Annotated in this window: 51 protein-coding genes, 1 other RNA gene and 4 pseudogenes (2 of these 56 cut by a window edge); 14 read left to right on the top strand and 42 right to left on the bottom strand. The window is 48.8% G+C overall.

Annotated elements, in window-relative coordinates:
- From C2M36_RS12640 to C2M36_RS12620, 5 genes are all read right to left on the bottom strand, one after another.
- Nucleotides 1-193: the 5' end (the start) of a hypothetical protein gene (locus C2M36_RS12640; protein WP_105255182.1), read on the bottom strand. It extends 428 nt beyond the left edge of the window; the window shows 193 of its 621 coding nt (coding positions 1-193); its start codon is at nt 191-193; its stop codon lies off the left edge, out of view.
- A 117-nt stretch (nt 194-310) separates the two neighbouring features.
- Nucleotides 311-919, bottom strand: coding sequence for a hypothetical protein (locus C2M36_RS12635; protein WP_105255181.1), 609 nt, complete (start codon nt 917-919; stop codon nt 311-313).
- A 122-nt stretch (nt 920-1041) separates the two neighbouring features.
- Nucleotides 1042-1707 carry a hypothetical protein gene (locus tag C2M36_RS12630; protein WP_105189619.1) on the bottom strand — a complete coding sequence of 222 codons (666 nt, stop codon included), beginning with the start codon at nt 1705-1707 and terminating at the stop codon, nt 1042-1044.
- A gap of 114 nt (nt 1708-1821) precedes the next feature.
- The gene (locus tag C2M36_RS12625) at nt 1822-2148 is read right to left on the bottom strand and encodes a DUF6572 domain-containing protein (RefSeq protein WP_105189617.1); all 327 of its coding nucleotides are present in this window, start codon (nt 2146-2148) and stop codon (nt 1822-1824) included.
- 117 nt (nt 2149-2265) lie between these two features.
- Nucleotides 2266-2610, bottom strand: coding sequence for a hypothetical protein (locus C2M36_RS12620; RefSeq protein ID WP_105255180.1), 345 nt, complete (start codon nt 2608-2610; stop codon nt 2266-2268).
- 251 nt (nt 2611-2861) lie between these two features.
- Here C2M36_RS12620 and C2M36_RS12615 point away from each other — a divergent pair, with 251 nt between their 5' ends.
- Nucleotides 2862-3833, top strand: coding sequence for an integron integrase (locus C2M36_RS12615; RefSeq protein WP_105255179.1), 972 nt, complete (start codon nt 2862-2864; stop codon nt 3831-3833).
- 220 nt (nt 3834-4053) lie between these two features.
- Here the strand turns inward: C2M36_RS12615 and C2M36_RS12610 are convergent, their stop codons facing one another.
- The 8 genes and pseudogenes from C2M36_RS12610 to C2M36_RS12580 all read right to left on the bottom strand — a co-directional run bounded on the left by C2M36_RS12610 (nt 4054) and on the right by C2M36_RS12580 (nt 10573).
- Entirely contained in the window at nt 4054-5370 is a 1317-nt protein-coding gene (locus tag C2M36_RS12610; protein ID WP_105255178.1) for a tetratricopeptide repeat protein, read from the bottom strand.
- 351 nt (nt 5371-5721) lie between these two features.
- Nucleotides 5722-6255: a Pycsar system effector family protein gene (locus C2M36_RS12605; protein ID WP_105255177.1), complete on the bottom strand. Its 534-nt coding sequence runs from the start codon at nt 6253-6255 to the stop codon at nt 5722-5724.
- 2 nt (nt 6256-6257) lie between these two features.
- Entirely contained in the window at nt 6258-7208 is a 951-nt protein-coding gene (locus tag C2M36_RS12600) for an adenylate/guanylate cyclase domain-containing protein (RefSeq protein WP_158678940.1), read from the bottom strand.
- Nucleotides 7209-7328: 120 nt separating this feature from the next.
- A complete protein-coding gene (locus C2M36_RS12595) occupies nt 7329-8105 on the bottom strand; it encodes a hypothetical protein (protein ID WP_105255175.1) in 777 nt (258 codons plus the stop codon).
- A 314-nt stretch (nt 8106-8419) separates the two neighbouring features.
- Nucleotides 8420-8656: pseudogene (locus C2M36_RS17205) on the bottom strand (IS91 family transposase); the annotation flags it as partial.
- A 198-nt stretch (nt 8657-8854) separates the two neighbouring features.
- Nucleotides 8855-9121: pseudogene (locus C2M36_RS12590) on the bottom strand (helix-turn-helix domain-containing protein); the annotation flags it as partial.
- Nucleotides 9122-9399: 278 nt separating this feature from the next.
- Nucleotides 9400-9496, bottom strand: an RNA gene (gene ffs / locus C2M36_RS12585) — signal recognition particle sRNA small type.
- Between the two features lie 231 nt (nt 9497-9727).
- Nucleotides 9728-10573 (bottom strand): DUF3014 domain-containing protein, encoded by an 846-nt coding sequence (locus C2M36_RS12580; protein ID WP_105190782.1) that lies wholly within the window; start codon nt 10571-10573, stop codon nt 9728-9730.
- Between the two features lie 147 nt (nt 10574-10720).
- Here C2M36_RS12580 and C2M36_RS12575 point away from each other — a divergent pair, with 147 nt between their 5' ends.
- On the top strand, nt 10721-11860 hold the full coding sequence (locus C2M36_RS12575) for a patatin-like phospholipase family protein (protein WP_105190839.1): 1140 nt from the start codon (nt 10721-10723) through the stop codon (nt 11858-11860).
- A 9-nt stretch (nt 11861-11869) separates the two neighbouring features.
- On the opposite strand, the gene C2M36_RS12570 is transcribed toward C2M36_RS12575, so the two are convergent.
- Nucleotides 11870-13837, bottom strand: coding sequence for a cation:proton antiporter domain-containing protein (locus C2M36_RS12570; RefSeq protein ID WP_105190783.1), 1968 nt, complete (start codon nt 13835-13837; stop codon nt 11870-11872).
- Nucleotides 13838-13977: 140 nt separating this feature from the next.
- Here C2M36_RS12570 and C2M36_RS12565 point away from each other — a divergent pair, with 140 nt between their 5' ends.
- A complete protein-coding gene (locus tag C2M36_RS12565; RefSeq protein WP_105190784.1) occupies nt 13978-14955 on the top strand; it encodes a GGDEF domain-containing protein in 978 nt (325 codons plus the stop codon).
- On the opposite strand, the gene C2M36_RS12560 is transcribed toward C2M36_RS12565, so the two are convergent.
- The 6 genes from C2M36_RS12560 to lpxB all read right to left on the bottom strand — a co-directional run bounded on the left by C2M36_RS12560 (nt 14862) and on the right by lpxB (nt 22811).
- The gene (locus tag C2M36_RS12560; protein WP_105190785.1) at nt 14862-15242 is read right to left on the bottom strand and encodes a hypothetical protein; all 381 of its coding nucleotides are present in this window, start codon (nt 15240-15242) and stop codon (nt 14862-14864) included. The genes C2M36_RS12565 and C2M36_RS12560 overlap by 94 nt on opposite strands.
- On the bottom strand, nt 15215-16534 hold the full coding sequence (tilS, locus tag C2M36_RS12555; RefSeq protein ID WP_158678939.1) for a tRNA lysidine(34) synthetase TilS: 1320 nt from the start codon (nt 16532-16534) through the stop codon (nt 15215-15217). Before tilS ends, C2M36_RS12560 begins: the two co-directional genes overlap by 28 nt.
- Before the next feature lie 65 nt (nt 16535-16599).
- Nucleotides 16600-17556, bottom strand: coding sequence for an acetyl-CoA carboxylase carboxyl transferase subunit alpha (gene accA / locus C2M36_RS12550; RefSeq protein ID WP_105190787.1), 957 nt, complete (start codon nt 17554-17556; stop codon nt 16600-16602).
- A 16-nt stretch (nt 17557-17572) separates the two neighbouring features.
- On the bottom strand, nt 17573-21064 hold the full coding sequence (gene dnaE / locus C2M36_RS12545) for a DNA polymerase III subunit alpha (protein WP_105255173.1): 3492 nt from the start codon (nt 21062-21064) through the stop codon (nt 17573-17575).
- A gap of 3 nt (nt 21065-21067) precedes the next feature.
- On the bottom strand, nt 21068-21664 hold the full coding sequence (rnhB, locus tag C2M36_RS12540) for a ribonuclease HII (RefSeq protein WP_105255172.1): 597 nt from the start codon (nt 21662-21664) through the stop codon (nt 21068-21070).
- Entirely contained in the window at nt 21654-22811 is a 1158-nt protein-coding gene (gene lpxB / locus C2M36_RS12535) for a lipid-A-disaccharide synthase (RefSeq protein ID WP_105255171.1), read from the bottom strand. Before lpxB ends, rnhB begins: the two co-directional genes overlap by 11 nt.
- A 284-nt stretch (nt 22812-23095) precedes the next feature.
- Here lpxB and C2M36_RS12530 point away from each other — a divergent pair.
- From C2M36_RS12530 to cydC, 5 genes and pseudogenes are all read left to right on the top strand, one after another.
- A pseudogene (locus tag C2M36_RS12530) lies at nt 23096-24669 on the top strand (cytochrome ubiquinol oxidase subunit I).
- Nucleotides 24666-25805: a cytochrome d ubiquinol oxidase subunit II gene (gene cydB, locus C2M36_RS12525; protein WP_105255170.1), complete on the top strand. Its 1140-nt coding sequence runs from the start codon at nt 24666-24668 to the stop codon at nt 25803-25805. Before C2M36_RS12530 ends, cydB begins: the two are co-directional and overlap by 4 nt.
- A gap of 9 nt (nt 25806-25814) precedes the next feature.
- Nucleotides 25815-25940 (top strand): cytochrome bd-I oxidase subunit CydX, encoded by a 126-nt coding sequence (gene cydX, locus C2M36_RS12520; RefSeq protein ID WP_105190793.1) that lies wholly within the window; start codon nt 25815-25817, stop codon nt 25938-25940.
- 4 nt (nt 25941-25944) lie between these two features.
- Nucleotides 25945-27711 (top strand): thiol reductant ABC exporter subunit CydD, encoded by a 1767-nt coding sequence (gene cydD, locus C2M36_RS12515; protein WP_158678938.1) that lies wholly within the window; start codon nt 25945-25947, stop codon nt 27709-27711.
- Nucleotides 27704-29422 (top strand): thiol reductant ABC exporter subunit CydC, encoded by a 1719-nt coding sequence (gene cydC, locus C2M36_RS12510; protein WP_158678937.1) that lies wholly within the window; start codon nt 27704-27706, stop codon nt 29420-29422. Before cydD ends, cydC begins: the two co-directional genes overlap by 8 nt.
- Before the next feature lie 101 nt (nt 29423-29523).
- Here the strand turns inward: cydC and lpxA are convergent, their stop codons facing one another.
- The 13 genes from lpxA to rpsB all read right to left on the bottom strand — a co-directional run bounded on the left by lpxA (nt 29524) and on the right by rpsB (nt 42519).
- Nucleotides 29524-30294, bottom strand: coding sequence for an acyl-ACP--UDP-N-acetylglucosamine O-acyltransferase (gene lpxA, locus C2M36_RS12505; protein ID WP_105255167.1), 771 nt, complete (start codon nt 30292-30294; stop codon nt 29524-29526).
- A gap of 2 nt (nt 30295-30296) precedes the next feature.
- On the bottom strand, nt 30297-30749 hold the full coding sequence (gene fabZ / locus C2M36_RS12500) for a 3-hydroxyacyl-ACP dehydratase FabZ (protein WP_105255166.1): 453 nt from the start codon (nt 30747-30749) through the stop codon (nt 30297-30299).
- Nucleotides 30750-30770: 21 nt separating this feature from the next.
- Complete coding sequence (lpxD, locus tag C2M36_RS12495) at nt 30771-31793, bottom strand: UDP-3-O-(3-hydroxymyristoyl)glucosamine N-acyltransferase (RefSeq protein WP_442792656.1); 1023 nt, start codon at nt 31791-31793, stop codon at nt 30771-30773.
- Between the two features lie 2 nt (nt 31794-31795).
- Complete coding sequence (locus tag C2M36_RS12490) at nt 31796-32314, bottom strand: OmpH family outer membrane protein (RefSeq protein WP_105255164.1); 519 nt, start codon at nt 32312-32314, stop codon at nt 31796-31798.
- Between the two features lie 10 nt (nt 32315-32324).
- Nucleotides 32325-34796 (bottom strand): outer membrane protein assembly factor BamA, encoded by a 2472-nt coding sequence (gene bamA / locus C2M36_RS12485; RefSeq protein WP_105255204.1) that lies wholly within the window; start codon nt 34794-34796, stop codon nt 32325-32327.
- Between the two features lie 203 nt (nt 34797-34999).
- Nucleotides 35000-36352, bottom strand: coding sequence for a sigma E protease regulator RseP (gene rseP / locus C2M36_RS12480; protein WP_105255163.1), 1353 nt, complete (start codon nt 36350-36352; stop codon nt 35000-35002).
- Entirely contained in the window at nt 36352-37551 is a 1200-nt protein-coding gene (gene ispC / locus C2M36_RS12475) for a 1-deoxy-D-xylulose-5-phosphate reductoisomerase (protein ID WP_105255162.1), read from the bottom strand. Before ispC ends, rseP begins: the two co-directional genes overlap by 1 nt.
- Nucleotides 37548-38414, bottom strand: coding sequence for a phosphatidate cytidylyltransferase (locus C2M36_RS12470; RefSeq protein ID WP_105255161.1), 867 nt, complete (start codon nt 38412-38414; stop codon nt 37548-37550). The genes ispC and C2M36_RS12470 overlap by 4 nt, the downstream gene beginning before the upstream one ends.
- Before the next feature lie 16 nt (nt 38415-38430).
- The gene (uppS, locus tag C2M36_RS12465) at nt 38431-39198 is read right to left on the bottom strand and encodes a polyprenyl diphosphate synthase (RefSeq protein WP_249319266.1); all 768 of its coding nucleotides are present in this window, start codon (nt 39196-39198) and stop codon (nt 38431-38433) included.
- 100 nt (nt 39199-39298) lie between these two features.
- Complete coding sequence (frr, locus tag C2M36_RS12460; RefSeq protein WP_105190803.1) at nt 39299-39856, bottom strand: ribosome recycling factor; 558 nt, start codon at nt 39854-39856, stop codon at nt 39299-39301.
- A gap of 13 nt (nt 39857-39869) precedes the next feature.
- The gene (pyrH, locus tag C2M36_RS12455) at nt 39870-40616 is read right to left on the bottom strand and encodes a UMP kinase (RefSeq protein WP_105255159.1); all 747 of its coding nucleotides are present in this window, start codon (nt 40614-40616) and stop codon (nt 39870-39872) included.
- A gap of 211 nt (nt 40617-40827) precedes the next feature.
- A complete protein-coding gene (gene tsf, locus C2M36_RS12450; protein WP_105190805.1) occupies nt 40828-41679 on the bottom strand; it encodes a translation elongation factor Ts in 852 nt (283 codons plus the stop codon).
- Nucleotides 41680-41790: 111 nt separating this feature from the next.
- Nucleotides 41791-42519: a 30S ribosomal protein S2 gene (gene rpsB / locus C2M36_RS12445; RefSeq protein WP_105255158.1), complete on the bottom strand. Its 729-nt coding sequence runs from the start codon at nt 42517-42519 to the stop codon at nt 41791-41793.
- Nucleotides 42520-42798: 279 nt separating this feature from the next.
- Here rpsB and map point away from each other — a divergent pair, with 279 nt between their 5' ends.
- The 4 genes from map to C2M36_RS12425 all read left to right on the top strand — a co-directional run bounded on the left by map (nt 42799) and on the right by C2M36_RS12425 (nt 48288).
- Complete coding sequence (map, locus tag C2M36_RS12440; protein ID WP_267894662.1) at nt 42799-43599, top strand: type I methionyl aminopeptidase; 801 nt, start codon at nt 42799-42801, stop codon at nt 43597-43599.
- A 17-nt stretch (nt 43600-43616) separates the two neighbouring features.
- A complete protein-coding gene (glnD, locus tag C2M36_RS12435) occupies nt 43617-46247 on the top strand; it encodes a [protein-PII] uridylyltransferase (RefSeq protein ID WP_105255156.1) in 2631 nt (876 codons plus the stop codon).
- 22 nt (nt 46248-46269) lie between these two features.
- Nucleotides 46270-47094, top strand: a complete 825-nt coding sequence (gene dapD, locus C2M36_RS12430; protein WP_105255155.1) for a 2,3,4,5-tetrahydropyridine-2,6-dicarboxylate N-succinyltransferase — start codon at nt 46270-46272, stop codon at nt 47092-47094.
- 144 nt (nt 47095-47238) lie between these two features.
- Nucleotides 47239-48288, top strand: a complete 1050-nt coding sequence (locus C2M36_RS12425) for a S66 peptidase family protein (protein ID WP_105255154.1) — start codon at nt 47239-47241, stop codon at nt 48286-48288.
- A gap of 236 nt (nt 48289-48524) precedes the next feature.
- On the opposite strand, the gene C2M36_RS12420 is transcribed toward C2M36_RS12425, so the two are convergent.
- The 3 genes from C2M36_RS12420 to C2M36_RS12410 form a co-directional block, all read right to left on the bottom strand.
- Nucleotides 48525-49265, bottom strand: a complete 741-nt coding sequence (locus C2M36_RS12420) for an HvfC family RiPP maturation protein (protein ID WP_105255153.1) — start codon at nt 49263-49265, stop codon at nt 48525-48527.
- Nucleotides 49266-49267: 2 nt separating this feature from the next.
- Nucleotides 49268-50113 carry an HvfB family MNIO-type RiPP peptide maturase gene (locus tag C2M36_RS12415; protein ID WP_105255152.1) on the bottom strand — a complete coding sequence of 282 codons (846 nt, stop codon included), beginning with the start codon at nt 50111-50113 and terminating at the stop codon, nt 49268-49270.
- A gap of 79 nt (nt 50114-50192) precedes the next feature.
- Nucleotides 50193-50714 (bottom strand): HvfA family oxazolone/thioamide-modified RiPP metallophore, encoded by a 522-nt coding sequence (locus C2M36_RS12410; protein ID WP_105255151.1) that lies wholly within the window; start codon nt 50712-50714, stop codon nt 50193-50195.
- A 186-nt stretch (nt 50715-50900) separates the two neighbouring features.
- Here C2M36_RS12410 and C2M36_RS12405 point away from each other — a divergent pair, with 186 nt between their 5' ends.
- Together C2M36_RS12405 and C2M36_RS12400 are read left to right on the top strand one after the other, a co-directional pair.
- Nucleotides 50901-51860, top strand: coding sequence for a tRNA-dihydrouridine synthase (locus tag C2M36_RS12405; RefSeq protein WP_105255150.1), 960 nt, complete (start codon nt 50901-50903; stop codon nt 51858-51860).
- Nucleotides 51861-52175: 315 nt separating this feature from the next.
- Nucleotides 52176-52532 carry a TraR/DksA C4-type zinc finger protein gene (locus C2M36_RS12400; protein WP_105255149.1) on the top strand — a complete coding sequence of 119 codons (357 nt, stop codon included), beginning with the start codon at nt 52176-52178 and terminating at the stop codon, nt 52530-52532.
- Here C2M36_RS12400 and C2M36_RS12395 read toward each other — a convergent pair.
- The 6 genes and pseudogenes from C2M36_RS12395 to C2M36_RS12370 all read right to left on the bottom strand — a co-directional run.
- Entirely contained in the window at nt 52519-53499 is a 981-nt protein-coding gene (locus tag C2M36_RS12395) for a hypothetical protein (protein ID WP_105255148.1), read from the bottom strand. The genes C2M36_RS12400 and C2M36_RS12395 overlap by 14 nt on opposite strands.
- Nucleotides 53500-53578: 79 nt before the next feature.
- Nucleotides 53579-54844 (bottom strand): tetratricopeptide repeat protein, encoded by a 1266-nt coding sequence (locus C2M36_RS12390; RefSeq protein WP_105255147.1) that lies wholly within the window; start codon nt 54842-54844, stop codon nt 53579-53581.
- A gap of 13 nt (nt 54845-54857) precedes the next feature.
- On the bottom strand, nt 54858-55475 hold the full coding sequence (locus C2M36_RS12385; RefSeq protein WP_105190818.1) for an energy transducer TonB: 618 nt from the start codon (nt 55473-55475) through the stop codon (nt 54858-54860).
- A complete protein-coding gene (locus tag C2M36_RS12380; RefSeq protein WP_105255146.1) occupies nt 55475-55876 on the bottom strand; it encodes an ExbD/TolR family protein in 402 nt (133 codons plus the stop codon). Before C2M36_RS12380 ends, C2M36_RS12385 begins: the two co-directional genes overlap by 1 nt.
- Nucleotides 55877-55890: 14 nt before the next feature.
- On the bottom strand, nt 55891-56415 hold the full coding sequence (locus C2M36_RS12375; protein WP_105190820.1) for a MotA/TolQ/ExbB proton channel family protein: 525 nt from the start codon (nt 56413-56415) through the stop codon (nt 55891-55893).
- A pseudogene (locus tag C2M36_RS12370) lies at nt 56415-57671 on the bottom strand (MotA/TolQ/ExbB proton channel family protein); it runs 107 nt beyond the window's last position. The gene C2M36_RS12375 and the pseudogene C2M36_RS12370 overlap by 1 nt, the downstream one beginning before the upstream one ends.

Below are 57671 nucleotides of genomic sequence, written 5' to 3'. Positions count from 1 at the left end.
GCTTTCCAATCACACACCAATAATCATCGTTATAACTACTGTGACAAAAGACAACCATAAGGATAGAGGACGTATAACAAATTGATGTTTCATCTCTAAAAGTTTTAGCTGGTTTGCTCTCAAAGCCAAACTGCTTTAAGAATTGAAAGCTCTTATGAATATTATCTATAAATACTTGGCTAGATTGAAACACAATACTTCCTTGTAAAACTAACGCCTTGCTAATGGGCGCATAAATGCTTGGCTAAAATTAGCGACGAAGGAGCACAAGCCAAGCGTTTTGCGTCCTTTTGAGCAACTTGTTAGGTGCTTAGTCAAATAAAATGCCAACAAGCTTAAAGAAAAACAGTGCACAGAAGCCTACAAGGATGAACCTCCAAAGACCAGTGTAAAAAGATACTTTTTCTCCGGCTCTCATCTCTTTATATGCATCATAATCAATAGACTTTTCAAACCCAATGTTTCCTCCACCAACCCATAGTTTTTTAAAATAAGGAAGATTAGTTGAACAAACTAGATACAAAGATGTGTCTTCGTTGAGGTTTGATATTTGGAGAATTCTTGCAGATAGTTCTTCGGTATCTTTAACCTTTACGACCGAGTTTGGCGTAAACTCGCACTTTTCTACTGTTGATTCACCAAAGTCGATTAGTATTTCAAAGTTTTGAGCTGCAGTTGAGCCTGTATTTGTTATCTCAGCAAAAAAAGTTGAAGGGATTTTTGTGTCTACAGGAGTAATAAACAGCTCTTTAATGTTTATGGTGGGACTAAGTTTTTGTCCATTTTCTTCAACTTGTTTTTCCGTCACCGTACCAGATATATCCAATTCAGGAGTGTCGTAATGAATATACAAAGCTACGATTACACCAATCAAGCCCATAGCTACAGTTGCAATAATTGATGCTTTATGTCCACTCATGTGATTGAAATACTCCTTGCACCTAACGCCCTGTTAATGGGCGGATTACGCTTGGCTAAACTTAGCGAAGAATGAGCGCCAGCCAAGCAGTAAGACGTCCATTTTAAACAGTTTGTTAGGCTTTATTTAGCACAATTATTTAATGTAACCTTATCAGCCAAATAGCTTTTTAAATCAGACAAATAAATACCGCGTATAACGCGAACAGAGTATTCTGAAATAATAGAAAAATCTTTAATAGTTTTTAGGTCTTCTGAAGAGAAGGATTCTATTGCGTGCAAAACATATTCATCTGCACCATCGTATTTTATCTCCCTATTTAGCTTGGATATTTCACAAGGAAGCCAGTTAGGGGTGTCATTGACGCTTAGCATGGGAAGTGTTGGTTTATCGTTTACATCAAAAGCAATTTCCTTAGGACTATATCTAGGAATTATAAGGTCTTTTCCATTGCTTTTTAGTAAAAATAGATAAGGTACGTCATCAAAGTATGTAGCCAATCCATAATGACTGGTTGTGTAAGCCGTAACAAATTTTGATTGGATATGCCCGTAAATAACTTCTTCTACTTCTATGGTAAGTTTGAGTGGAGGTGGATCTAAAGAAATGCATATTCGATCTTTAGCGCATTCACTTTCGAGCTCAGATAAATATTCGCCTTTTTCTATATGCCCCCAAACGATGGTGTACTCAGGCTTTAAATTCACAAAGTCGGGGTAGCCAACTTCACTAACGCTAGAACAAGCGCTTAAAATCAAAAAAGATAACGATAGTAGAAGTAACTTCATAATGCCCTGATATAAATGCCTAACGCCTCAATATGGGGCGCATAAATGCATGGCTATACTTAGCGACGAAGGAGCACAAGCCATGCGTTTTGCGTCCATGCCATAATTGACTTGTTAGCTTTCAATTGCATACCTTAGCCTGATGTTGAGCCTATCGTTTAAGAACACATCTGCTTTTTTAAAAAAACTAAGTGCTGCATTGACTGGTTCAAATCCGCAGGCAATTAAAATGGAAACCTCTTTATTTTTGGTGTCAGGAAAATCACTGAACAATTGTCCTGATTCCACAAAAGAAATATACGTATTCAATTTCTGTTGCAATGCTAATAAGTGTTCTTGTGGCTCTGACCAATCAAGATGATCAGTAATCAGTAACACCACATCATTATGTTCATCGCTGCGAATGACTGAGTCAATCGTTTGGCTATCAGTTATAGACATACCATCCTTGAAAGCTAACGCCTTACTAATGGGCGCATAAATGCTTGGCTAAAATTAGCGACGAAGGAGCGCAAGCCAAGCGTTTTGCGTCCTTTTGAGTAACTTGTTATATGCCGATTACTCTGACCTTAAAACATCAATACTTTCCCAAGAAGCCCAACCAACTTGATGAAACAACTTAAATATTAGTTGTTGGTACAAGCCTGCCATTTCTAATGCTCGTTCAACAGTAGGACTTAAACAACTAAACTCATGATCGCACTTAACATGGACACGAAAACGTTTTTCGTCATTGAACATTTCGTGTGAAATCGTTGTTTCAGTATACGTTGAAATGCGCCACTCTATGCACTGTTCCCACTTTCCGCTTTCTTCAAGTGCAGCTAGAACAGCATCTTTTTCGCCAGCGAGCACATTTTTTTCAGCAAGTTTTAATAGGTAATCATCCGTTGAATTAAACATCATTCTCCAAAGGCATATAACATGTTTATAGCGAGCGAATCGCGCGTTTTTCTACTACGCTACCGCTCACTTTTCTGAATGATATATTTTTAACAGACTAGTTAACTTATTGCCAATATTATTAAAAATAGCTATTGCTCGTTTTCATCTTGCGACAAAAGCACGCGATTGGGTCGTTTTCTTGACTATGTGAGCGATTACGCTATAACTGTTTTAATATACAGTATTTACATATTTTCAAAGGAATGAAAATGAAAACTCGCTCGCCTTATTTAAATTACATCGCAGACTACATGTTGACTCGACAGTATTCACTGAGAACGGTTAACGCTTACCTTAGTTGGATATCTAATTTCATACATTTTCATAATAAAAGACATCCCACTACTATGGGTGATAACGAAGTGGTTGAGTTTTTAGACCACTTAATTTTAAAGAGAAATATGTCGCCTAGAACGCAAATGGCCGCATTAAATGCATTAGCGTTTTTGTACAAACACATAGTAAAAGAAGAATTGTCGTTGGACTTAAAATTTGTCAAAAGCAATAGACAACCCAAATTGCCAGTCGTAATGACACCAGAAGAAGTCAAAGAAATATTGTCGTTTATGAAAAAGCGCTATTACATAATTGCGGGATTAATGTACGGAAGCGGTTTAAGGGTAATGGAGGCGGTACAGCTCAGAGTGAAAGACATTGATTTTGACTATAAATGTATTCAAGTCTGGAATGGAAAAGGCAATAAACATCGAATTGTAACACTTGCAAATGAGCTTATTCCATTGTTAAGAAATCAAATTATGCAAGTGGATGAATATCTACAACTTGACTTAAAAAATGAACAATATGCCGGCGTTTGGATGCCGAATGCGTTAGCAAAGAAATATCCATCTGCGAACAAGTCGTTGGCTTGGCAGTATCTATTTCCATCCTATAAATTAAGCGGCGATCCAAAAACGGGAGAAATTCGTCGACATCATTTTCATCCAACTTGTGTCAGGAAGGCGGTGAAGGCTGCTTTAAAACAGTCGGGGATTACAAAGTTAATTACACCACATACGTTTAGACACTCGTTCGCGACTCATCTTTTGCAATCAGGAGCAGACATTCGCACAGTCCAAAGTCAACTGGGTCATTCAGACGTTAAAACCACTCAGATTTATACTCATGTTTTACAGCAAGGTGCAAACGGTGTTGTTAGCCCTTTGAGCAAAATTTTCTAGCTTGTTTTGGGGCAAATACACGTAAGCAAAAATTGGACATTTTTGTTTTAGCTGAGACCAAGCTTTTTTACTTCTTCGGATAACTTTTAGTATCCGAAACAAAAAGGGCGTTTATTCTTAACCAATTGCTCCATAAATCGCGACCTTTGCCGAGAAAAAATGGCTGCTTTAAAATAAGCAGCCATTTTCACTATACAAGGCCTGACTTATCATTGATCGCCTAAACAGATGAAGCTCTGGAAAGAAAATTCAGATTCAAAGCACTATGGGGCTTCAATGCCAAACGTTCGTTAGCGAGGGATTCAGCCATATTTCTCATGCCTCCTCGCAAAGCTGCCTCAGTCAATGTCCAGTCTATGATATCACGCTGAGCATGACTGCCTCCGAAGCTATTGGATATGTAACGAGCCCTATAGAGATTATCTACTGCGATCTTATAATCTCCATTCCAGAAAGCCTGAAATCCTTTAATCAGAGGCAATCCTGTTTGATGAGCCCATACATCTACTTCGTTCCGTGGGTTACTTACTGACTGGTAGATACTCTGAATCCGCTCCACCTCTTGATATCGACCAGCCCCTAAATAGGCCATTACTGCATGCCAGTCATTGAATGGATAAAGTTTTCCATCGGCATGTCGATCCCACATATTTGCCAGCTCCTGCCAACGGTTATCAACCTTGCAACCTAATAGTTCAAGCCGCCATAGAAGTGCCGAGGCATCAACCATATCTAAAGCAACACCGCTACGGTCTTCGCGAACCGGTCCGTCATAAAGTGTAAGAGCTTCTTCGAATTGCCCCAGATCCAGATAATAGAGTGCCAGGTGCCACCAATTATGCACCTTAAAAAAGTTATCATCACCGGACCAATCAGGCTGTCTGGTAATCATCCAACCTATACCATCCTGGACACGCCCCTGCATTTCCATTACATGGGTAACGGCATGGTGTGCCCAACAATCAAGGGGTTCCATCTCGATAGCTTGGCGTCCAGCCTCTTCTGCTTGTGCATAATGACCACATTCCTCCAAACCAAAGGAGTGCATTCCCAGTACGATGGAGTAACCAGGCATATCAGGAGACCATTTACGCAATACTCGGCCCATTCGGTCACGCAGATTTCTGGAGCTTGCCCGATAGAAATCAATCAAGTGGCCAACCTGCAAACCAATAAGATCATGAGGATAAGCGATATTATGGTAATCCAATACAGTAGCTGCATCACTCCAGTTTCCTTTGAGTAAATGATGCAAGGCTGTTATATGGGATTTTTCTCTTTCATCGAGCGATTGTGCTTTCGCCTTTTCAACAATTTTATGAGCTATGGTTATCGAATCAGGCTCCGTCGCCACAATGTGTAGATATGCCTTGAGGATATAAGCCATTCCAAAAGATGGAGCCAGCTCAATAGCTTTGTCTAACAAAGTAAAAGGATCGCCACGGTAAAGATTGAAGGTGGTTACTGCCCTGTCATATGCCTCTACCGCTTCTACTGTCGAGCCTGACAAGTTATTACCTTGTTGATCGGTTAACATAACTGAATCCCTCTGAATAGACTTCTGATCGTAGTTGCTACTTCAGATTAAGTGTAGCCCTTTTAGATAGCTGTGTTCAGCAAAGATCCAAGGGCCAGTAGAGTATGAGATTCTAATCTAATCCAGCGTTACTGATGCACAAAACAGCTCTTAATACATATAAAGTGGAGCGCAGAAAGCCAGTACATGCGTTAGAAAGTGCCCACTGTGAAGGTTCTGGACAGAAATAAGTTAGGTCGTCGGCTATATTAGATGAATTTCGTATAAAAATTTCTATGGGCTAGCGCCGCGCTCTGCGGAAATTTAGGATCGCCAGCGAGTAAATTTTCCGTAGCAGTGCTTTGTTATGGCTCATTCTCGCAACCAATACAAAACCACCGCCCCAAAGGGAGTTAGAACTCCAGCCAAGAATAAATATACAGCAGCACTAAACATCCGGTATTTAATGAACGATATTCTAGAGTTGTTCACGATCTGCTCACAAAGTGCCTCTTCTAACTTGGACTCTTTATCCGAATCTGATTCAGTATAACGATTGAATAACTCAAGGTATTTTATTTTGCTGTACTTACATGCATGCCCAAAGAAAAAAGGATTATCTGCTTGCTCTTTTTCTGGCATCTTTATCCAAAAAGGAGGTGTTATCCTTGGTATAAACGATGCAAGTGATATAACGATTGCAGTAGCAACAAATATTGCAAATGAAGTCACATAGGATGTGATGAAAGTGTTTTCTATTGATGTAGATGAATAAAGTCTAAGTACTCCGAAAATTGTTGCACATCCTAAGGCAACTAGAGCTCCATTTTTGGCTTCTGCAAACTTTAGCCAATCTATAATTTGTTTTAACGTATTTTCAAGTAGGTCAATTCTATCTTTGCTCATAGCTAAATACTTTCCACCGCAGTTTTAATCACATCCCCACCATACACATCGCCATCATAATCCTTAACCTTAATGGTCTTTTTGGAAAACCACCCATTTTTTACAGCTTCCGAGTCTGGGTTTTCAGACTTATAGCCATCATAGACGGCTTTGGTCATCAGGATAGGGCTATTGTTTGAATAGTATGGGCCCATGTCGGTGATATAGAAGCACTTAAAATACTCCTCTTCATGAATCAACTTTGGGGAATAAGTTTCCTTTAGCCGACCCAAGAATACTTCAAAATGTACATCTGTCCACGACCATACATCTGTTAATGGATAGTGCACCCCCTGCCGCACACCTCTTACAGTGTACGATTCCTTTTTATTTGCTAAATCCGTAAGTCTTGAGGCAACATTTGCTGGCTTACCAAGCCACACCAAGCTTCTATAAAATTCCTTTTCGTCACCTTGCCTTATTGCGCCAGACTTAGTGATTAGCATTTTTCCATAATCGATGCCTATGCCCGCGCTGAACTCAAATGATTTTATTCGCTTATTTAGGATATGCTTGCATACGCTATTCATTAAAACTGCTGTATTCACGGCGTCGGTAAAGCAATTTGCTTTATCAAAAACCACCATGACACGATCTCCTATGATATTTCTGACGTGCCCACCGTAATAACGGGCGCACGCAATCATGCTGCGAATGAAACTAGAATACATTTTTGCCAGAGTCTTAGGTCGCCTTTCAGCACTTATCTGAGCCGACCCCCTAATATCTACGTAAAGTACGCAGCTTTCTAGGCGCTTACATTTTTTCTTATTTGTATCAAGGTTGTCGTATGTAATATTCGGATCTGAAAACGAAGGCACGAAGTTAGTTTCGATAATTTCTACTTCAAATTCAGATGAGTTTACTGTTTTGACTTCCTCATCTATTTCTTTTAGAAAATCTTTCAGTGCCACGAAAATCCCTCAGTAGCTATAACGCCGCAATAAGCGGACTAAAGCAGTGGGTTATAACCTGAAGCGGAATTAAACATAACCCACTGTTTTAGTTAGGTTTAATCACCTTGTTAAATGCCTTTATACATCTACCCTAACTTGAAAAACCGTTTGAGGAAAATCAAGCACCAACCCTTTAGTAATTCCATATTTATTAAAAACAAACTCTTTAACCGCGTCTTCGTCATTTCTTGGTATCGTTGTATCTGCAATATAGATTTCATTAGAAGCTTCTAATTCTACAGGATCTACGATCCCTATCTTACCCCTAAATTTAGAAAGAAATTCAGAACTTTTAACACTTTCATATTGAGGAGACTGATCGTTAATCAACAGCCTTGTCTGTCCATTATTACTATCTACTACAAACGCACCATCAATCGCATTTTTATGTATAGAGAAGAGGCTATGGTAAAAGTAATAACACCATACAGCTTGATTAGATTCTGAACCGACATCTATTATACTTTTTCGACCATAAAATGTAGACTCGAATTGTTTAACCTGCGTTGATGGATTTACACCACTTGTAACAATAAAAAGAAAACAGTATTTACTTTTCGTATTCGATTTTTGAGCTTTTAACTGCTTAATCCCTTTAGTAATAACACTTGAAATACTATTCCAATAACCCGTCGTGTGCGTTCTTTGAAAAACATCTCCTTTAGCCAAAGTAGATTCTTGTGTTTCATGCTCAATATCGGCATCGAACTTTTCCTTCAATTCGATTAATACATTATCTTCTCCACGAACAATAAAATCGGGAGTTTTTTCTTTTGTCTCTTCTATTTTTTCAGCTATGACATCAAATTTTGATAGGTAATCAATAACTGTATTTTCGATATTGTTACTAGGCATGATGACTCCATTGGCATTTAACATTTTAGTATTTATGCGACACGCAGTTTGTGTTGCATAATTGCTTGTTGGACTGGGCTGCTCGGTGTGACAGAGTTGGTGTTGTTTATACTATGGGAATTTGCTTTTTGGAGGCTCTCACTTTCCTAGCTAGTGTAATCAGTTTAGCTAGTGTTTATAAGCTTTCCCTGCATCGCTCAGCGCTTATTATGTCTTCATTACACCTAAATTTTCCTTAATAAGCAATTATATTTTTTACGCGTACAGAAGCCGCTAGCCTGAGCAATTAAGCAGCTATCTAGCTGCTAACTCGTTCACTCTACTTTGGTCGTTGCTGAATCTAACTTTAATTCGCTAATTAGCCGCAAGATACCTACCTTACAATGCTGACAAGGCCAATGCGGTATCAATGTCACGTTTTCTGTCTTTGACCTCTTTGCTCCGCATGTGCATGACGCCTGCGACCTTATCAGCGCTAACTTTCGCTCGCGGCAAGTATTAGCTCAAGAACCACAATGACGTACACGTATAGATCCTCTAGGCAATAAATTTACACTCGTGATTTATAGTGTTGTGAGCCTGTAAAGTAATATCTTCTAACTCACTTTGGGGCAGAAATGCGTTAGCCGAACGTCGGCTTTGTAGAATTGAGCAAGTTGCACTAGATGACTGTGAACGTCTCTAGATCGCTCTTTAGTGACATAAAGCAACAGACAAAAATCGGCACCATGAGGTCCCGATTTGTTGATTTAAACTTGTTGTTGCTTTAGTCGCTGTACATCTTTTAGCGGTGGTAAACCAAAGAGGCGGCTGTACTCTCTCGAAAACTGAGAAGGGCTTTCATACCCAACTACCCCGCTTGCTTGGTTGGCATCAAGACCATTGATTAGCATTTGATCTCTTGCCTCTTGCAAGCGTAGCGTTTTCAAATACTGCAACGGACTAGTGCCTGTAGTACTTTTGAAATGCTGCCTAAATGACGACGCACTCATATGAGCTTGTTGTGCTAACTCGCTGTGCGTATGCGATGACCTATTGTCTACTGATAGTCTGAATTTTTCGGTAGCAGGGGGTGCGCGATATTTTTAGGGTATTACTGTTGAGTGAGCAGTTGCTATATAGAGAGAAAGTGAAAAGCGTGCGAGAAAAAAGCGAGCCTAAGATGTATGCGGCGATGCAAAACGTGAGAAACATTAAATAAGGATATTTCTCAATTCAAATTTATGTCAGTTTTAAATTAAAACTTGCAGATTTACACTTCAAAAAGCAAGGGGGAGAGAAAGTTGGGTGGTAGCCTTACCAGCCACATCTCGGCACACACATCACACGCTGTGGCTGCTCCCTTCCGGGCCTGACCAGGTTCACATGCTAGTGTTGCGAGAGGACCAATAAGGCCACCATAGTGGGCCTCTTTGGGCGCAGGAGGGATTATCCCCACTTTAAGGGTGAGATTCAAGGGAAATCCGTGAATTGTCCGATAAAACCCAGTTAACTGCCTAGTAAACAAACAGTTGGTTGTGTCTTGGGCGCGAGTTTAGGATATTGGGCCAGCCTGATGGCCAGCCCACCTCTGTGCTATCAAGAATCGAAGGCAGTGCCACCGACTCTCTTATTACCGGCATTTAATCAAGTTGGGCGCGTAACTCGCGTAACACCCCTTTCACCTTGGCCACGTTTTCCGGGCCCATGCGCAGCAATTGCTTTTGCGCCGGCGGCAGGTTTTCCCATTCTGAATAGGCGTACTTATAGGTAACCGAATCGCGCAACAGCGGAATTTGTGTGGTCATCTCCGGCGTTGCCAGTACCAGGTCGATGGCCTGCACCAGGCGCTGCTCAAAGCTGGTACCCGGCTCACCCACTTCACCATAAGCTTCGACAAAGAGTGGCTCAAAGCGTTTATAAAGCGCCAAAAGTTGCTCGCTATCCAGGGCCGTAAGAATGGCCACATAAGGGTCATAGCGTTTAAAACTTTGCGGGTCCATGGTCAGTACATCGCCTTCAACAACGCTGAATGGTTCTTGCAATTTAGTCACCGGCGAGTGATTGGTGGCAACGCGACCGGCGGCGAGATTATTAACAAATACCACGGTGCGACGGATTAGATCATCATTAACCAATAGCTCGGCACTGCTGGCGGCCAAAGATTGCTCTACCCGCTCGCTGACCTCTGCATCGCTGTCATCCAGGCTGGGTAAGGGCTCTTCCATCACGGGCTCAGGCTCGGGCTGAACGGGCTCGGGCTGAACAGGCTCAGGGGTTGGCTGCGGCTCTAACTCGGGTTCGGGCTCTTGCGGCTCAATAACCACCTCTTTAGGTTGGGCAACAGGAGCCGGCTCGGTCGGTTGCTCCTGCTGATTACTTAGGGCGATAACCACTACAATCACCAGTACTACAACAACAATGGCGGCAAATAACAGGGTATTTCTGTTCGGTGTTTTCGTGTCTTGTTCGGGGGGCTGCTCTTTCATAGGTGCTCCGTTAACATAACCACGGTTTCAGCAAGGGCGATGGCCATCAGTGGCAGTGCCAACATTGGCAACACGCTTGCCTATACGTTTCTTTTTACTGAAGAATCTTTTACATTAAAGCTAGGTCTCCATTTAAGTGCAAATAATATGCGAAAGCAAACTAATTGCGGTCAAAAAGGCACAGCACTTTTTTTAAGCGGCGGTGGCGCTCGTGCGGCCTACCAAGTGGGGGTGCTTAAGGCCCTCACTCATAGTCTACCGCGTACCGCCCCGCTGCCGTTTCGTATTATCACCGGCACCTCTGCCGGGGCGATCAACTCTGTGGCACTGGGCTGCTGGGCATCCTGTGCCCATTTGGCCAGCCGCAAGCTGGATGCGGTATGGGGCCAATTTCATACCTCGCACGTGTATCGCAGTGACTTCGTCCATGTTTTTGGCCATCTTCTTCGCAACATACTAACCAGTTTTCGCTCCGGCCATGCCAACCATGCTCCGGGCAGCCTGTTTAATAACGCACCACTGCGGCGCCTGTTGGCCGAGGTACTGCCCATGGAGCGCATCGACCGTAATATTCACCGCGGGATCATAGATGCCTTAGCGGTCACCGCCTCGAATTACAGTAACGGCGATTCCATTACCTTTTTTCAAAGCCAAAGCGCCGAACCCTGGCAACGGGTGAGGCGCCAGGGACTAAAAACCCGTATCCATATGGAACACCTGATGGCCTCCAGTGCCATCCCCGTGGTGTTCCCCAGTGTAAGAATTCGACAGCAATATTATGGTGATGGTTCCATCCACCAAATGTCGCCGCTTTCGAGTGCCATTCACCTTGGAGCCGATCGCATTTTTGTTATCGGTGTCGAGGCGCCAAAAGATGAAAACCGTAAGTATGCCCCACACTATCCGGGTATTTCGCATATTGCCGGTCACCTGCTCGACAGTGTGTTCGCCGATACCCTGCAGGCCGATCTTGAACGCGTTGAACGCATTAACCGCACCCTGAGCCTGCTAAAAGACCGTGAAGATCACAAAGAGCTCAAACATATCGACACCTTTGTTATTAACCCCTCGCACAACTTTAATACCATAAGCAGCGAGTATTACGACGATATGCCCCTTGCCATTCGTATGCTGTTGCGGGGCATTGGTGTGAAACGCTACAGCGAGTCGAGCTTACCCAGCTACCTGCTGTTTGAGAAACGTTATACCCAACATTTGATCGACCTCGGCTATCAGGACGGACTTAATAAGCTGCCCGAATTACGCCACTTTTTGCGTTTAGATTAATGCCCCAGGTTAAGTATCGCTGCCATTGAGCAGGAAGCGCTCAGCAAGCTCCACCCGCCGCGGCTTGCCCTTCAGTACCAGCACATCCTGCCCCTGCAGCACGGTTTCGGCGCAGGGGTCGTCAATTTCCTGACCATGGCGGCGCATGGCCGCCAGGCTAACACGGCGCTGACCCAGGTTTAGCTCGGCAATGGTCTTTCCCACCGCATAGGCGTTATCCGCCAAGGCCATCACATGCAGGTATTCCAGACGGTCGCTCTGGATCTCACGGTGCGGGGCCTCATCGCTGATGTAAAAGCTGTGCAATAGCGAATACCGATTCTCCCGCTCCTGACTAACGCGACGTAAAATCCGCTTCATCGGCACACCACTCATAAATAGAACATGAGACGAGAGCATTAAGCTCGCCTCAAGGGACTCGGGCACCACTTCCGAGACGCCACATTCTTTGAGCTCTTCAAGGTGAGCATCGTCCGGCATGCGCGCTAAAATTTTAACCTCAGGAGCAACTTCTTTAATCACTTCGGTCACTAATTTGACCTTAGCTAGATCGGTGAAGGTGATCACCACCAGGCGCGCATTGGCGGTGCCTGCTCGCTGTAAAATCCCCTTTTGTGTTACATCACCAAACATCAAAGGGGCATTGGCCAAACGCCCTTGCTGAACCAGGTAGGGGTCTAAATCTATGGCCACAAATGGCAACGCCTCGGTGCTTAGAAAACGACTGATATTTTGACCGACACGCCCATAACCGCAAATGATCACATGTTCGCTCTGGCGCTCATCGACACAATTGATCTGATCGGGCTCTGCCGTGGCGGTAAACATGCGATGCACCCATCGCGGTGCGCAGTCAATCAAATAAGGCGTGATCGCCATGGATAACACGCCCACGGCGATAAGCAAAGAGGCCAATTCGGTATCAAGCAGACCATAGGTTTTCGCCAAAGCCACCAGCACAAAGCCAAACTCTCCCATTTGGCAGAGCATGATAGCGGCGCTGAAGGCATCGGTTTTACGCTCCCCTAACAGCTGGGCAATAAACGCCAAAATCAGCCATTTCATCAGCATCATGGCCACCAGCACCGCAAGCACGATATGGACATGAGAAAACACATAAACCAGACTGAGTTGCATCCCCACGGTGACAAAGAATAAACCCATCAAAATATCGCGAAACGGGCGAATATCGCTTTCCAGTTGGTGGCGGTACTGGCTCTCGCCGAGCATCATGCCCGCCAAAAACGCCCCCAGGGCCATAGACAAACCAAACCAGTAGGTCAAACCACCGGCAAACAGGGTCACCAGCAAGGTAGTCAGAACAAAGAGCTCTTCATTGCGCATCCGCGCAACTTCGTTAAAGATCAGCGGTAACAACCACTTGCCTATGGCCCATAACAAGGCGCACACCAAAGCGCCCTTGCCGAGCGCAAAGGCCAGGCTATAGATTAACGAATGCTCGGTATCACCGGCCAGCAAGGGAATGGCGATCAGCAAGGGCACCACGGCCAGGTCCTGGAATAACAAGACTCCCACCGCCAGTTGCCCGCGGCGCTTTTGTAACTGGCCACTGTCTTTGAGGCATTTAACCACCACGGCAGTGGATGACAGCGCCACCAAGGTTGCTATCGCAAACGCGCTCAAGGAATCGAAAGAAAATAGCCACAAACAACAGAAGAAGACGACCGAAGTCACCAATACCTGCAGTAAGCCAACACCAAATACGATATTGCGCATTGCCAGCAGACGGGGGAAAGAGAACTCTAGACCTAAACTGAAGAGCAGAAAAACGATACCAAGCTCGGCAATGCCATGCATCTGCGAGCCATTGGCGAGCCAGTCGAAGCCGTGGGGCCCAGCCATGACTCCGGTAACCAGGTAGGCCAGTATCACCGGCAAACCCAGACGCTTAAACAACCAGACCAGCGCCACCGCACTGACTAACAAGCCAAAGACTTCTATAAACAGCTGCTGCATGGTGCTCCTGTAGCGTCAACACCCTGACCGACTAATCACCCTTAATTAACTATAGCAAGGGCTTGTTTTATGGCTAGTTTGAATTGATGGCACGGTTTTAGCATAAAAACATATACGAATTTAGTCTTGGAGCGTAACGCTTGGATAACGTCCATATTTTGACATACGGTCACACCGCCATGACCCAAGATGCGAACACGGCGGCACATTTTTACCGCCCTGCGTCGGTGGTCAACGTCACCGCTTTGACACACGAGCTCCAGCGCAGCCTTGAGCTGTCGACCCTGCTTGATATTTTTGCCGAGCATGTGCGCCCCCATGCCTATTTTACCGGCCTGCAACTGCATTCCTGTCTGGGTGTCAATGAAATGACGAACAGCCAAGACAATGCGGTGGCTAATCGTTTCGATATTGAGGTCGAGGGTGAGCACTTAGGCCGCTTGGTGTATTTAAGTGACGCTACTTTTAGTGCGGCCCTGCAAGAGCAGCTAAAAAAATGGCAACAAGTCCTCGCTTACCCGCTGCGTAACGCCCTGACCTATAATCGCGTGCTACGTCTGGCCACACGCGATCCTTTGACCGGGCTCAATAACCGCAGTGACTTTAATATCAGTGTCGAGAAAAAACTGGAAGCCTGCCGACGCCAGCACCGTCCTTTTAGCTTGATGCTGTTAGATTTAGATTACTTTAAACAGGTCAATGATAATTATGGACACCAGGTGGGCGACCAAACCCTACAGGAATTTGCCACCCTGTTGCGCCAGAGCGTGCGTGCCACGGATTCTATTTTTCGCTTCGGCGGCGATGAATTTGCCATCCTGATCGACGATGACCATTACACCACCAATACGGTGATCGCCGAGCGTATTCAAGCGGCGGTGGGTAACAGCGAGTTAATGAACCGCTATGGCGTCAGTTGCAGTATCGGTTTTGCCCTTGCGCAGGCCAAGGACGTGAATATTAGCCTGTTCGAGCGCGCCGACAAGGCCCTGTATCAGGCCAAATTCAGCGGTCGTAACACCTATCAGGGTGCCTCTGAATTGTCCGCCGTGCCTTTTACCAGCTTAAATGCCCACAACGATAACCAAAAACCACAAAAGAACGCCAAAATAAGCTGATACAGGGACGTAAAGCTTGGCAGCTCGGCAAACATCACGGCCAACAAGGGCACCAGTAAGCCGACAATGAAATAAGTGCCGCCTTTACCCAGCCAATAGGCCAGTAACAGCGCCCCGCAACAGAGCCCGGCGATCAACGCTATTGCCAGCACCGGCCATAACGGCCCGTATACACCGACAACCACGGCCAACAACACTAAGATCACCAACACAGCCCAGGGCGCCTTTTGCACTAAAGACAGGCCTACATGAGGCTTCTTTACGGAAGAGTGGTTGTCAGTTGCCATTGTAATCCTTGTTGTGCCAGAAAATCGTAATTATAAAAGTAACCTACCACCGCCACTAGGGTGTCATCGTAAAAAATGAGCGGGATGCGTTGTCGCTCCCAAGGCGGCACCTTGAGCTCTTTTAGCCAGTGACTCAGTTTATTGCCATAGGGTTTGTGCTGCGGGCGAATGCGAGCGTTAAGCACCCCAAAACGCACCCACACCTGCTCATCGGCATTTGGTGCCCTCACCCCGGTTCCGGGCTTACACATCAAGGTGCGCCCATCGTTTAGAGCATGTATACCCGGGTTAGCAAGGCGCTCGGCTACAGGCTCTACTTGGTGTTGAACCAAATACAGCTGCTCGTTGAAGCGGCGCACGCTCACCTCATCGCCACAATGAGTGCGCAAGGTTAAACTAGGCTGACTATCTGCCCGAGCGCTTAACAGCTGCGCACACAGGCTTTGCAGCTGTAATTGTGAGGGCATGGCGACATCATGGCTCTGCAGCCAGTAACGCAGGGCATTATTGGCTCGGGCCTCGCCTAATGCCATTAACGGCGCCAGGGTCAGTTGCTCGGAGTTAACGCTCAGCTGTGTTAGGTCTTGGGCGGCGATATCGTCCAGCAAGCGCTGCTGCTGTTGCAGTAGCTCCGTGGTTTGCGCCACCTTGGCACTAAAGCCAGGGAAGCGTTTGTTCAGTTGGGGCAAAATTTGATTGCGTAAAAAGTTACGATCAAAACGGCTGTCGTCATTGGACTCGTCGTGAATATGCTTAAGATCATGACGCTCGACGAAGTGCTGTAACTGCTTGCGGCTGATCCCGAGCAAAGGACGAAGCAAAGGGCGCTGTTGCCAGTAGCTCAATGCCTGCATGCCGCCGAGCCCTTTGAGCCCGGCGCCGCGCTTCAAGCGCAAAAAGAAGGTTTCTACCTGGTCGTCGCTATGCTGACCCAAAAGCAGCGCATAGCCTGCAGGCAAGGCCTTATCCATCGCCTGATAACGGGCCTGACGGGCCTTGGCTTCGATACCCAGCCTGGTCTGATCCGACAACACCACCTGCTCGCTGTAAAAGGCAATGGCACGCCTACGACATTGCTCGACACAAAAAGCCTGCCAATGATCGGCATTGGCGCTTAACCCGTGGTGGATATGAATGGCACACAAGGGCATGCCCTTCTCCTGGGCATAGCGCTGCGCCAGATCGAGCAAAACCATGGAATCCAGGCCGCCACTGAGGGCAACCGCCAAGCCTTGACACTCGGGCAACTCGTTAAGGAGGTGTGCTAATTGTGCGGCAAAGCGTGTGTACATAGGACTGGTCATTAGACGGTATTAGGCTGGCATTAAAAAAGGCCGACTGAGCGGCCTTTTTTTGCTTAACAGTAACCGAAGCTCATTAAGCGTTTGTAGCGCAAGTCCAGCATTTCCTCAACGCTGTTTTGACGCAGCTCGGCCAGGTCACGCTTCAACTGTGCCTTGAGGCTCTTGGCCATGGCATCGTAGTTGCGGTGCGCGCCGCCTAGCGGCTCTTCGATAATGTTGTTGATCAGATCCAACTCTTTCACGCGCTGTGCGGTTACACCCATGGCTTCAGCAGCCAATGGTGCTTTCTCAGCACTCTTCCAAAGGATTGACGCACAACCTTCAGGAGAAATAACCGAGTAGGTGCTGTATTGCAGCATGTTAACGCGGTCACCGACACCAATGGCAAGGGCACCACCTGAACCACCTTCACCGATCACGGTACAGATAGTTGGCACTTTCAGCGCCGCCATAACCTTAAGGTTACGGGCAATGGCTTCACTTTGGCCACGCTCTTCCGCACCCACACCTGGGTAGGCACCCGGAGTGTCGATAAAGGTGAAAATAGGCATTTTAAAACGCTCGGCCATTTCCATCAGACGCAAGGCCTTACGGTAACCTTCCGGCTTTGGCATACCAAAGTTACGTTTGATCTTTTCCGCGGTATCACGGCCTTTTTGCTGACCGATAACCATCACTGGCTCACCGTCTAAACGTGCTACACCACCAAGAATGGCCGGATCGTTTGCAAACGCACGATCGCCCGCGAGTTCGTCGAACTCGGTAAAAATACGCTCGATGTAATCACGTGTGTATGGACGCAGTGGATGACGAGCTAGTTGCGAAACCTGCCATGCACCTAGTTCAGAAAAGATTTTATTAGTTAGTTCAACACTTTTCTCTTTTAGGCGACCGACTTCTTCTTCTAGCCCTAAATCCAGTTCGCCCGCTCGACTGACGTGACGTAGCTCTTCAATCTTCGCTTCCAATTCGGCAATTGGCAGTTCGAAATCCAAATAATTGAGACTCATGTGCTCATTAACCCATTTAATTAAATTCTAATTCTATATTTTGTGCCGCCATCAGCGATAACTTATGAATTAAGTCATCGGCAGGCGTCACACACCATTGTGTTCCTAGTTCCAACTCAGCCAAGGCATCTGGCCGCCGGTACAGTATTTTTACCGGACAGGTGCCAAATTTGTACGGTTCCAGCACTTTTTCCAACTTTTCGAAGAAGTTGTCGTCAATTTGCGCCATGTCCACCGTCATTTTCATCGCTTTAATGCGCTTTTCACGGGCCTCAGCGAGGGTACAGACGTCTCGGGCGGTCATTGTAATGCCGCCAGAGAAGTTATCAAAGCTGACCTGTCCAGTTATCACCAAGATATTGTTGATTTGCAGCAATTCTTGGAACATTTCAAACTGTTCTGGGAATAAGCGTACATCAATTCGGGCACTCTTGTCATCTAAGGTGATTAATCCCCAGCGTTTATTCTTCTTATTTATCAAAGTTCGGGCACTGATCACCAAACCTGCCGCGGTGGTTTGCACATCTCGCTCAGTCGGCGTCAGATCGACGAGTTTACCGCTAGTATAGTGCTTAAGTTCACCACGATACTGATTTATAGGGTGCCCGGTCAAGAATAAGCCCAAAGTTTCCCGTTCACCGTCAAGCCATTGATTGTCGGTAAAGTATGGCACTCGTTTAAACGCTTGCTCAACCTCTTCCGGCTCGGTTGCCAGCAAGCCAAATAAGTCACCTTGGCCAAGCTGCTCGGCCTTATTATGCTGTTCGGCGGATTTAATCGCCTCGGGCAACGAGGCCATTAGGATGGCGCGACCGCCCTGCACCGGATCCGGACCCAGGTTATCCATGGCGCCGGCCATAATGAGTTTTTCAATAACCCGCTTGTTCAGGCGTTTCAAATCAACCCGGGCACAGAAGTCGAACAGATCCTTAAACGGCCCATCCTGCTCTCGGGCGCTCAAAATCGCTTCTACCGGGCCTTCACCCACGCCTTTAATAGCACCAATGCCGTAGACTATCTCGCCCTGCTCGTTCACGGTGAACTTATACAGGCCAGCGTTCACATCCGGTGGCAACAAGGTGAGCTTCATGTTTTCACATTCGTCCACCAGGGTGACGATTTTATCCGTGTTATCCATATCCGCCGACATTACCGCGGCCATAAATTCGGCCGGATAATGGGTTTTCATCCACAGCGTCTGATACGACACCAAGGCATACGCGGCGGAGTGTGATTTGTTAAAGCCATAACCGGCGAACTTCTCTACCAGGTCGAAGATTTTCATCGCCAGTTCGCCGTCAACGCCGTTTTGTATCGCCCCTTCTTCGAAGGTAGAGCGCTGCTTGGCCATTTCTTCCGGCTTCTTCTTACCCATGGCGCGACGTAATAAGTCGGCGCCACCGAGCGAGTAACCCGCCAGAACCTGGGCGATTTGCATAACCTGCTCCTGATACAGGATTACGCCATAGGTCGGCTCCAAAATGGGTTTCAGACTGTCGTGCTGGTACTGAACATCCGGATAAGAGATTTCCTCGTTACCATGCTTACGGTCGATAAAGTTATCTACCATGCCCGATTGCAGTGGCCCCGGACGGAACAAGGCCACCAGGGCTATCATATCTTCGAAGCAGTCCGGTTTAAGGCGGCGAATAAGGTCTTTCATACCGCGGGATTCGAGCTGGAACACCGCCGTGGTTTCGGCGCGCAGCAGCAGCTCGATACTGGGTCTGTCATCCAGCGGAATGGCATTGATATCCACCGGCGCTTTGCCCTCACGGGCGAGGCGCTCATTGGTCATATCCAGGGCCCACTGCAAAATAGTCAGTGTACGCAGACCCAGGAAGTCGAATTTAACCAGACCAGCGGTTTCTACGTCGTTCTTATCGAACTGGGTAACCGGGAACTTTCCCTCTTCATCGCAATACAGGGCAGCAAAATCGGTGATGGTGGTCGGTGAGATTACAACACCACCGGCGTGTTTACCGGCGTTACGGGTACAGCCCTCGAGAATGCGACACATGTCAATGAGGTCGCGCACTTCCTCGTCGCCGTCATAGGCCTCGGGGAGGCGAGGCTCCACTTCAAAGGCTTTGGCCAAGGTCATACCCGGGTCGCCGGGCACCAACTTAGAAATACGATCAACGAAGCCATAAGGGTGACCCAGCACCCGGCCCACGTCGCGAATAACCGCTTTTGCAGCCATGGTACCGAAGGTGATGATCTGGGATACCGCATCGCGACCATACAATTTGGCCACGTGGTCGATTACCTCATCGCGGCGGTCCATACAGAAATCGACGTCGAAGTCGGGCATGGAGACCCGCTCCGGGTTTAGGAATCGCTCGAACAGCAGGTCGAATTGCAACGGGTCGAGATCGGTGATCTTCAACGCGTAGGCCACCAAGGAGCCGGCACCGGAGCCTCGCCCCGGACCTACGGGAATATTGTTATCCTTCGACCACTGAATGAACTCCATTACGATCAAGAAGTAACCTGGGAACCCCATCTGGTTGATTACGTCGAGCTCGATTTGCAAACGCTCGTCATACTCGCCACGGCGCTCTGCACGCACCTGCTCGTCTGGGAATAAGAATTGTAAACGCTCTTCGAGGCCGTCGCGGGATACCTTAACCAGGAAGTCCTCGATTTTCAGCGAACCCGTGGGGTAATCCGGCAAGAAATAGGTGCCCAGTTGCACGGTGACGTTACAGCGTTTGGCGATTTCCACCGTGTTTTGCAGTGCCTCGGGAATATCGCTAAACAGCTCGGTCATCTGCTCGGGGGTTTTTAAATATTGCTCTTGTGAGAAACGCTTGGGCCTGCGCTTATCTTCCAGGGTGTAACCGTCATGGATGGCCACACGAATTTCATGGGGCTCGAAGTCGTCCGGTTTTAAAAACACTACTTCATTGGTGGCCACCACCGGCAGTTGATGTGCATAGGCATGCTCAACCGCCAGGTGTAAATAGGTTTCTTCGTCGGCGCGGGAGGTGCGGATCAGCTCTAAATAATAATCACCGGGGAAATGAGTGCGATAGAATTGGCTGATCTCTTCGATAATGCCAGCATTGCCCTTAAGCAGTGCCTTGCCCAAGTCGCCGTCTTTACCGCCGCTGATAATGATCAGGCCTTCACCATGCTCCGCCAGCCAGTCTCTGTCGACCATGGCACGGTGCATTACATGACCACGCAGATAGGCCTTGGAAATAAGCAGGGTAAGGTTTTTATAACCCTGGTTGTTTTTCGCCAACAGCAATAAACGACAAGGCTCGTCGGGAAATTCCGGGGTATTGAGCCAGATATCGGCCCCGACTATGGGCTTAATGCCGGCGCCGTGGGCAGCACCATAAAAGCGCACCAGGCCGCAGAGGTTCATTTGATCGGTAATAGCCAGGGCGCTGAGCTGCAACTCCTGCGCCTTGGCCACTATGGGCTTGGTTTTAGCCAGGCCATCGACCATGGAAAAGTCGCTGTGAACCCGTAAATGAACGAACTGAGGGGCTGCCATCGCTTATTGTCCTCGCTCGGCCAGTACCCGTTGGACGGGCTTAAAACTTTTTCTGTGCTGCTCAAGGGCACCATGCTCGGCCAAGGCTTCAAAATGCGCCTTGGTTGGATAGCCTTTATGCCCGGCAAAGCCGTATTGGGGATACTGGGCATCGAGCTCGATCATTTCCTGATCGCGCGCCACTTTAGCCAAAATGGATGCGGCACTGATCTCCGCCACCAGCGCATCCCCTTTGACCACGGCCTGCGCCGCCATATCGAGCGCCGGCAAACGGTTGCCATCGACAAACACAAAGTCTGGGGTAATATCCAAGCCGGCAACGGCGCGGCTCATGGCCAGCATGGTAGCGTGGAGAATATTGAGCTCGTCAATCTCTTCCACCGTGGCGCGGGCAATACAGTAACTCAGGGCTTTTTCTTTGATTTCTTCGCTCAGTGCCTGGCGCTTTTTATCGCTCAGCTTTTTCGAGTCGGTCAGACCGGTAATGGGCTTATTGGGGTCAAGGATCACCGCGGCGGTGACCACATCGCCCACTAAAGGCCCGCGCCCCACTTCGTCGACACCGGCAATATATTGAACGTCTGGGCGATTAATTTGCATCGATAAGCTCCAATACGGCTTTGGCCGCCTGACGGCTGGCATCACAACGAATATTCTGATGGATTTCGGTAAAACGGGCAATTAGCGCACTGTTGTCACCGTACAGGCGGGGCTCTAGCGCCGCACACAGGGCGTCGACGTTGCATTCATGCTGCAAATACTCGGGCACCAATTCTTCATCGGCCAACAGATTCGGCAGCGAGAAGTACTTGATGGTAAAGGTAAAGACGTTTTGCACCATCCAATAGGTCATAGGTTTAAGCTTATAGCCCACCACCATAGGCTTTTTATACAACATGCCTTCCAATGAGGCGGTTCCAGAGGCCAATAAAATGGCGTCGCTGGCCTGCATCGCTAAGCTTGACTGACCGTCGAGTAAAATAGCCTTAAGATTGGGCGCATGCTCTTGCTGCAGGGCTAAAAACTGCTCCTTACGCGCCGCATTAACCAGGGGCACCACCACCTTTAGATCCGGATTCTGTTGCTGCAAACGCTCGGCGGTTTGCGCATAGGTAGGGGTTAGCAAGCCAACCTCGGAGCCACGGCTGCCGGGCAGCAAAGCAAGTACCTTATCCTCGGGCGATAAGCCCAATTGCTCCCGCGCCTGGGTATTATCCTGCTCAACGGCAATATCATCGGCCAGGGTGTGACCCACAAAGGTGCAGGGCACCTGGTGCTCATCGTAAAATGCTTTTTCAAAGGGTAGCAGGGACAACACCAAATTAGTGGCCTTGGCGATTTTATGAATACGTTTTTGTCGCCATGCCCACACCGACGGGCTGACATAATGCACAGTCGTAATGCCCGCTTCTTTAAGCGGCAGTTCAACACGCAGATTAAAATCCGGCGCATCGATACCGACAAACACATCCGGCGGATTAGCGATAAAATGCTGCACCAACTCTTTGCGAATACGCAGCAGACGCGGCAGACGCGAGAGCACCTCAACCAGGCCCATCACCGATAGCTCTTCCATATCAAACAGGCTGTCGCAACCTAGCGCCTGCATACGCGGGCCACCGATGCCGACAAACTCTGCGTCCGGGTGAGATTTTAATATCGCTTTCATCAGGCCTTCGCCGAGAATGTCGCCCGACATTTCTCCGGCAACAATACCGATACGTAGAGGTTTAGCTGCTGCGCTCATCTAAAGGGGGCTTCCCATTTACCACTGTTATTATTAACAGCCTAGTCTACCCTGTTTAGGGTGTGCTTAAAACCTCAGCGGCGCACAAATCCATGACGCTGAAAAATAGCCGATTCTTTAGCCCTTTGGCACAGAGCGCAAGCCGGCTGTTTTTTCATCGCAATGAACTTTTTTATAAATTAGCAACTGCTAATGTGTGGTTGACTGTTAACCAATAAGTACGGATACTATGCAAACTTTCAGTTATTATTGAAAGTTCAAACAGCTTACATTAGGGGTAAACCATGATAGATGAATCCTTTGTAGACATATCCCGTCTGCAATTTGCAATAACGGCCTTCTATCACTTTTTATTCGTGCCACTGACATTAGGGATGACATGGATTTTGGTGATAATGGAATCGGTCTACGTGATGACCGGGCGAGAAATATATCGTGATATGACCAAGTTTTGGGGCAAGTTATTCGGTATTAACTTTGCGCTTGGGGTCGCCACCGGACTAACCATGGAGTTCGAGTTTGGTACCAACTGGTCCTACTATTCGCATTATGTTGGCGATATCTTCGGCGCACCGCTGGCCATCGAAGGCCTGATGGCCTTTTTCCTTGAGTCCACCTTCGTCGGCATGTTCTTCCTCGGCTGGGACCGCCTGACCAAGGTACAGCATCTCGGCGTAACCTTCTTAATGGCCATAGGCACCAACCTCTCCGCGCTGTGGATCCTTATCGCCAACGGCTGGATGCAAAACCCGGTGGGCTCCGAGTTCAATTACCAAACCATGCGCATGGAAATGCAAAGCTTTGCCGAGCTGGTCTTTAACCCGGTGGCTCAGGTGAAGTTTATTCACACCGTATCCGCCGGTTATGTGGCCGCCTCTATGTTTGTGCTTGGGATCAGCGCCTATTATCTGCTTAAAGGACGGGACGTGGCCTTTGCCAAACGCTCTTTTTCGGTGGCCTGTAGCTTCGGTTTAGCCTCGGTGCTGTGCGTTATCCTGCTCGGCGATGAGTCCGGTTATGAGGTCGGCGAGGTGCAAAAGGTTAAACTCGCCGCCATTGAAGCGGAATGGGAAACCGAGCCCGCCCCCGCCGCCTTTACCCTGTTCGGCATTCCCGACTCAGAAGCACAGGAAACCCACGCCGCGGTTAAAATCCCCTATGTGATGGGTATTATTGCCACTCGCTCCCTGGATGAAGAAGTCACCGGTATCAAGGAATTACAGCAGCAGCACGAGGTACGGATCCGCAGCGGCATGATTGCCTATCGCTATCTGGAAAAGTTGCGCAATGGTGATACCCGCCCCGAGATCGTTGCCGAATTTGACAAGTACAAGGCCGATCTCGGCTATGGTTTGCTGTTAAAGCGCTATCGAGATGATGTCTATAACGCCAGCGAAGAAGAAATTGCTATGGCGGTGAAGGACTCGATCCCCGCCGTAGGCCCGCTGTTTTGGACCTTCCGCGTCATGGTGGCCTGTGGGGTGATCATGCTCTTTATTTTCGCCGCCTCTTTCTATTACACGCCAAGCGCGTGATTGAGACAAAGCGCTGGCTGCTAAAGGCCGCCCTATTCGCCATTCCCCTGCCCTGGATAGCCATAGAAACAGGCTGGTTTGTGGCCGAGTTCGGTCGCCAACCCTGGGCGATTTCAGAAGTGCTGCCCACCTTTATGGCCACTTCCAGTCTGACCTTTAATGATGTGCTGATATCCCTGACCGGCTTTATTATCTTCTACACCATACTCGCTATTATCGAGGTGTGGTTGATGCTGCACTTTATTAAACAGGGTCCCAGCTCGCTGCACACCGGCAAGTATCATTTTGAACGCCAGGCCGCCTTTAAGGAGACTCAGGTATGATTTTCGATTACGAAACCCTAAAACTGATCTGGTGGCTGTTAATTGGTGCCCTATTGATCGGCTTTGCCATCACCGATGGCATGGACATGGGCGCCGCCGTCTTACTGCCCTTTGTCGCCAAAAAAGATGTCGAGCGCCGTGTGGTAATTAACACGGTCGGCGCGCACTGGGATGGCAACCAGGTCTGGCTGATCACCGCCGGTGGCGCATTATTTGCGGCCTGGCCCATGGTGTATGCCGCGGCCTTTTCCGGCTTTTACTTCGCCATGATGCTGGTGCTGTTTGCCCTGTTTTTCCGTCCCTTGGCCTTTGACTATCGCTCCAAGCTGGATAACCCGACTTGGCGTAATCGCTGGGACTGGGCGCTGTTTGCCGGCAGCTTTATTCCGGCGCTGATATTTGGTGTCGCCTTTGGCAACCTGATCCAAGGGGTGCCCTTGCATATAGATAATCTGATGCGGGTCAGCTACCTGGGCTCTTTCTTCGCCCTGCTCAATCCCTTTGCCCTGCTTTGTGGCCTGATCAGCGTGGCCATGTTGGTCGCCCATGGCGGTCTATGGTTGCAGCTGCGCACCGTGAACCCGGTGGCCTTGCGCGCCGCGAAATTGGGTCGCCTGGCATTGATCATAGCTCTGGTAGGCTTTGCCATTGCCGGAGTCTGGTTAACGCAAATCGAGGGCATGCAAATTGTCGCCATGGCCGATACCAATGGCCATGCCGATCCCTTGGCGAAAACCGTCAGCACGGGTACCGGCTTGTGGCTCGATGGCTATCAACAGCGTCCGTGGAGCCTGGCTTTTCCGATATTGGCCTTTGTTGCCGGAGGCTTAGCCTTAGTAAGCTCATGGCGTAACAAAGCCGGGGTGGGTTTTGTGCTAACGAGCCTGATGCTCGTGGGTATCATAATGACCTTTGGCGCCAGTTTGTTCCCCTTCATCATGCCGTCAAGCCACGATGCCAATATGAGTCTGACTATTTGGGACGCGGTCTCAAGCCATATGACCCTTAACATTATGTTTATCGTGGTGGCATTGCTGCTGCCCATAGTACTGAGTTACACCACCTGGTGTTATGTGAAGATGTGGCGTCGCGTCAGTCATGAAGAAATCGAAAACAACTCTCACGGCAGCTATTAAGGAGGCATTATGTGGTATTTCGCTTGGATTTTAGGCGTACTCTTTGCCGTTGCGTTCGGCGTGATCAATGTGATGTGGTATGAAATGCAACAGCACACCGACAGTATTGCAGACGACGAGCAGGAGCACTTCTAAGCTCATGAACCCCCAACCAAATCGCGCGCAGCAACTCCAGCTGCGCGCCTTTTTAAAGGAATTTACCCGCCCCCATAACCGCCCCTTGCTGCTAAGCATATTTTTGGGCTTTAGCAGTGGCGTGTTGATGATCATCAGTTGCTATGTGCTGGCGCAGTTGTGCCATCAGGTGATGTTTGCCGGGCAAGACTTAGCACAGCAGGCACCAGCCCTGTACTTGCTGGCTGGGTTAAGCCTGCTACGGGCGCTGTTAATGGGCGCCAGTCGCTATGTGGCTGAACGCAGTGCACTCAATATCAAGCTGGCGATGCGTGAAGCGCTGTGGAAAGCCTTGGTCAAACAGCAAGGAAACGGCTTAAAAACCGGCCCTGCGGCGCAGTGGGTGCTCACCTTCAATCAGGGAGTGGAAGCCCTGCATGACTACTTCGCCAAATACCTGCCGGCGGTGGCCTATGCCGGGCTTATCCCCTTTGCCATTATCGCCGTGGTATTTCCCATCGACTGGCAATCCGGGCTTATTTTTCTTATCACCGCACCACTGATCCCATTTTTTATGATCCTCATTGGTTACAAGGCGCAAGCGCTAAACGAGCGTAATTGGCAACGGTTACAATACCTGGGGCAATTCTTTTTTGACCGCTTAAGCGGCCTAACTCAATTAAAACTTTTTAACAGCGCCCAGGGCCAGGTTAAGCGCGTTGAGCAGATGGCGGATCAATTTCGTATCTCCACGCTGTCGGTGTTGCGCATCGCCTTTATCTCCACCCTGGCATTGGAGTTTTTAGCCACCATCAGCATCGCCCTGGTAGCTGTGATCATCGGCTTTCGTTTGTATTTCGGCACCTTGGACTTTGCCACCGGCTTTGTGGTGCTCTTGCTCGCTCCCGAGTTCTACTTGCCGCTGCGTCAACTGGGGCAGCACTATCATGCCAAACTCAAGGGCCTCGCCAGTGCCGATTCCATGATGGCCATTTTGACCCAGCAAGAGCCCGCGCAGCAGGTTAACCAACAGAAAGACACCATAGCCTCGGTCACCAAGCTGCAGGTGCAAAACTTAAGCCTGCACCTTGATGAAAGCACCAATGCGGTATTAAAAAATATCAGCTTTGACACCGACGCAAATGGAATTTTAGCTCTGGTGGGTCACAGTGGCGCCGGTAAATCTACCTTAATGGACTGCCTGATGGGCTTATATCCGCAAACGAATAAGGCTATACGCATCAATGGCATGCCTTTAACGGATATCGATATCGCCAGCTATCAAAAGCGCATTGCCTGGGTCGCGCAAACGCCGACCTTATTCAGTGGCACCCTGGCGGAGAATATCGCCCTGGGAAGCGCGTCAATCGACCTTGCAGCCATTCGCTCGCTGTGCAAAGAGCTCGACCTGGACGCCTTTATCATGGCTCTTCCGCACCAATATGACACCCAGTTAGGCGAATTAGGCCATGGCCTATCCGGGGGGCAAATTCAACGCCTGGCTTTGGCCAGGGCCCTGTTACGGCAACCGGACATCCTCTTTTTGGATGAACCCACGGCGGCGCTTGATAAGCATAGCGAGCAAAAGGTGCAAGCCTGTCTTGAGCGCCTCAGCGCACACACCCTGGTGGTGATCATTGCCCATCGCCTCAATACCCTGACTCGGGCCCAAAAAGTCTTGGTGCTACAACAGGGCGAACTCGTTGAGCAAGGCAGTTACAAGGATTTGTTCGGCACACCCGGCTCGCACCTGGCAAAGATGATCCATGCTCCGGAGGTCGTCCATGGCTAATTGGTGCTTTCTTATTTCCCTCATTCGCCCGCACCTTGGTTGGGCGCTCTTAGGCATGCTCTTGGCATTTCTTGCCCTGGCCGCCAACATCACCCTGCTGGCCGTGTCCGCTTGGTTTTTAGCGGCCATGGCCGCCGCTGGCTTACATGGGGTGACCATGAACTACTTCACCCCGGCGGGCATTATTCGCTTTCTCGCCATCGTTCGTACCGCCAGCGGCTATGCGCAACGCCTGGTGAATCACAACACCACCTTTTTAATTCTGAAAACGCTGCGAGTACGCATTTTCGCCGCCCTCACCCAGGTTCCGCAGCAGTGCTTTGCCAGTGTTGGGCGCCGCTTGTCACAGCTGCAAGAAGACGTTGAGCAACTCGATGAATTCTATATCGGGGTATTGGTGCCGCTGTTGCTGGCCGTAACGGCCTTGCCACTGATAGCCTGGGCGCTGGGCGTTTACAGCCTGGTGCTTATGCTGGTGACGGTAACGGCCCTGCTAACTACAGGCTTCTTACTACCGGCCTGGCTCGGTCGCAATCTAAAGGGAGTGGGCAAGTGCACCCAGGAAGCGCAAAGCGATTTAAGCGAGTGTCTGGTTGAAGGAACGCGCGGCTTAAAAGAGCTGTATCTTGCGGGTGCCACCGAGCAATATTGGCGGCGCCTCGATACGGCGCAGCAAGCGCTGGCCGAAGAGCAACAAAAAGCCCACCGCTGGTTTGCCGGCCACCAAGGTCTGTCTCTGTTTATAAGCCAGTTGACCCTGGTGTTGGCGCTGCTGACTTTGATCCCTCTGGTCAACAACGGCCAGTTGGCAAACGTCGAATTAGCCATGCTGGTGCTCTTGGTGTTAGGTGCGTTTGAGTCCGTGCTGATGCTCCCCGATGCCATGCTAAAAATGGAACTTACCCTGGCCAGCGCCGGGCGCATTCGTGCCCTGCTGGCCGAGGTGGAGCATACTCCCACACCTGGCCTACAGGGAGAAAAACAGGCTTCCTCGGTCTTTTCCTTACACCAGGTTCACTTTGCCTATCGGGCGCAGCAGCCCGTATTTCATGCTTTATCCCTGGACATAAAACGAGGTGAAAAGGTGGCCATTGTAGGCAGAAGTGGCGCCGGTAAGTCTACCCTGCTTGGCCTGCTAACGGCGCAATTACATGCGCAACAGGGAAAAACCCTGGCGTTTGGTATACCGATAGATGCGCTCGACCCCGCTTGGCTTAATCAGCAGCTGGGCGTGCTCAATCAGTATAGCCATACCTTTAGCGCCACCATTAGGGAAAACCTGCTGCTCGCCAAGGAGGATGCCTCTGATGATGAAATCTGGTCGGCTCTCGAACAGGCGCAACTAACGGCCACGGTAAAGCAAATGACTAAGCGCCTGGACACCCAAGTGGGGGCCACCGGACGCCAGCTGTCCGCTGGAGAAGCCAGACGTCTGCACCTGGCCCAGCTATTTTTACGCGACCCACAGGTATTGCTCTTGGATGAGCCCACCCGCGGCCTAGACGGTGATAATCAAAGAAAGGTGTTTGCTGGCGTGTTAGCCCTCGCAGAAAGCCGTACACTGGTGGTAAGCACCCATGAAGCCGCGCTACTTGGGCAAATGGACAAGGTGATCTGGATGGAGCAAGGCCGGATCAAGGCCATGGCCAGCCACGAGGCGCTCACGCGTCAATACCCCGAGTATCACACCCTTACTCACCTGCTTAACTAAATCTGCGTATCAAAAGTGCATGCATAAAAAAAGCGCTAACAACCGGGTTAGCGCTTTTTCTTCAATTTTTGCTCTGTGAGCAACTCTTTAAACGGCTCGATTTAACGAATAATGCCGCGCGTAGAGTTGGTAACCAAGTCGATCATCGGCTGAATAGCCGGGAAGTTAGCCACTTCCTCTTGCAATTGTGCCAGCGCCTCATCCGCCTTAAGACCCTTACGGAACAAGGTCTTATAGGCACGACGCAAAGCCATGATCTCATCAGACTCAAAACCGCGACGCTTCAAGCCCTCGGTGTTGATAGCAACGGGACGCGCAGGAGTGCCGATAGTGGTGACATAAGGTGGCACATCCTGGTTTACACCCGAGTACATGCCGATAAAGGCATGAGCACCCACTTTACAAAACTGATGCACGCCTGAGTTACCCGCCAGGATCACCCAGTCACCGATGTGCACGTGGCCCGCGACACTGGCGTTATTCGCAAAAATAACGTTGTCGCCAATCACTGCGTCATGCGCAACATGGGTATAGGCCATAAATAGGTTATTACTGCCAATCTTGGTGATACCCTGATCCTGAATGGTGCCACGGTGAATGGTGGCGCATTCGCGAATAATGTTGTTATCACCAATGATAAGCTGCGTCGGTTCATCCTTGTATTTTTTATCCTGGCACGCCTCGCCTACCGATGCGAATTGAAAAATGTGGTTGTTTTTGCCGATTTTAGACGGCCCTTTCACTACCACATGAGATTCAATAATGGTACCTGCACCGATTTCAACGTCATTGCCTATATAACTATAGGGACCAACTTGAACATCATCAGCAAGCTTTGCACCGGGTTCGATAATTGCGGTCGGATGGATCACGATTAAAACTCTCTTCTTGCACACATTAGTTCGGCGCTGCATACGACTTTATCGTCGACAACTGCTTCACCGTAGAATTTCCACATATTGCGACGCTCTTTTAGGAACTTCACATGCAAGTGCATGGTGTCGCCAGGTAATACCGGCTGTTTAAAGCGCGCATTGTCGATGGCTGCAAACAAGTATAGCTCGTTCTCACCACGATTTTCTGTGGTTTTAAAACCCAATAGGCCGGTTGCCTGGGCCATAGCCTCTAGGATCATCACGCCTGGGAAAATTGGCTGGTCAGGAAAGTGCCCGGTAAAAATCGGCTCATTAATAGTCACGTTTTTTACTGCGTGCAGGCTTTCACCCGGTGTGTAATCCAACACCTTATCCACCAACAGCATCGGGTAACGGTGCGGTAGTAAACTCAGTATCTCTTGAATATCTAAGCTATTTAACTGATTAGCCAACTTCTTTTCCTTAAAACAAAGTTATTCTTGTGACTTAAGCTCGGCCTCGATGGCCTTGATACGCTTGTTCATGTCACCAATATTGCGCAGGTGCGCTATGGTACGACGCCACTCTTTATTCTTACTGTGCGGCAAGCCCGAGGAGTAAATACCCGGTTCGCTAATGCCGCTGGTGACCATATTCATACCGGTTAGTACCACCTTGTCGCAGATTTCCACGTGACCTGTGATGGCGCTAAGACCGCCGATCTGGCAGTAACGACCTATTTTGGTACTTCCCGCAACCACGGTACAACCGGCAATGGCAGTCCCTTCGCAAATTTCCACATTGTGGGCAATCTGACACTGATTATCGATGATCACATTATCGTGGATAAGGGTATCGTCGATAGCACCACGGTCTATGGTGGTACTGGCACCAATCTCAACGCGGTTGCCAATTATAACAGAGCCGATTTGTGGGATCTTCACCCATTGGCCACGCTCATTGGCATAACCAAAACCGTCTGCACCTATCACGGTATTGGCCTGCACCAAACAGTGTTCACCCAGTTGCACCTGGTGGTACACGGTCACATTATTCCACAGCTTGGTATGGGCACCGATTTGCACATCTTTACCGATAAAACAGTGCGAGCCGATTTGCGCATGATCGCCAATCACCGCCCCCGCTTCAATCACCACCAATGGACCGATATTGGCACTGGCACTGACCTTGGCATCAGGGCTAATCACCGCGCTTGGGTGAATCCCCACGGCCGAAGCCGGCGTGCTGTCTAGCAACTGCGCCAACTTGGCATAAGCCACATAGGGGTCTTGGCAAACCAGTTTATTACCGGCAAAGTGCTCGGCGTCGGCGGCACTTAGGATCACCGCACCGGCCTGCGTATCGGCCAGTTGGCTGCGGTATTTTTTATTTGCTAAAAAACTAATATGCGCCGCAGTTGCTTTTTCAAGCGTCTGGATGCCAACGATTTCAAGGGTGCCGTCACCGATAAGTTCGGCACCTAAATGTTGGGCGATGTCAGCTAAGCTTTTTGCCATCATTACTTCTTACTTACGCGCTCAACCACTTTTTCTGACAGATCAGTTACTTCTTTAGGGTTGAAGTAAATAGTGCCGTCTTTAACCTTCACTTCGTCATAGTCACCGTCTTTGGCGATTTCTTCAATGGCGGTAATGATGGTTTTTTGTAGCTTGGCCAGCTCTTGGTTTTGACGTTGCTTGATTTCTTGCTCTAGCGGACGACCTTTTTCAGCAAGCTGCTTTTGCATGCCGTTAATCTTATCGCCAAGCGCCTTTTTCTGATCTTCGCTCATGGTTGGTGCTTCACGCTGGAACTTTTCCATTTCAAAGCGGATGTCGCCCTGAAGCTTTTCTAGTTCTTGGCGACGCTCGGAAAACTCACTTTTCAGTGTGTTTTCGATGGCCATAGTTTGCGGCACCTGAGAGTAGATAGTTTGCATATCAACGATGCCAACCTTGTGCGCCAAAGCCTGTACCGAAGTACCCATGGTTAGCGCGGCTAATACTACTAGTGCTGTGTTTTTGAATAGTTTTTTCACAGAAAGCTCCTTAGAAAGTGTTACTAATGTTAAAGCTAAATGTCTTGGTCTTATCATCTTCTTCTTCTTGCAACGGATAAGCAAAACTAATTAGCATGGGCCCCATGGGCGAGATCCACTGGATTGAAAGACCAGTTGAAACCCTGAAACGAGCTGGATCGGAATAATCATCCAAGCGCGCCCGCTCATCGGGCTGAAGGTTTTGATAACGGTCAACGTTAAACTCTGTGTCCCATACGTTGGCCGCATCGACAAAGAAACTGGTACGAACAGAACTGCTGTTCTCTTCATCTAAAAACGGCGTTGGAACTATCATTTCTACACCCGCTACCGCCTTGGCGTTACCACCGATACGGCCGGCAAGTCGTAAGGTATCGAATTCCTCGGCACCGCCTATATTGCCTGTCGGTGTACCGTCCGGCAAGGTTGTACCCGGGATATTCTGTGGAGAACGTATTACCGCCTGTGGCAAGATGGTGTTACGGTCGAAGCCACGTAATTCTTGCTCGGTAATACGGAAGAATTCCTGCACCGGTAGAACCTGATCATAGCCATTGGTTTCGCCATAACCATTACCATAACCCAGCGCTGCACGTGCCGAGAACACCCAACGATGATCGTCGCTCACCGGCCAGTAATAACGCGAATCATAGTTGATCTTAAAGTAGGTTAGATCCGAGTTTGGTGTGGTCGCCGACAGGTTTAGCGACTGACGCGAACCCGCTGTTGGGAACATACCACGGTTAACCGTGACACGAGACCAACCTGCAGTTAGCTCGTACTTGGTGAAATCAAAGCCAGCATCCGGATTTTCCGGATCCAGGAATGTTTCACGCAGCACGCGCGTTTGCTCGTATTCGGCCAAATCAGATAATTCTTCTTCAATCCAACGCACACCGAAGTTCAAACGGTTTACGGCGTTTATCGGGAAGCCGATATTAGTGCCAATACCATAGCTCTTCGATTTATAGTCGATCAGACTGAACTCGCTGGCATCATAGTTACGATAGAAAATACTCGAGCCTTGCGACACTCCATCCGGGGTGAAATAAGGGTCGGTATAAGACAGGCTGACGCTTTCAGAACCACGCGAGGTGTTGATATTAAATGCCACCTGATTACCGGAACCGAGGAAGTTTGACTCACTCACGCCAATGTTAAACTGCAGACCATAGTAAGAACCATAGGCCAAACCGGCGGTAAAGCTACCGGCGGACTGCTCTTTAACGGTAAAGCCCACATCGACTTCATCGTCCACACCGGGCACCGGGTTCACCTCAAATTCGACATTTTCCATGTAAGGCAAGCGTTGAATCTGCAATTTTGAGCGCTCAAGGTTTTGGTTTGACAACCAAGCGCCTTCAAGCTGAGTCATCTCACGACGAATAACTTCATCGGCGGTACTTTGGTTACCAGAAATATCAATACGACGTACATAAACGCGCTTGCCCGGGTCAACTGACAACACTAATTGCACTTCTTTGGTTTCGTCATCGATTTCCGGAATGGTGCGTACCACGGCATTGGCGTAGCCAAAGCGCGCCAGGTAACTCTTAATAAACTCTTCCGACGAAGTTACCACTGAGCCATTATAAAGCTCACCAGCCTTAAGCGGGAGAACGCTGCGGATCAGCTCTTCCCGACCAAGTAGGTCACCGATAAAGTCAAACCCCTTGACCATGTACTTCTCGCCTTCGGTGATGTTAGCGGTCACATACACGGACTCACGCTCGGGACTAACCGATACCTGAGTCGAGTCGATATTAAAGCGTAGATAACCACGGTCGAGGTAATAACTGCGAATTTTTTCTAAATCGCCCTCAATGGTTTGCTTTTGGTAACGGTCCGACGACATAAAGCGCCACCAAGGCAAGTCCTGTTGTGACTCCACCAGGTTAAGCAACTCATCGTCCGGGAAGAGCTCGTTACCAACGATGTTAATTTGGCGAATAGAGGCGGCATCGCCCTCATCAAAGTTAAGCTTAAGGCGTACCCGGTTACGTGGCAGGCGGGTGATTTCAATATCTATCTTGGCGTTGTATTTACCGATACTGTGAAAGAATTCGATCAGCCCCTTTTCAACGCTATCGAGCACGGTACGATCGAGTGGCTCACCGGTACGGATATCTTGCTGGTTAAGACTTTCGGTCAGCTGCTCGTCTTTGATGTCTTTGTTGCCGTCAAACTCAATGGAGCTGATGGTGGGTCGCTCGGTAACCTTAAAGACAATTTTATCGCCATCGCGGTACACTTCGATATCATCGAAATGGCCTGATTTATAGAGGGCTTTAATGGTTTTTGACACCGTATAGGTATCAATTTGGTCACCCACGTTAATCGGGATATGGGTCAGCGCGGCGCCTAAAGCAACTCGTTGCAGACCTTCAACTTTTAAATCTTCTACGATAAAGGATTCTTGGCCCAGGGCGGCGAAACTGGCCCCTAATAAACTCGTTACTGCCAAATGTTTTTTTATAGCCATTTTATTATCTTTGTCCTTTACTACAGTGTCTTCACCCAAACGCACTAGTTAGAGTTCGTTTTGCGCACGGCTGTTTTGGTTTGGGCCATCGGCTGCGTCTAATACAACCATCTTATCATTGCTGTTTGGCTTACACAGCAGTTTCTTTGTCCATCCGGCTCGGTTTTTACCCATAAAATAGCCAAGCCGGCGGTAACCTCGGGTTACAATCGCGCAATATCGTTTAACAGCGCGAACGCAGTAAGCGCCAATAATAACGTTGCACCGATGCGAAAACCAATTTCTTGTGTCTTTTCAGAGACTGGCTTTTTGCGAATAAGTTCAATTATGTAATACATTAAGTGGCCACCGTCGAGTACCGGTAGAGGCAATAAATTAAATACCCCAAGGCTCACGCTGATCAGTGCTAAAAAACTTAAAAACGCGACGAAACCGTAGCTTACGCTAGTTCCTGCCCCAACCGCAATGCCTACGGGGCCACTGATATTCTTAATCGACACCTGACCGGTGATCAGGTTTGCAATCATTTCAAAGCTCAGACTGATCATTTGCCAGGTCTTGGCAACGCCAAGGCCAATGGCCGTGACCGGATTGTAACTGCGGGTCACAATTGCATCTTCAGGCCAAGGCTCCACCACAGGTACCACGCCAAGGTAACCGCGACTAAAACCATCTTCTGTGGGTTTGTCGGCCGGTGTCACGGTTACATCCATGCCTGTTTTGCCACGCATTACATGAAATTGCAGTGGCTGCTCGGCGGAGCGCTCAATCTGCTGTACCAAGGCAGACCAGGACTTAATCAGCTTACCCTCGACACTGATCAGCACATCCCCTTCTTGTAACCCGGCTCGCTGTGCGGGTGAATCGGGAGCCACCATAGCCAGGGTCAAGGTCGCATCGGGACGAAACGGCACTATACCAATAGACGCCAATGGCGATTGGTCGCGCTGCTGTAAGCTCCAGCCTTCGAGATCCACCACCTTGATACTCTGGGTACCCGAAGGCGTTTGTATTTTAACATTGACGCTGTCATCACCCAGATGCTGCATCAATGCCAAGGTTACTTCCTGCCAGTCTTGGGTTTGCTGGCTACCGACTTCCAGCAGCTGATCGCCTGCTTTTAAACCGGCGGCCTCAACACGGCTTTGTACAGTAACATCGCCAATAATAGGCTTAACGGATTGCACGCCGATGACATACATCAAACTCAGGGCAAAAATGGCAAATAGAAAATTGGCGATGGGGCCGGCACTGACGATAGCAATACGGGCATACACGGATTTGGCATTAAAAGACAGGTGACGCTCATGCTCGGCAACCTTATCGACGCGCTCGTCAAGCATTTTTACATAGCCGCCAAGGGGGATCATCGCTACCACGTACTCGGTGCCGAGTTTATCGTGCCAACGCAACAAGGGTTTGCCAAAGCCAATGGAAAAACGCAGCACCTTGACGCCTGCCTTGCGGGCCACCCAAAAGTGGCCGTATTCATGCACGGTAACTAAGATGCCCAAAGCTACAATAAAGGAGCCTAGGTGCCACAGAAATTCGAACATTATTTTGCCCTACTCTTAATTTGCTGCTGTGCAACGCGTCTTGCATCGCCGTCGCACCGCAAAATTCCCTCTAAACAATCATCGTATTGGGTCGACATAGCCGCCAGGGTATCTGCATTTACCGCATAGATGTCGGTAAAGCGAATCCGGCCGGCTAAAAATGCCGCCACCGCCTCTTCGTTGGCGGCGTTAATTATGGTGGTCGCACTCTGCCCCGCTTTACAAGCCTCTATGGCAAGACGCAGGTTCGGGTAGCGATTAAAATCCGGAGCATGGAAGCTAAAATCTTTCATGGCACTGAAGTCCAACGGCGCCACGCCGGCATCAATTCGCTGTGGGTACGCCAAAGCATGGGCGATGGGCGTGCGCATATCCGGCTGCCCCATTTGCGCCAAAACCGAGCCGTCGCAGTATTGCACCATGGAATGGATCATACTCTGCGGATGGATCACTACCTCGATATCGTCAGCGCTGGCATTAAACAACCATTTGGCTTCGATAAATTCCAGGCCCTTATTCATCATGGTCGCCGAGTCGACAGAAATTTTCTGACCCATGGACCAATTGGGATGGGCGACCGCTTCGGCAACCGTGATGTCTGCGAAGGTGTCCAGGGCTCGTTCGCGAAATGGGCCGCCAGAGCCGGTCAGTAAAATTTTACTAACGCCATGGCTAACCAAGGTAGCATCATGATGACCCTGAATGGCCTCGGGCATGCATTGGAAGATGGCGTTGTGTTCGCTGTCGATAGGCAACAAAGTAGCGCCGTGGTGACGTACCTTGTCCATAAATAATTGCCCCGACATCACCAGGGACTCTTTGTTCGCCAGCATCACCACCTTGGCCGCTTCGATGGCGTACAAGGTAGGAATAAGCCCGGCGGCCCCGACAATGGCAGACATCACCATATCGACATCGCTGTGCTGACAGAGCATGGTCATATCCTGCTCATAGTCCACGACCTGGGTAGCGATACCCAGTGAACTAAGACGCTCGCCCAGTTGCCTGTTGGCATCGGGGCAAGACAGGGTCGCAAATCGCGGCCTATGCCGGACACAGTCGCTCACCATTTGCTCTAGATTGCGTCCGGCGACCAGAGCAAAGACCGAGTATTGCTCAGGATTGCGCGCAATCACGTCCAGGGTGCTTTGGCCGATGGAGCCGGTAGAGCCTAAAATGGTGACTCTTTTGCTACTCATAGGGTCATGGTCCAGGCGTAGAACACCACGAAGATAGGCGCTGCAGCAGTGAGGCTGTCGATACGGTCCAGAATACCGCCATGACCGGGCAAACACTTACCACTGTCCTTCATGCCGGCCTGACGTTTAAACATGCTTTCCAACAAATCGCCGACCGCAGAGAATGCCGCGACTATCACAGCCATCAGGGCATAGGGTGCCCACATGCCAGGCTCTACCCCTTTAAAATAACAAAATGCCAAGACAAAAATCGCGGCGCTTAGCAGGCCCCCAACAAAACCTTCGATGGTTTTATTCGGGCTCACCTTGGGCATCAATTTATGCTTACCAAAGTTTTTACCGCTGAAATAGGCGCCGATATCGGCACACCAGACAATGCCTAATACCGCCAAAATCAAATAGGAGCCAAACTGGCTCGACTCATCGTAGTTTGCGCTGCGCAGTACACAGAGCGCCAGCCACAATGGTGCCAGGGTCAATACCCCGGAAATACCGCGCATTAAATAGCCCTGTGACCAGGCATCGCTGAATTTAGGGTAACGTACCACCAATATGGTGGCCACAATCCACCAGGCCAGGGCCAGGGTGAAGACATAATTGATATCCGGCAGCATTTGACCCTGCTGCCACAGCGCGGTGATCGGCCAATGCCACTGCATTAACGCCACCAATACCGCGACTAACGCCACATAAATGAGCCTTTTGGCGCGATTACAAATACCCATTAACGCCGACCATTCGTAGGCGCCCAATAATACGATGCCGCCGGCACAGTAACTAAACCAATCTAGGGGGGCTAAAAACACTAATGCAAGGGCCAGTGGCGCCAGCACCAGTGACGTGATAATTCGTTGTTTAAGCAAGTCTTATACCTTCAACTTAGGGCTGAGCGTGTGAGAGTAATTGTTTTATTTGTTCACCGGTACATCCGAACCGACGTTCTCTCGATACGTAGCAGGCAATGGCCTCTGCAAAGACCGACTCGTTAAAGTCGGGCCATAGCGTAGGCGTAAAATAAAGCTCAGCATATGCTGCCTGCCAAAGCAGGAAATTACTGATGCGCAGGTCTCCACCTGTGCGTATCAATAAATCCAGTTCACTTTGTTCATTTAGACTAATATGCTTTGCCAGCGAGTGCTCGTCAATGTCATCCGCTGTTAATTCACCTGCCGATACCTTAAGCGCTAACTCTTTAGCGGCCTGGGCGATATCCCAACGACCACCATAATTTGCGGCAATATTCAGCCGCAGCCCGGTATTTTGGGCTGTAAGCGCTTGTGCTGCAGCTATCTTCTCTTGTAGCTTTTCGGAAAAGCGACCCAGGTCGCCAATGATGGATAATTTAACGTTATTTTTATGCAGCTTTTTCACCTCGCGGCCAAGAACCATTAAAAACAGTTCCATCAACGTAGTGACCTCTTCTTCCGGGCGTCGCCAGTTCTCACTGCTAAAGGCAAATAAGGTTAACGACTCGATGCCCAGCTTAGAGCAAAATTTCACTGCTTCTCTAACCGCATCAACCCCTTTCTTATGACCGTACACCCGTGGGTGACCCTGAGCCTGCGCCCAACGACCATTACCATCCATGATAATTGCCACATGTTTGGGCAATAATTGCTGCGAAATTTGTTCTGCGTCTAAAGCCATGTAACTCAAATTATCCACAAAAAAACGCCGCCTAGTATACCCTAGACGGCGTTACAAACCTAATGGCAATTTATGAGCAAATTGCTCAAATTTAGAGCGTTTAGATTTCCATCAACTCTTCTTCTTTGGCGCTTAGTTGTGCGTCCATTTCTTTGATGTACTTATCTGTTAGCTTTTGGATCTCATCTTCGCCTTGGCGTGCTTCGTCCTCAGAGATATCTTTATCTTTTAATAGTGCTTTGATATCGCTGTTCGCGTCACGGCGAATGTTACGTACCGCTACACGGCCGCTTTCTACTTCACCACGTACGATCTTGATTAAGTCCTTACGACGCTCTTCCGTTAGTGGCGGAAGAGGAACACGAATTACTGTGCCCGCTGATGCTGGGTTTAGACCCAGATCAGACGTCATGATCGCCTTTTCAACCGCTTGCGCCAAAGACTTATCGAATACGCTGATAGCCAGGGTACGCGAGTCTTCGATGGTTACGTTCGCTACTTGGTTCAGCGGTGTATCGGCACCGTAATAAGAAACGGTGATGCCGTCTAGCAATGCTGGGTGGGCACGGCCAGTACGGATTTTAGATAGTTGGCTGCCAAGTGCGGCTACACTTTTTTGCATGCGCTCTTGCGCACTTTTTTGAATGTCGTTTATCACGCTAGTATCCTACTTATTTTGTCTCACTCGAGGCTTCAGAAGAAATCAAGGTTCCCTCTTCTTCACCCATGATCACGCGCTTAAGCGCACCAGGTTTATTCATATTGAAGACACTGATTGGCATTTTATGGTCGCGCGCCAAGGTAAAGGCGGCTAAGTCCATTACTTTCAGTTCTTTTTCAATTACTTCATTATAGGCAAGATGACGATAAAGAGTGGCTTCAGGGTTTTTCACTGGGTCATCACTGAACACACCATCCACTTTCGTGGCTTTAATCACGGTGTCAGCTTCAATTTCGATGCCGCGTAAACAGGCCGCTGAGTCGGTCGTAAAGAACGGGTTACCGGTACCGGCAGAGAAGATCACCACGCGGCCCGACTTCAATAAACTGATCGCCTCGGCCCAGTTGTATGCGTCACACACGCCGTTTAGCGGAATGGCTGACATTAAACGCGCATTCACAAAGGCGCGGTGCAACGCATCACGCATGGCTAGGCCATTCATTACGGTTGCCAGCATACCCATGTGGTCGCCTACTACGCGGTTCATGCCCGCTTCGGCCAAGGAGCCACCACGTAAGAAGTTACCGCCACCGATAACTAAACCCACTTCTACGTCGAGTTCTACGAGCTCTTTAATTTCCTGAGCCATGCGATCGAGTACTTTAGGATCGATGCCGAAGCCCTCATCTCCCATTAAAGCTTCACCACTTAGTTTAAGTAGAACACGTCTAAAAATAGGTTTGCGACTAATATTCATATTTTCCCGGCCAATAACGAATTGTAGATAAAAAATAACCGCGCCTATGTGGGTACATAAGAGCGCGGTTATTCTAATTAATTTTGTTGGTCGACGCAAAAGCAAATCATGGCTTTTGCTCACTTCGGGCCGCCGCTTTCCTTGCTAATGACAAGGACATACGGGGCTGATAGCTAGGTCGCACCAACATGCTTTAATAAAGCGTAAAGGATTACTCGCCTTTAGCAGCAGCTACTTGAGCAGCTACTTCAGCAGCGAAATCTTCTTCTTTCTTCTCGATACCTTCACCAACTTCTAGGCGAACGAACGCTGACACTGACGCGCCACGCTCTTTAAGCATTTCGCCAACAGTTTGCTTAGGTTCCATGATGAAAGCTTGACCAGTAAGTGAGATCTCACCAGTGAACTTCTTCATGCGGCCAACAACCATCTTCTCAGCGATTTCAGCTGGCTTGCCTTCGTTCATTGCGATTTCTACTTGAACTGCTTTTTCTTTTTCAACAACATCAGCAGGTACGTCTTCTGGGTTTACGAACTCAGGCTTAGACGCAGCAACGTGCATAGCAACGTGCTTCAAAGTTTCTTCGTCGGCTTCACCAACTACAACTACACCGATACGGTCGCCGTGACGGTAAGAAGCTAGCTTGTCACCTTCGATGTACTCAACGCGACGAACGTTGATGTTTTCACCGATTTTAGCAACTAGAGCAACACGTGTTTCTTCGAACTGAGCTTGAAGCGCTTCGATGTCTGCTTTTGACTCAACAGCAGCATCAAGTACCTGGTTAGCAAAACCTAGGAAGTTTGCATCTTTAGCAACGAAGTCAGTCTGACAGTTAACTTCAAGAAGCGCAGCGAAGCCGTTACCTTCTTTGATAAGGATTGTACCTTCGGCAGCGATGTTACCCGCTTTTTTAGCAGCTTTAGCAGCACCGCTCTTACGCATGTTTTCGATCGCTAGATCGATGTCACCGTTAGTTTCAGTTAGTGCTTTTTTACAATCCATCATGCCAGCGCCAGTGCGCTCGCGTAATTCTTTAACTAGGGCAGCAGTTACAGCCATGGGAGTTTCCTCAAATCAATGTTTAGAGCAAGTGACCAAACGTCACTTTGAATTAAGAATATCAAGTCTTCACCGCTTTAGGATGAAGACTTGATGACAAGCGAGTCGCGATTACTCAGCGGCTACGAAATCGTCTTTTTCAGCTTGAACGGCGATGTTGCTTTCACGGCCTTCAGTAACGGCAGCAGCAACTGCGTTAGTGTAAAGCTGGATAGCACGGATCGCGTCGTCGTTACCAGGAACGATGTAGTCAACGCCGTCTGGGTTAGAGTTAGTATCAACGATAGATACTACTGGAATGCCCAGGTTGTTCGCTTCTTTGATAGCAATGTGCTCGTGATCAGCATCGATAACGAATAGTGCGTCTGGAAGACCGCCCATATCTTTGATACCGCCAAGGCTCTTTTCAAGCTTAGCCATTTCACGAGTAAGCATTAGCGCTTCTTTCTTAGTTAGCTTCTCAAACGTACCGTCTTGGCTTTGAGTTTCAAGATCTTTAAGACGCTTGATTGACTGGCGAACAGTTTTCCAGTTAGTAAGCATACCACCTAACCAACGGTGGTTTACGTAGAACTGGTCACATTTAACTGCCGCTTCTTTTACTGCTTCGCTTGCAGCGCGCTTAGTACCAACGAAAAGTACTTTACCTTTGTTAGATGCAGCGTTCTGTAAGAAGTTAAGTGCATCGTTGAACATAGGTACAGTCTGCTCAAGGTTGATGATATGAACCTTGTTACGCGCACCGAAGATGAACGGCTTCATCTTAGGGTTCCAGTAACGAGCTTGGTGACCGAAGTGTACACCCGCCTTAAGCATGTCGCGCATTGAAACGTTTGCCATTGTATTTTCCTCTATATAATTTAGGGTTAAGCCTCCACATATCCCATAGCACCAACACCTTGAAATAATTTCTCAGTGCACCCAAGTGTATGTGTCGATATGTGTGTGTGTTAATATTAAATGGTTATGTCTTCGTTACAGACAAACCACTCGCAGTAAGATGATTTTTACCGGCGGTGATTTTATTTGTAAAAAGACGGCGCGCTTTATACCATATTAGCAACCAAGACTCAAATTTTTGTGCACTATTTGTGCGCAGCAAACATCTTAAAAAACCGAATTGGAGCATCAATGACTGCAGTGATCAAAACCCCGGAAGAAATCGAAAAAATGCGCGTCGCTGGCCGTTTGGCCGCAGAGGTGCTGGAAATGATCGGCCCGTATGTAAAACCTGGGGTGACCACTGATGAGCTCAACACCATTTGTCACAATTACATCGTTAATGAGCAAGATGCGATTCCGGCGCCACTGAACTACCACGGCTTCCCTAAGTCCATCTGTACCTCGGTGAACCATGTTATTTGTCACGGTATCCCTAATGACAAGCCGCTTAAAGAAGGCGATATTATCAATATCGATGTGACCGTGATCAAAGACGGTTATCACGGCGACACCTCAAAAATGTTCCATGTCGGCCAGCCGACGATTCAAGGCAAACGCCTGTGCGAAGTGACTCAAGAAAGCCTCTATTTGGCCATTAAAATGGTCAAGCCTGGCGTGCGTTTGGGCGACATCGGCGCCGCTATCCAAAAGTTTGCCGAAGGCTTTAGCTACTCGATCGTACGTGAATACTGCGGCCACGGTATCGGCAAAGAATTCCACGAAGAGCCGCAGGTGATGCACTATGGCCGTCCGGGCACAGGTGAAACCTTGAAAGCGGGCATGTGTTTAACCATCGAGCCCATGGTTAACGCCGGTAAACGCCAGTGTAAGTTGCTTAAGGACGAATGGACGGTTATCACTAAAGACCGCAGCCTTTCGGCGCAGTGGGAGCATACCCTACTGGTTACCGACAACGGCGTTGAAGTATTGACGCTGCGCAGCGATGAAGACCTGCCGCGAGTAATCGAGCACAGTTAATTAGCAAGGATAACTAAGTGGCCCTACCGAATAAACTAAAAGACCTGCTCGAGCAGGCGAGCAAATTGGATGAATACAAGGCCTGTAGCCAATACTTTTACAAATGGCTGGGTAACCAATTTGATAAACAACCGGTAGGCTCGCTTATCCGCGCCCGCGCCGAATACATAGACCGTTTGCTGATCAAGCTGTTTCACAGCTGTAATCTGGCTCATGAGCCGGAATTAGCCTTGGTCGCCGTCGGCGGCTACGGCCGGGGCGAATTACACCCCTATTCCGACATCGACTTTTTGCTTTTGGTGCGCAGCGAACCCGCTCCTGATCTGTGCGAAAAAATCGGCCAATTTGTTACCCTGTTATGGGATCTCAACCTTGAGATCGGCCACAGCGTGCGCACCCGTGAGCAAGTGATAGAGCAAAAGCGTGAAGACGTGAGTTTTGCCACCAGTTTGCTCGAGAGTCGCCTTATCTTTGGTAACCATATCGAGTTTGAAAAGCTCAAAGAGCATATTTTGCAAACGCCGGTCTGGGGCTCGGACGACTTCTTCATCGCCAAACGCCAGGAGCAAGACCTACGCCATCGTAAATGCCATGGCACCGCCTACAACCTGGAACCCAATATCAAGGAAAACCCAGGTGGCCTGCGCGACTTGCAAACCATTATCTGGGTGGCGAAAAAACACTTCCAGGCCGAGGCCCTAGAGGAGCTCATCAACCATGGCTACCTCACCCACGAGGAATACCAAGAGTTGCTGGAATGTTTAGAGAACCTTTGGAATATTCGCTTTGCCTTGCATTTGGCCGCCGGGCGCAACGAAAACCGTCTACTCTTCGATCATCAGCCTCAGGCCGCCGAAATTTTAGGTTTTGGTAGCGATGGCAAGGCCTCAGTTGAGCGGATGATGAAACGCCTGTTCCGCATCATGAGCCGGGTACGCGAGCTAAACCAAATGCTGCTGGCCTATTTTGAACAAAGCATTTTGCCGGATCAACGCCAACTCCCGGTGGTCGAACTCGACCGCAACTTTGAGCGCATAGGTCATCAAATTCGGGTCAAGAATCCGTCGGTGTTTTTCCGCCGCGATCAACTTCTGGCGCTATTCGAGCACATTGCCGACCACCCAGAAATCACCCATATTTATCCGAGCACCATACGCACCATGCGTCAGGTGCGTCGGCGCTTACTCGGTGATTTGCAAGACTATGCCGGTTGCCGCGAAGCCTTTATGCGCTTGGTGAAACATCCCAACGGCATGGGACGGGCGTTTACCCTGATGCATAAACACGGCATTTTGGCGGCCTATTTGCCGCAATGGCGAAATATTTTCGGGCAGATGCAGTTTGACTTGTTTCACGCCTATACCGTGGACGAGCACACCCATAAGCTGATCAACAATATCTATCAGTATGGTGATAAAACTCGCGTCAGCGACTTCCCTATCTGCAGTGAAATCGTCACCCGCATGGACAAACCCGAGCTCTTATATTTAGCGGCAATTTTCCATGATATCGCCAAAGGACGCGGAGGCGATCACTCCGAACTTGGTGCCGTTGACGCCATTGCCTTTGCACGCTTACATCAGTTGCCCACTTCCGATGGCAAGCTGATCGCCTGGCTGGTCGAGAATCACCTGCTGATGTCGGTCACGGCACAGCGCAAAGACATCAACGATCCGGACGTAATCAACGAATTTGCCGGCAAGGTTAAAAATGAGCGCCAACTCGACTACCTCTACTGTCTCACCGTGGCGGATATCCGGGCGACCAATGACAATCTGTGGAACGATTGGAAGAACACCCTGCTGCGGGAGCTCTATCTGCACACCCAGCGAGCCCTGCGTTTAGGGCTGGAAAACCCCATGGATATGCGCGACCAAATTCGCGATAAAAAACATCAAGCTAAGCAAAGGTTAATCAACCTTGGTTATGATGAGGGACAAATTGATCTGCTGTGGAGCCGCTTTAAGGCGAATTATTTTACCGCCTTTAGTGAACAGCAGATTTCCTGGCATTGTGAGCACTTACTAAACGCTGAAGACCTATCTCAGCCTAGTGTTACCGTGTCCCCCGAGCCTATGCACGGCGGCACCCAGGTCTTTGCTTATAGCCCCTATAGCGCCAGTTTATTTGCCCGTCTGGTGAGCGTCATTGGCTCAAAAAAGGCGCAAATACAGCATGCCCAGGTGATGACCACCAAAGACGGCTATGTAATTTTCAGTTTTGTGATTTTAGAGGTCAACGGCGAGCCATTAACCAAAGGACGTGGTAATGGTATTAAGCGCGCTCTGGAGCTCTTTATGCTCGATCCCAAGAAGAAGATCCGCATTAAGAAGAGCCGCTCACAGCGCTTTAAAGACTTTAACATTAAGCCCAAGGTGATATTGCGTCCTCATGCCCATGCGGATCGCAGCTTAATCGAAATTCAGGCGGTGGATATTCCCGGGTTATTGACCAAAATAGCCCAGGTATTTCAGCGCCACCAATTACATATTCATGCCGCACGCATCACCACGGTGGGCGAGCGCGCAGAAGACTTTTTCGTCGTTTCTAACAACGACTACAAGGCCTTGACGGATGAAGAACAAGTTAAAATCCATCAAGCACTTAGGAAGAAACTAAACGCCGACAACGAGGCAACAACCGCCTAGTCGGCGCACTAACGAGGATAACATGGCAGATTTAAAAACCATTATTGAGCAGGCGTGGGACAACCGCGACGCCATTAGCCCAAATACCGTATCGAGTGAAGTCAAAGACGCCATTATCGCCGTGCTTGAGCGCCTGGATAAGGGTGAAGCCCGCGTTGCCGAGAAGATCTCTGGCGAATGGGTTGTGCATCAGTGGCTGAAAAAAGCGGTACTGCTATCGTTTCGTATTCGCGACAACCAGGTTCTAGCCGACGGTGCTAATCAGTATTACGACAAGGTACCGCTTAAGTTTGCCGATTACACGCCGGAGCAATTCCAACAAGAGGGCATGCGCGTGGTGCCAAATGCGGTAGCTCGTAAAGGCAGTTATATAGGTAAAAACGTGGTATTGATGCCTTCTTACACCAATATCGGCGCCTACGTTGATGACGGCACCATGGTTGATACCTGGGCTACGGTAGGCTCATGTGCACAAATTGGTAAAAACGTTCACCTTTCAGGCGGTGTGGGCATCGGCGGCGTGCTAGAGCCACTGCAGGCCAACCCCACCATTATCGAAGACAACTGCTTTATCGGCGCACGTTCGGAAATCGTGGAAGGGGTGATAGTCGAGGAAGGTGCGGTGATCTCTATGGGTGTGTACATTTCACAAAGCACCCGAATTTATGACCGCGAAACGGGCCAAATCCATTATGGCCGAGTGCCTGCCGGTGCGGTGGTGGTTCCAGGCTCCATTCCAAGCAAAGACGGAAGCCACAGCCTGTATGCCGCCATTATCGTGAAAAAGGTCGACCAGCAGACTCGCGAAAAAGTCGGTGTTAACGCCCTATTACGCGGCGTAGAATAAGTCCTGTATAAGCCTTCACTGACGGTGAAGGCTTTCCCTCCCCAACTACTTTATTCCACCTCACCTATAAAGTTTGAAATATTTACTTCGCTGCGGTAATCATAGGGTCGTTAACCCTAGTCTGATCGCTTATGAGGTAGATAAATGAACAAACGCGCCTTTTTAAAAACCTGTTCCCTCCTTGGCATCGGCCTCATGGCCAGTACCGGGGCTCAGGCCATCGGCATTCCCAAACTCGGGGCGCAAAGCGTTATTAAGCCCAAGACACTGCAAAAAGGCGGCACAATAGCCCTTGTCAGCCCCTCTGCGGCCACCGCAGAACACAAAGATTTGCTACTAGCACAACAACTAATAAAGGCCCTGGGCTATAAGGTTAAAGTGGCCGAGCATGTACTCGCTCGGCGCGGCCATTTGGCGGGAACGGATGCTCAGCGAGCGGCGGATCTCAACGCCCAATTCGCCGATCCCGAGGTTGATGCTCTGTTTTGTTTGCGCGGTGGCTCAGGCGCGGCGCGCCTGCTGCCCCTGCTCGATTACCCCGTCATCGCCGCAAACCCCAAACCCCTCTTGGGCTATTCGGACATAACCGCCCTGCACAACGCCCTGCTCGCACAAACGGGCTTGATCAGCTTCCACGGCCCCAATGCCACAAGCGAATGGGATCCCTTTAATGTGCAGCAGTTTCAGCGCCTGTTCGAACAGCGCCAGCGCATGCACTATATGAATCTGCCTCGTGGCGAGGATGAGTTGGTTAATCGCGATTATCTGACACAAACAATCACACCGGGGAAAGTATCTGGGCGCCTTGTAGGCGGAAATCTTACCGTGCTGACCGCTTTGGCGGGGTCGCCCTATTTACCGAGCTTTGACGGAGCAATTTTATTCTTGGAAGACACAGAAGAAGCGCCCTATCGTATCGACAGAATGATGAGCACCTTAAAGCTGATGGGGGCGCTGGATAAAATCGCTGGGTTTGTCTTTGGCGATTGCAACCAGTGCACACCTAGCGCCGGCTACGGCTCGCTGAGCCTGGATGAAATTTTCGCGGATTATATTAAGCCACTGGGAATACCGGCCTATCGAGGCGCCATGATTGGTCATGTAAAACAACAATTTATTTTACCCGTTGGCGCTCAAGTCACGCTCGACGCCGATGCCGGCTCTATCACCCTGGCCGAGTCGGTATTTAGCTAGCAACTTTTCGGGCACAAAAAAGCCCCTAACGGGGCCTTGTGCAAATATTCGATTAGGCTGAAATGGCAGTGGCCCAACCTAGAATTGCATTAAGGCAACCAATGCCCGCGAATACCGCGATAAATGCAACGAAATATTTGAAGTTGAAAGGGTCTTTAAAATCACCTTTATGCGCCATTGTAATTACCTCTTAAACACGACAAAAAACGGCGCATATAGTAATCTAATATTGGCTATCAATCCAGCGTTAGCACTATGCTTCTTTGGGCTAAGTCGGTAAGGATCTGCTGCGCCCCGGCTTGCAATTGTTCTTCACCAAAGCTAGGAGCATGCTGCTTAACCAAGGTACACAAGGTCTTAAGGGTAATCCCAGGATGCTTACTAAGGATGTCGAGCAACAGTGCCGTCATGCCATTGAGCGCTAAAAACTGCACCTCATCATCTCTATCACGATAGACACAAATATAACTGGGCACCTCATCCGGCGCGTCCGGTTGATTATCAATGGAAATGGTTTGCACCGGATAGTGATAACACACCACCTGAGCACATTCACTAAAATACATGGGCTCATCGGTGATGACACAAATAGCGCGATAAGTGCCCTGCACCTTAGCGGTGGCTACGGCAAGTTCGACCCATTCATAGTGCGCCAGCTCAAGTAAAAAAGCGGGATCGCTGGCCCGAGGCGTATACTCTTGAGCTAAAAAATGCACAAACTCTTTTGAGATATCGAGAAAGTATGGGGATTGCGCCTGGTGGTGCGCAAAAAAGGTGCGTACCAGCTGTTGCCACTGCTGCGGTTTATAAAGGCTATGCAATACCGGGAAACCACTTTCTAAAAAGCCGTTGACGTTATTGAAAAACAGCTCTCGGTAGATTTTCATGCGTCGCTCTTCGATATCCTCGGGCTTGGGATTGGCCTCTGGATCGCGAATATAATCACTGAATTGCTTTTGCACCTGTTTAAACTGCATCTTTAGGCTCGCTGCTGATTAACTAAAAAAGGCTGTTGCAGCTCGGCTATGGTATCGAGCTCGGTTATTAACTGTGGCAAGGGCGGGATATTAAAATCACGCTCAAGCAAGGTTGGGTGCACGCCATGGCATTCATAGGCCTGCTGTAACAACTGCCACACTGGGTCTATCACATCGGCGCCATGAGTATCGACAATTAAATCGTCCGCTTCATTATAGTGACCGGCCACATGAATATAGGCGATCCGCTCGCTGGGCAGATCTCCGAGGAATGCACTGGCATCATAACCGTGGTTGACAGAGTTAACATAGATATTATTAACGTCGAGTAAGAGCTGACAATCGGCCGCCGCCAATACCTCCTTGGTAAACTCCAGTTCGGTCATTTCTTGTCCCGGAGCACCATAATAAGAGACATTTTCCATGATAAGCGGTCGCTCTAAAATATCCTGCACCTGGCGAATGCGCGCCGCGACATAATCAACCGAATCACCGGTGAAGGGAATGGGCATCAGATCATACATATGGCCGCCAGCGGAGCAATAACTTAAGTGCTCGCTGTACATTCGAATATTATGCTCATCAAAGAAGCGTTTCAGGGCTTTGATAAAATCGATGTCCAGAGGATCGGGCGAGCCTATCGATAAGGAAAGGCCATGACAAATAAAGGGGTGGCGCTCGGTCAAGGCTTTAAACTGTTTACCCAGCTTGCCACCAAAGGGTAACCAATTTTCAGGCGCCACTTCCATAAAGCCAATTTGCTCGGGAATATGGGTGAGCATATCGTCAACCATTTCGCGACGTAGCCCAAGGCCAACATTACCTATCTCTGTGGCACAGGTTTTCATCACGTACTCCTTAGGTATTCCTAAACACACAAGCCGCGTGTGACGGCGGCTTGCATAGGTTTTGACTCGGTCTCAATGCTTATGCGCTGTGGCCGCCACATTTACCTTCTTTCTCGGCTTTACCTTCACCGCATTTGCCTTCTTTCTCACCTTTTTTGGCTTTGCCTTCACCGCACTTGCCTTCGCCACACTTACCTTCTTTTTTGGCTTTGCCTTCACCGCATTTGCCTTCGCCACACTTACCTTCTTTTTTGGCTTTGCCTTCACCGCATTTGCCTTCGCCGCACTTACCTTCTTTTTTGGCTTTGCCTTCACCGCATTTGCCTTCGCCACACTTACCTTCTTTCTTGGCTTTACCTTCGCCGCACTTGCCTTCGCCGCACTTACCTTCTTTCTCGGCTTTTTTAGCTTCACCGCAGCGACCTTCTTTTTCGGTCTTACCTTCACCGCACTTACCTTCACCGGCGTCTAGCTGATAACCGGCTACCATTTCTTGCATTTCAAATGGATTAGCCTGGGCATCGGTAGCTGTCATTGCAGCACCACCGGCAACAACCGCGCCAAGGGTCAATGCAATTGAATTTTTCTTTAATGTGTTCATGCTCTTGCTCTCTCTGTGTTAGTAGCTGTCAAATTAAGTAGACCCGACCTTGCGGCGGATGCTTTCACTAATGCTAGATTATTTTTTTAATCAGATCACAGACTTAAATATGAACTGATAATGCTATTTTATCAATAGCCTAGTTCAGGTTAGAATACGCGGCCAAAATTTCCCATAAGGTCAAACATGAAACTTATCCTCGCACCCATGGAAGGCGTTGTAGATTTTAAAATGCGCCAGCTGCTGACCGACATTGGTGGCTTCGATCTATGTGTGACCGAGTTTGTTCGTGTCGTTAATCAACGTTTGCCGCGCCGCGTGTTTATGCGCTATTGCCCGGAACTACACAACGGTGGCTTTACCCGTTCGGGTACTCCCGTGCGTATCCAGTTACTTGGGCAAGACCCTCACTATTTAGCCGAAAACGCCGTCAAAGCCGTTGCCTTAGGCTCTCATGGGATTGATCTGAATTTTGGCTGTCCTGCGAAAACCGTGAATAAAAGTAAGGGTGGCGCCGTGCTTTTGAAAGAGCCGGAGCAAGTCTATCAAATCGTCAAGGCGGTGCGTGATGCCGTTGATAATGAGCATATTGTTACCGCTAAGGTCCGACTGGGATTTGACGATGACTCCTTAAGCAGCGAAATTTTCGATGCGGTGGCGCAAGCCAAAGCCGATGGTATTGCCATTCATGCACGCACCAAACGCGACGGCTACCGTCCGCCAGCCTACTGGGACAAGATTGCCCCTCTGCTGGCAAGAAATACAAATATGGAAGTGGTCGCCAACGGTGAAATTTGGGATCTTAATGATGCCCTTAACGCACGAGCGCAAAGCCAATGTCAGCATCTGATGCTGGGCCGCGGCGCCCTGGCTATGCCAGATTTAGCGGCCTGGATTAAAGCAGAAGATTCGGGGCAAACCCATCGCCACCTAAGCTGGCATGATGTTATCTATCATATCGTGCACTCGTCCATGCATGACGATGAGCAGATGTCGAAACGCTACTTCGCCAATCGCACAAAACAGTGGCTGGGTTATTTAAAACGCACCTATGGCCAGGCCGACGCCTTGTTCGAAGACATCCGCCGCCTGCATGATAAAGACGAAGTATTAGCTGTATTAAAACACCATAGTGAGCAAGCGTAATACCAATTATGTTAAGTATGTGATCAGAGATAGCGCTGGGTAAATGATGTGATAACAAGGCGAATTTTCCTTATGTAGTTACTCTACATAGGCGAGCAAGATCAAAGCAATGCTTCGCAGCTTAGCGAGGTGAGCGCATGGATGCGCGATGTAACCAAGCTTCATGGATGAATTTAACCGCAAGAATAAACAGATTAGCTACTTAAGTGAATTGGTATAACTCACTCTTTTTCGCCTTTAGTTGATCACGGTCATATCGACTCAGCCATTTACTGGCCACAATAATAGCTACCTAAGTTAACAGTGGACTGTGTCATGACCATCGAGACGCTCGACTTTGAATCGAAAGTAGAGGTGTTGCTTTCGCAAGTACGCGAAGAGCTATTAAACCGCCTGCGCTACTCCACCCTCAGCCATGAAAACGAGCTATATCAAACCTTGGCAGCACACCCGGAGTGGGACTGGGTGGCACACCTTCGCGATAAATCCGGACCCACTTACAAGGATTTGGTAGATAAGCTGGAACGCCTTGAGGCAACCCAGTGCCAATTTGATTTGGGGCTCTTCGGCTTTTGCAGCGATTGTGAAGAACCCATTGAGGCGGCACGTCTTGTGGAAGACGTCACCACCCAACGCTGCCAACAGTGCGAAATTCACCTCAAGGCGCGTTAACCGCATCAGCATAGATAAAACTCTGTCCTGGGTGGGCCAATACCTGCATCAAGATGCGCGTTGCCCCCCCAGCATCTATTCCTTTATTAGCCAAAGCCGTATAGGCAAACTGCTCACTCCACATTTGCGCATGTACACCCAGGTCAACTTCCATCCAAATCAGCGCCATATAGCGCTGAGACGGCGTTAACTGCTGTGCCTTAGCCCATCCCCTTAGGTCACCATAACTTTGCCGCCAATCCAGGTCTGGCATTATTTTAGCACCCTCATGCTCTGGCAATGGCTGTACGTTCAGCCCTTTAAGGCCCTTTTGCTCGCCTAGGATATGGGTGTACCACTGAATGGGAGAGCGTACCTGATTACTGTAATAATTAATCTTCGCTTGATACCACTGTGCGCCATTGGGCAACTGACCCAAACCCAGTTGATTACGCGGCATATAACGGCTTAAATACGTCTCCAAGCTAGCGATAGCACTGTTAAGCACCGGCACTGTGCTCTGTGTTTTAATCTGCCCTAGCTGAGCCTGTATGTGCGCCATTTCCACGGCATTGAGGTAAATCTTACTTTGCTGCCCTTGCTCTAAGGCCTGCTCAACAAAGCGCAGCCATTTTGCTAAGCCTTCTTGCCACAGAGGATCTTGAAAAAACGCCGAACTGGCATCAATTTTTGCCGCTAACGGCCAGGGCTGATAGCGACGCACAAAACGCTCTTCGGTGATCAGGTAATCCAGGGTTTGCGCTTGGTTAGGAGTTAACTGCGAACGTGCGATGGCATTATAAATATCGTGGCGTTGCTTCAGGTACTCCGGAGTGTAGGGCCAAGGCTGGCTGGCATCGCCCTTTTCGCCGCTGAGCCTGGCATTAAGCTGTTGTAAGGCCGCAATGGCTTGCTCAGAATTTAAATTCGGCGCATCGGAACACCCCGCCAAGAATACTAACGCCACGGATAAAATTCGCTTGATCATAATCTGCTCAACGCTGTTATTTAGTTTTTTAAATATAAAAAAAGCCCCAATTGGGGCTTTTTATGGTCACATGCTGTGATTAAAGACTTACGCCGTTACGCTGCGCCTTATCTTTAATAAAGGTCTTCCAGCTACGAGCAAACTTACGTGTGCTTGGATCTTCCGCTGCTTTGGAGATCGCTGCATACGCCTGCTTGTATTTCTCTTGCTGTAAGTAGGCTTCGGCTAGGTCTGAATAAATTTGACCTTTCTTATCAGAGCCCAAATCAAGCGCTTTGTTTAACAAGGCCACGGCCTTATCGAACTGTTGCTCTTGTAAACGCAATGAACCTGCTTTACGGAAAAGCTCGGCATCGTTATCAAACTTTGCTGCTTCTTCGTAGTACTTAGCCGCCGTCTTAATGTTTTTCGTATTATGATAGTAGCTGGCAATTGCCGTTACATTTGGCTTAGTGCGCTCAACCTTACCTTCATTAACCGCTTTTTCCATATGGAAACCGGCTTTATAAGGCACGCCAACGAACGAATATAGCTGGGCAAGTACCTTATAGTCTGTTTCAGACTCAAGGTAGCCGTTGTCGTATGCGATATCCATGATATTCAGACCTTTTGAATAGTCTTCTACCTGCATATAGAAACGACCTAGGTTAGTCCAAGACTTTTTGTCTTCGGGCCAACTTTTCACCATACGTTCGCCAACTTTAACTACGTTCGGAAAGTCTTTCGTCTCGTAGTAAGCACCCATAAGCAGCGAGAAAGGTGCCTTTTTAGGCTCTGACTTCGCATTTAGCTCAATGGCGCGCTCGGCTGGTTGCACAACGTCTTTAAACTGACCAAGCTCATAGTTAGCCTGCGCAATACGCGTGTACACCGTGGCATCTTCTTCACCAGTGAAGTCCATCCAGTCGATGTAGGCTTGCTTTGCTTCTTTGTACTTCTTGGTATTAGCCAACAAGTCACCAATCAGCTTCATTGCTTGTTCTTGGTCGTTGAAGTTAAGCACATCTGGCTTAACCGCATCGCGAATATGCTTGATCGCTAACTGATAGTTGTCTTTCTGAGCATACAACTGACCTAAGTAACGGTCTACTGTAGCCTTATCAAACTTATCAGAAGGATCCAACTCTTTCAGAATAGCAATGGCACCGTCGACATCTTCAGCTTCATAAAGCTCGAAAGCCTTAACCACTTTTTTACCGACGCGCTCGCCCATGACCTTAGTCTTGGCATTTTTGCGCTTTTCGATCTCCGCGTAGTTTGGCGCAGCCACCGCTGAGGTGCTGACTACGCCGCCCGATACGGAGATTAGCAGAGCGAGTGCAGTAACTTTCGATAGATTTTTCATCTCTACACTCTCCTTACTGGTCTTGGTTCAGTTTAAAGTCAAGCTGTACTGTGATGCCAGGCTGTTTTACCGGCTTGCCATCAACAACTTTTGGCTTGTACTTCCATTTACGCAGTGCACGCTTAGCTTCACGGTCGAAGATACGCTTAGGCTCGGCGTCGATTACCTCAACGTCCTCTACCCCGCCCACTTCGTTGATGGTGAATGAAAGTTGTACCCAACCTTCTTTACCATCACGTGCGGCTTGCACTGGGTATTTAGGTTCAATTCGCACAAGAGGTGTCGCATCACCATCTCGACCAAATGCACCTGGGCCACTTAATCCACCGGCAGAACCACCCACGTTAACACTTGGCATATTAAAGCCTAGTGCGCCAGCATCAGGGTTGCTGTTGTCTGGCTGTGGCGGCTGCGGTTTAGGCGGCTGCTTTGGCGGTGGAGGCGGCGGCGGCGGTACACGCTTACGCTCCTGCACCTTGGATTCAGGTGGATTCGTCATAATTTCGACAACGATCTTCTCTTTCTCGTTAGCGGCGCGTCCGTCTCCTCCGGAGATCAGATACGCCATGAAAAAGAATAAGCCGAAAGTAACTGCCCCACCTGCAATCAGTGAAAACAGAAAACGAATCATTACTTTTCTCCAGCGATGGATATCTTATCGATACCTGCAGCTTTAATTTGGTCCATTACCTTCACAACTACACCGTGCTTCGCATCTTTATCCGCTTGGATAATTACGATTTCGGTTGGTTGCTCTGCTAATAGACGTTCGATATTCGCAGCTACACGCTCAACATCTACCTGACGCTTATCCATCCAAATTTCACCGTTAGAGCGAATAGCGATGAAGATATTTGCATTTTTCTTCTTAGTCGCTTGCGCTGCTTCAGGTTTATTTACATCAATACCAGCTTCTTTAACGAACGATGTAGTTACGATAAAGAAGATCAGCATGATGAATACGATGTCTAGCATCGGCGTCATATCGACGGCTGCTTCTTCTTCTTCACGAAAACGTTGTTTACGTGCCATATTCAAATCTCTCTCTAGTGATGAGGCAAGCTATCAATCAGCTTTTCTTTAGCCATTTTCGCACGTGCTTCTAGACGTGTACTAAAGAATACACCTGATAGTGCCGCAACCATTCCAGCCATTGTTGGGATTGTTGCCATTGAAATACCTGATGCCATTAGTCGAGGGTTACCAGTACCTTGGGTAGCCATGGTTTCAAAAACCGCGATCATACCCGTTACAGTACCCAGTAGACCAATCAATGGACATACAGCTACCAATGTCTTAATCAACAACATGCGCTCATCTAATTTTTCAGACGCTTCAGAAATCCATGCATCGCGGATTCTGTGTGCGTACCAAGACGTAGTGTCTTGGCGGGCGTCCCACTTAGCTACGATTCCTTTTTTCATTTTCGGAAACTCAGCAAGTAGGAACCAATAGCGCTCAATCATTAAAACCCACATGAGGAAGAGTGCTATCGCGACCACGTATAAAACCTGGCCGCCTGTGCCAACAAAATCCCTGATAGATTCCCAAATCTCCATCAGGACTAGCATTAGGCTTTCTCCTTCTCCGCGTGAGCAGCGATGATACCAGCGCTTTGCTCATCAAGAATGTGGATAATTGATTTACTACGACCGGCAACAACAGCGTGTACTAGGATTAGCGGAAGTGCCGCGATTAGACCTAGGGCTGTAGTTACTAGAGCCATTGAGATTGAACCAGCCATGATCTTCGGATCACCTGTACCGAATAGCGTGATCTGCTGGAAGGTGTTGATCATACCAACAACGGTACCAAGTAGACCTAATAGTGGTGCGATAGCAGCCAAGATCTTGATGATGTTGATACCCATTTCGATGCGTGGCGTTTCACGTAGAATCGCTTCATCAAGCTTAAGCTCAAGGTTTTCAACGTCTTGGTTTTTGTTGTCTTGGTAAACTTTAAGGATACGACCAAGCGGGTTACCTTCAGAAGGTGCGCTGGTGTTCTTAAGTTGACTCTTGATCTTACCTGAAGTGATTGTTAGGTCTACTAGACGTACAATCGCGATTAGGAAACCAATCACTAGTAGAATAGCGATGATGTAACCTACTTCACCACCTTGGTGGAAACGCTCTTCAGGAGTCGCTTTCTGCGTGTTTAGACGCAGGATTGAACCACGAGTTGGGTCAACGTAGAAACCAGTGTACGCGTCTGCTGAAGTATTGATAAGTGACTTAGCAGTGTCTGTACGTAACCGTCTGGTTGACGACCTAGTGGTTGAATCGACTGAGTGTCGCCTGAGTAAATCAGGTAACCGTCGTCTGTGATAAGGTTGAAGTTACCGATACGAGTTACTTGCTTAGTAGACGTTGAACCGTCAAGCTCAGAAACTTCAGCTTCGAAAGAAGATACTTTCGCAGACTCGGTCATTTCAGTTTGTAGGGCAATCCAAAGCTCTTCTAGTTCACGCGTAGTTGGTAGCTCTTTAGCCGCCGCTAGTGAACGAAGGATTTCAGCACGTCCAGGCTTTTCAGCACTTACTAGTGATGCTTCGATTGAACCAATTGTTTCTTGTGCCGCACGACGTACAACACCGAACATCTCACCTAGGGTACCTTTTGCATTTTCAAGTGCAGTTTCTTTTTCCGCTAGGGTGATTTCGTTTTGTGCGTATTCTTTTTGCAGACGCTCACCGCGTGCTTTTTCAGCCGCTAGTTCACGCTTTGCAGTGTTTAGCATAGCTTGCTGGTCAGCACGAGCCGCTAGGAACTCTTGCTCACGTTGCTTGTTTAGCTTGCCTTCAGAGATACGCTCTTTCTTTACTTGC

Origin of the sequence: Pseudoalteromonas sp. T1lg75 (assembly GCF_002964705.1) — a bacterium.
In the GTDB taxonomy this organism is placed as follows: Bacteria; Pseudomonadota; Gammaproteobacteria; order Enterobacterales; family Alteromonadaceae; genus Pseudoalteromonas.
The sequence above is the reverse complement of the archived record's forward strand: the minus strand, read 5'-3'. Positions and strand labels throughout refer to the sequence as shown.

Coding starts and splice junctions, on each gene's coding strand:
- tsf (WP_105190805.1), bottom strand. CDS start 41,679: ATGGCTGTAACTGCTGCCCTAGTTAAAGAATTACGCGAGCGCACTGGC.
- C2M36_RS12570 (WP_105190783.1), bottom strand. CDS start 13,837: ATGCAGCAGCTGTTTATAGAAGTCTTTGGCTTGTTAGTCAGTGCGGTG.
- C2M36_RS12630 (WP_105189619.1), bottom strand. CDS start 1,707: ATGAAGTTACTTCTACTATCGTTATCTTTTTTGATTTTAAGCGCTTGT.
- C2M36_RS12625 (WP_105189617.1), bottom strand. CDS start 2,148: ATGTCTATAACTGATAGCCAAACGATTGACTCAGTCATTCGCAGCGAT.
- ispC (WP_105255162.1), bottom strand. CDS start 37,551: ATGAGTAGCAAAAGAGTCACCATTTTAGGCTCTACCGGCTCCATCGGC.
- dapD (WP_105255155.1), top strand. CDS start 46,270: ATGGCAGATTTAAAAACCATTATTGAGCAGGCGTGGGACAACCGCGAC.
- C2M36_RS12385 (WP_105190818.1), bottom strand. CDS start 55,475: ATGATTCGTTTTCTGTTTTCACTGATTGCAGGTGGGGCAGTTACTTTC.
- C2M36_RS12595 (WP_105255175.1), bottom strand. CDS start 8,105: ATGCCTAGTAACAATATCGAAAATACAGTTATTGATTACCTATCAAAA.
- C2M36_RS12405 (WP_105255150.1), top strand. CDS start 50,901: ATGAAACTTATCCTCGCACCCATGGAAGGCGTTGTAGATTTTAAAATG.
- C2M36_RS12560 (WP_105190785.1), bottom strand. CDS start 15,242: ATGGCAACTGACAACCACTCTTCCGTAAAGAAGCCTCATGTAGGCCTG.
- dnaE (WP_105255173.1), bottom strand. CDS start 21,064: ATGGCAGCCCCTCAGTTCGTTCATTTACGGGTTCACAGCGACTTTTCC.
- cydB (WP_105255170.1), top strand. CDS start 24,666: ATGATTTTCGATTACGAAACCCTAAAACTGATCTGGTGGCTGTTAATT.
- C2M36_RS12400 (WP_105255149.1), top strand. CDS start 52,176: ATGACCATCGAGACGCTCGACTTTGAATCGAAAGTAGAGGTGTTGCTT.
- C2M36_RS12410 (WP_105255151.1), bottom strand. CDS start 50,714: ATGAACACATTAAAGAAAAATTCAATTGCATTGACCCTTGGCGCGGTT.
- C2M36_RS12605 (WP_105255177.1), bottom strand. CDS start 6,255: ATGAGCAAAGATAGAATTGACCTACTTGAAAATACGTTAAAACAAATT.
- C2M36_RS12620 (WP_105255180.1), bottom strand. CDS start 2,610: ATGTTTAATTCAACGGATGATTACCTATTAAAACTTGCTGAAAAAAAT.
- C2M36_RS12390 (WP_105255147.1), bottom strand. CDS start 54,844: ATGAAAAATCTATCGAAAGTTACTGCACTCGCTCTGCTAATCTCCGTA.
- pyrH (WP_105255159.1), bottom strand. CDS start 40,616: ATGAATATTAGTCGCAAACCTATTTTTAGACGTGTTCTACTTAAACTA.
- C2M36_RS12635 (WP_105255181.1), bottom strand. CDS start 919: ATGAGTGGACATAAAGCATCAATTATTGCAACTGTAGCTATGGGCTTG.
- bamA (WP_105255204.1), bottom strand. CDS start 34,796: ATGGCTATAAAAAAACATTTGGCAGTAACGAGTTTATTAGGGGCCAGT.
- lpxD (WP_442792656.1), bottom strand. CDS start 31,793: ATGGCAAAAAGCTTAGCTGACATCGCCCAACATTTAGGTGCCGAACTT.
- C2M36_RS12395 (WP_105255148.1), bottom strand. CDS start 53,499: ATGATCAAGCGAATTTTATCCGTGGCGTTAGTATTCTTGGCGGGGTGT.
- C2M36_RS12610 (WP_105255178.1), bottom strand. CDS start 5,370: ATGTTAACCGATCAACAAGGTAATAACTTGTCAGGCTCGACAGTAGAA.
- accA (WP_105190787.1), bottom strand. CDS start 17,556: ATGAGTCTCAATTATTTGGATTTCGAACTGCCAATTGCCGAATTGGAA.
- C2M36_RS12380 (WP_105255146.1), bottom strand. CDS start 55,876: ATGGCACGTAAACAACGTTTTCGTGAAGAAGAAGAAGCAGCCGTCGAT.
- C2M36_RS12575 (WP_105190839.1), top strand. CDS start 10,721: ATGCGAAAGCAAACTAATTGCGGTCAAAAAGGCACAGCACTTTTTTTA.
- C2M36_RS12425 (WP_105255154.1), top strand. CDS start 47,239: ATGAACAAACGCGCCTTTTTAAAAACCTGTTCCCTCCTTGGCATCGGC.
- tilS (WP_158678939.1), bottom strand. CDS start 16,534: ATGTACACACGCTTTGCCGCACAATTAGCACACCTCCTTAACGAGTTG.
- C2M36_RS12420 (WP_105255153.1), bottom strand. CDS start 49,265: ATGCAGTTTAAACAGGTGCAAAAGCAATTCAGTGATTATATTCGCGAT.
- cydD (WP_158678938.1), top strand. CDS start 25,945: ATGAACCCCCAACCAAATCGCGCGCAGCAACTCCAGCTGCGCGCCTTT.
- C2M36_RS12580 (WP_105190782.1), bottom strand. CDS start 10,573: ATGAAAGAGCAGCCCCCCGAACAAGACACGAAAACACCGAACAGAAAT.
- C2M36_RS12375 (WP_105190820.1), bottom strand. CDS start 56,415: ATGCTAGTCCTGATGGAGATTTGGGAATCTATCAGGGATTTTGTTGGC.
- rseP (WP_105255163.1), bottom strand. CDS start 36,352: ATGTTCGAATTTCTGTGGCACCTAGGCTCCTTTATTGTAGCTTTGGGC.
- C2M36_RS12415 (WP_105255152.1), bottom strand. CDS start 50,113: ATGAAAACCTGTGCCACAGAGATAGGTAATGTTGGCCTTGGGCTACGT.
- rnhB (WP_105255172.1), bottom strand. CDS start 21,664: ATGCAAATTAATCGCCCAGACGTTCAATATATTGCCGGTGTCGACGAA.
- C2M36_RS12615 (WP_105255179.1), top strand. CDS start 2,862: ATGAAAACTCGCTCGCCTTATTTAAATTACATCGCAGACTACATGTTG.
- rpsB (WP_105255158.1), bottom strand. CDS start 42,519: ATGGCAAACGTTTCAATGCGCGACATGCTTAAGGCGGGTGTACACTTC.
- cydC (WP_158678937.1), top strand. CDS start 27,704: ATGGCTAATTGGTGCTTTCTTATTTCCCTCATTCGCCCGCACCTTGGT.
- cydX (WP_105190793.1), top strand. CDS start 25,815: ATGTGGTATTTCGCTTGGATTTTAGGCGTACTCTTTGCCGTTGCGTTC.
- uppS (WP_249319266.1), bottom strand. CDS start 39,198: ATGGCTTTAGACGCAGAACAAATTTCGCAGCAATTATTGCCCAAACAT.
- lpxB (WP_105255171.1), bottom strand. CDS start 22,811: ATGAGCGCAGCAGCTAAACCTCTACGTATCGGTATTGTTGCCGGAGAA.